Below are 55,646 nucleotides of genomic sequence, written 5' to 3'. Positions count from 1 at the left end.
GTTTCAACACCTTGCCGATCACCGCAACACCCGTGACGGCCGAAGGTTTCCATTACATTGCCCTCTCCGGCGCTCGTATCTTCAGCATGGGCCTGCAATTGTCGCTGCCCATGCTTGTCGCCTTGCTGATCACCAACATGGCGCTGGGCATCCTCACGCGCGCGGCGCCGGCGCTGAACCTGTTCGGCATCGGTTTTCCTATCACCATGGTCGCCGGTTTCCTGCTGATCGCGATTTGCCTGCCCTACATGCTGACGCCGTTGCAGCACTTCCTCAACGACACCATCGAAACCGTGCGCATGCTCGGCGGCATGGCGACCATCCCGCCGATACCCAAACGCTAGCCCATGCATCCAGGCCGCCGTTTTACGACGCGATCAGGCACCCACATGCGCAGAGGCGGACATCCCGCATCAACGGTAAATGAGAACAAACGGAGTGACTGCTGCGAGGAAAATCAGGACGTCGGGCGAACCTCAGCTCGCCCGACCGGGAAGGATTACTTCAGGTAGTTCAGCAGCGTCAGGCTGCTGGTGGTGACGAAGGATTTTTGCGCGGCCTGCAGGTAAGTCTGCTGCAGCGACAGCGCACTGATATTTGCCGAGAGATCAGATGGATTGCGGCCCAGCAAGTCGTTGACGCTTTGCTCGTATTGCACCTTGAGCACATCGCCTGCTGCGTTCAGATTGTCGATCTCGGACTGGCGCGCGCCCACCGAGGCCGTAGCCGCGCCGACGCTGTTCATCTGCAGGTCGATCGCGCCGCCGAGCTTGTTCAGGCCACGGGTCAATGCCGCCTGGCTGCCGGGGATCGGGGTGCGCGCGGCCTCTGCCTTGTCCGACAACAGCTTTGCATTGGCCGCCTGTGTCAGCAATGTGCTGTAATTCGGATCGGTTGGAGCAGCGGCATCCAAAGCTGCCTGCGCCGTCTTGTAGGCTTGAATGGGATATTGTGCCGGCAACGAGCCAACAGGATATTGAAACGTGTTGGCCGCCTGGGTATCGGCATTGTTGGCCGCCTCGGTCACCGGCACCTGCAATAGCGTGATCAGGTCCTGCATGTTCTTGAAGGTATCCTGGCCCGCTCCCTGGAACACCGCCTGGCCGGAAACGCTAATCTCCATGTTGCGGGTCGAATCCACTTGCAACGTTTGCTGGCCTTGATCGCCGTTGTAGACGATATTGCCCATGCTGTCGTAATCGAACGGCTGGGTGGTGGCCTTGAACCCCGAGAACAGGTAGTTGCCCAGCGCATCGGTGGCGTTGGCGAAGCCCAGCATTTCTTTCAGGTTGCCCTTGAGCTCAGTCGCCATGTTGGCGCGTTCGTTATTGGAATACGCTGCATTGCCGGCCTGGGTGATGTTCGACTTGATCTTGGTCAGCATGGCCGTGACGCTGGTCAGGGCCGCATTCACCTGCGACAGCGAGCTGTCGGCATTGTTGCGATTGGTCTTGTACTGGTCATTGAGCGCCTGCGTTTGCGACAGGTCCAGCGCACGGGCGGCCGCTACGGCGTCGTCGGACGGCAGCAACACGGTTTGCTGCTGGGTCACTTGCTGGTTCAGCTTCAGGATCGAACCCTGCATGCTGGTCAATTCATTGTTGCTCAGTTGATAGAGCATGCTTGTGCTGATACGCATTTTGATCTTCCTTAAAACTAGCCGCCGAGCGTGAACAAGACATTCAGCATGTCGCTGGCAGCCTGAATGATTTTTGCCGCAGCCTGATAGGCTGTTTGATTCTTGATCATGTTGGCCAACTCCTCATCCTGGTTGACGCCGGATTCGGATTGCTGCTCTTGCTGAATCGCGGTCAAGCGCGCGTTTTCAGCCTTGTTGGTGACAGTGATCTCATTGGTCTTGTTGCCGATCAGGCTGACCAGTTGCGAATACGATCCCTGGAACGAGGTATTGCCGATCGTGTTCGCGGTTTGCAGCGCGTTCAAGGCCAGCGCGTTGCGATTGTCGGTCACACCGCCGGTGTTTGGCGACACGTAAAACTGGTCGCCGTTGGCAGGCTGGCCGGTAATGCTGAAGCTCATGCCGGTCGACGTGGTGTAGCTGTAACCAGGGCCGAAAGGCAGATTCGGCGGCGTCACCAGGACTGGATTGCCGCCGGCATCCTTGACTGTGACAGTTCCCATTGGCGCCGTCCCAAGCGCAGGCGATGTCGCCAGCGTCCCGGTCGTACTATCAAAGGTGAAACTTAATTTGGAGCCTGCCGGCAACGTCGTCGCGGTAAAACTCGAATTGATGGTGCCCGATGAAATCGTGGCGGTACCCGTATTCGCCGGTGTGGGCGAAAACACGAACTTATCATTATTGGCAGGCGTTCCGCTCAGTACGAAACTGACGCCGTCGGCGGTGATGGTGGCACCTGCAGAATAAGGGATTGCTGTGCCCGGAGTGTAAGGAGTCGTTACCCCGGCTGTCGTAGTGACCATGACGTTTCCAACTGGGGGCGGCGTCAACGCAAGCGTATTCGTACCGCTGCTATACGTGTAGGTCTGTGTCGAGTTCGGTGCAAATGCAGCTTTGTTCACCGTCGCCGAAGTCACCACGCCGGTGCCGGTGTTGCCGCTCGTGACCAGCCCCATGTTCGTGACCGCGTTACTTGACGTCACGATCGGCGTTCCTGCGGCGATCTTCTGCGTATTGGTGATCGCCACGCTGATGCCGTTGGCGCCGTTGATGGTCGGCTTGATCAGGAAACTGTCTTTGGCCACCATACCGGCGGAACCGAAATCCACACCGTCGATCGTGACCGGCATTGTCGCTGAAGTGGTCTTGGTGTTGTCCGACAAACGCGTGACCGAATAATTGAAGCCGTCGTAATCAAGACGGTAATCGCTGGTCGTCAATGCTGAGGGGTTGCTGATTGTTGCCGTCGCAGTTGCCACCGGTAGTGCAACGTGATTCTTGATGTTGGCCACAACTGACGGCACCGGCACATTGAAGAAGTTGGTGCCCAACGCGCCGTTCTGATCCTGCCCCAGCTTATGCTGTGCATTGAATGCGCTGGCCAGCACAATCGCCACACGACCCAGAGTGTTCTGTGCAGTGTCCAGTGTCTCCGTGCGATATTGCAGGATCCCGCCCAGGCTGCCGCCGGTGAAGGCGCCGTCGGGCAACAGGATGGTGGCGTTGCTGCTGGTCTTGATCGACACTTGAAGGCGCGTCGGATCGTCGTCCGCCGGCGTCGCCACCAGTTGCGCTACCTGATCACCCAGCACCAGCGGCTGGCCGTTGCCGATGAACACACTCATCGAACCATTGTTTTGCGGCAAGGTAGTGACCTTGACGATCTTGTTCAGATCTGCAATCGCCTGATCGCGTTGGTCGAGCAAATCGTTCGGTGTTGCACCGCCGCCGCTGCCCTGCGCCTTGATGATCGCCTGGTTCAGTTCCTGGATCTGCGTTGCCAACGAATTGATGGAGCCGATGCTCGACGTGATCTGGGCGTTGACGCTGGTGCGACTCTGCGCCATTTGGTCGTTCAGACTCTGGAAACGGGCAGCGAGCGTCGAACCGCCGGACAGCACGGCCTGACGGGCGGCGTCGTTATTTGGCGTCGACGCCAGGTTTTGCATGGACTTGAAAAAGTCCTGCAACGCAGGCGAGAGGCCTGCCGACGTATCGGCGACAAGATTGTTCAGTTGGCTGATCTGCGACAGGTAGGAGTCCAACGAGCTCGCCGTCGTCTGTGACGCCATCACCTGCTTGTTGAGGAAATCGTTGTAGACGCGCTTGATTTCGGCAACCTGCGTACCCTGTCCGACAAAACCGTAACCGTAGTTGATGCCGCCGGCCGTGCTTTGTACGACCACCTGGCGGTTGTAGCCCGGGGTTGTCGCATTGGAAATATTATGGCTGGTCGTCGCCTGGGCCGCCTGAGCTGCGGCCAGTGCACTTTGCCCGATACTGAAGATATTGGTTGCCATGCTATCTGTCTGTTCTTTAACGGAATAACCTAGTGAACGGCATCCTGCAGGGAAACTTTAGGACGCGTTACCAATGATTTTTTGAGAGTGCGGGAAGCGCTTGGCGTTCCCGCAGCGTATGGAAAAGCCCCCGTCCGGGCTGATGCCCGCCCACATATCAGGCCGACAGCGACTGGCGGATGATGCGTGATAGCTTTTCCGCATAATGCGGGTCGGTTGCATAGCCGGCGCGTTGCAAACCGTAGGCAAAACCGTGGGCGTCTTGCGCATTGGCCAATACTTTTTCGTAGCGCGGGTTGCTGCGCAGCAGCTTGGCGTAGTCCTGGAAGGCTTCGGAATAAGAATCGTAAGCGCGGAATTTCTCCACCTTGCGCTGCGCCACGCCGTTGACGTATTCGATCGTGGTGGCGTCGACTGTCTTGCCGGTCCAATTGCCCGTCGCCTTGATGCCGAACAGGTTGTGCGCGGAGCTGCCGTCGCGGGCGCGGATTTCTTTCTTGCCCCAGCCGGTTTCGAGCGCAGCTTGCGCCAGCATGAACTTGGCGGGGATGCCGGTGACGCGGCTGGCCGCCTCGGCGTCGGCTTGCAAACGGTTCTGGAAGGCTTCGACGTGTGCCGGACGCTGCTGGCCGCCCTTGCGCTTGCCACCCCCTTGGGAAGACGTGCTGTCATAAGTGGCCGCATTGGCGAGGCCTTGCACCAGACGCGACTTGTCGAGATCGCTCAGCGTGTTGGCCAGCGGAATGTCGAGCGGCAAGGCGGATGCGCCGTCTTCGTCGGTTGGCAATGGTTTATTCAGGCTGCTGGACAATTGACGCACCAGCATGTCGGCCAGGCCGACGCCGCGCTGCGCCATGTTCTGGCTGAGCTGCTGATCGAGCATGCTGGTAAACATCTTGGTCTGCGGACTGTCGAACATGCCGTCCTGCGGCGTGGCGTCGCGCATGCTCTTCAACATCATGTTCAGGAACAGGGCTTCAAACTGCTTGGCCGCGCCCTTGAGCGATTCCGGCGATTGCGTGGCCGCGGCGGAACGCAGGCTGTTGAGGCTATTGGCATCGGCCGCCAGGCTTTCGGTCGGATTACCCGGTTTGATGTTGTTGATCATGTACTGCCCCGGTTAAATGATTTCCAACTCGGCGCGCAAGGAGCCGGCAGCCTTCATGGCTTGCAGAATCGCCAGCAGATCCTGCGGCGTCGCGCCGATGGCATTGAGCGCCTTGACCACTTCGGCCAGCGAGGCCCCGCCCTTCAGATACATGACCTTGCCGGGCGCGGAACTGATCGAAATCTGGGCGTTCTGGTTGGCGGCAGTCTGGCCGCCGGACAAGGCGCCGGGCTGGCTGATGCTGTTCTCCGCGTTGATCACCACCGACAGATTGCCGTGCGATACCGCGCAGGTATCCAGCGTCACCGCCTGATTCATCACCACCGAACCGGTGCGCGCATTCAGGATCACCTTGGCTTGCACGCGCGACGGGATGACGTCGATGTTTTCCAGCGCACCAAGGAAAGCCACGCGATCGCCGCTGCCGATCGGCGCCCGGATCCGGATGACGCGGCCGTCCTGGGCCATTGCCGTATCGAAGCCGAAACGTTTGTTGACCGCTTCCACCACGCGGCTGGCGGTGGAGAAATCGTTGTCGTTGAGTTCCAGGTTGACCGTGTCGCCCTGCCCCAGCGCCGATGGCACCGCGCGTTCGACCGTGGCGCCGGCGGAGATGCGGCCGACGCTCAGGTGATTGATGGTGGCGCTGCTGCCGGCAGCAGAAGCACCCGCGCCGCCGACCACGATGTTGCCCTGGGCGATCGCATAGATCTGACCGTCGGCGCCTTTCAGCGGCGCCATCAGCAGCGTGCCGCCGCGAATGCTCTTGGCGTTACCGATCGAGGAGACGGTGACGTCCAGCGTTTGTCCCGGCTGCGCGAATGCCGGCAAGGAAGTCGTGACCATCACGGCGGCGACATTCTTGAGCTGCATGTTGCTGGTCGAGGTGCTGGGCAGATTGACGCCCAGTTGCTGCAACATGCTGATCACGCTCTGCACGGTAAATGGAGTCTGTGTAGTCTGGTCGCCGCTGCCGTCGAGACCGACAGCAAGGCCGTAACCCACCAGTTGATTCTGCCGCACGCCCTGAATGCTGGCCAGGTCCTTGAGGCGTTCCGCATGGCTGACGCCGGCGCTGAGCAGGCATGCCGCAGCCACCAGCATGGTCGCCAGACGGTTGAAGCGGAACAGAGACAGGGAACGCGAACGGAAAATCATGGATACCACCTTGGGACTAGAACGGCGACACGCTAAAGAAGAAGCGTGACAAAGAAGACATGAATTCCGCCATATCCACACGTGTATTGGTTCGGTACTCGACCTTGGCGTCGGCCACCAGCGTCGACGACACGGTATTGCCGGTTGCGATGTTGTCCGGGCTGACGGTGCCGGAGAAGCGCACGTATTCAACGCCCTTGTCCAGCGCCACCTGCTTCTCGCCGCTGACGACCATATTGCCGTTCGGCATCACCTCGATGACGGTCACGCCGATGGTGCCGGTGAAGTTGTTGCTGGAGCTGATCGCGCCCTTGTCTTCAAACTTGTTGGTGCTGCCGCCGCTGCCGGACAGTTCCTTGATGGAGGTGCCGAACAGCGTCGGCGCGATGGCGCTGGCGCTGCCGGTCTTGCTGCCGGAGCTGCCCGCCGATTTGGCGGCGCTGGTTTTTTCATTGATGACAATGGTCAGGGTGTCGCCCACCAGGCGTGCACGACGGTCTTCCAGCAACGGACGATACGCTGCCGACTGGAAGATCGCGCCGTTGGTCGCCGGAGCATAAGCAGCCGGCTGCGGCTTCGCCGTCAACGGCATCTTGACGATCGAATCCGGCACCGTTTCGCATCCGGCAAGAGCAATCATCCCTACGATGGCGGCAAGTTTCATCAGGCTTTTCATGTTTGCCTCATCCCATTTCATCAAAGCATTACAAAAACAGATTACAACTGCGACAGCTTGGCCAGCATCTGGTCGGATGTCGTGATTGCCTTGCTGTTCATTTCGTACGCGCGCTGGGTCTGGATCATGTTGACCATTTCCTCGACCACGTTCACGTTCGAGGTCTCGACATAACCTTGCCACAATGCGCCGGCGCCATTGGTGCCCGGGGTATTCGGTGCAGGCGTGCCGGAGGCGGCTGTTTCCGCATAGAGATTTTCACCCTTGCTTTCAAGACCGGCCGGGTTGATGAACGTGGCGATCTGCAGCGTGCCGATCTGGGTGGTCGCAGTCGAGCCGGCTTGCGTGATCGAGACGGTGCCGTCGCGACCGATGGTCAGCTTGGTCATGTTGGCAGGCATCGTGATCGGCGGCTGGACCACATAGCCGCTCGACGTCACCAGCTGGCCCTGGGCATCCGACTGGAACGAACCGTCGCGGGTATATTGCGTCGTGCCGTCCGGCATCAGCACCTGGAAGAAACCCGCGCCTTGAATCGCGACATCCTTGTCGTTGCTGGTCTGGTTGGTGTTGCCTTGCGTATGGATACGCTCGGTCGCGACCGGACGCACACCGGTACCGATCTGCAGGCCCGACGGCAATTGCGTCTGCTGCGACGACTGTGCACCCGGCTGACGAAGAGTCTGATACATCAGATCCTCGAACACGGCGCGCGAACGCTTGAAACCGTTGGTGCTGGTGTTGGCGAGGTTATTCGAAATGACGTCGAGTTGCGTTTGTTGCGCATCGAGACCGGTTTTGGCAATCCACAGGGAACGAATCATATTTTCTCCAGTACCTGAATAGTTGGTTTAGCTTCAGGACAACGACAGAATTTGGTTGGCTTTGTCTGCATCACTCTGGGCAGTTGTCACCACCTTCATGTTCAGGTCGAATTGGCGCGCGAGGTTGATCATGTTGACCATGGAATCGACCACGTTGACGTTGCTGCCTTCAAGCGCGCCGCCGACGAGGCGGACGTTCGCATCAGGCGGAGCCTGGGTGCCCGCAGTCAGGCGGAACAGGCCGTCGTCGCCGCGCTTGAGCGACTTCTCATCCGGATTGACCATCTTGATGCGGCCCAGTATGTTCACCGCATTGGGCGTACCCATGGTCGGGATCGAGGATACCGTGCCGTCCGGTGCAATCGCAATCGTCACATCAGGAGGAATACTGATCGGACCGCCGTCGCCCATGACGCTCAGGCCGGTCTGCGTTTGCAGGATGCCGTTTTCACTCATCTTGAAGCTGCCGTTGCGGGTATAGGCTTCGCCGCCGTCTGCGGTCTGCACCGCAATCCAGCCATCTCCCGCCACAGCGACGTCCAGCGCACGGCCGGTGTCTTGTATCGGGCCCAACGTGAAGTTGGTGCCTGCGGTCGAATCGACCACGAACGTGCGCGTTGCCAGCCCTTCGCCGCCCACCACCGGTACGGCGCGGAAGGTGTCGAGCTGAGAACGGAAACCGGTCGTTGTCGCGTTCGCCAGGTTGTTGCTGGCGGTGGCCTGCTGCTCCATTGTGTGCTTGGCGCCGGACATGGCGGTGTAAATCACACGATCCATAATTACCCCTTTGTGCGCGCGCGGCATCGCTGCCGCGCGCTTCCCCACTTAGTTCAAATTGCTTAGCGCAGGCTGACCAGCGTTTGCAGAACGGTATCCTGCACCTTGATGGTCTGCGAGTTGGCCTGATAGACGCGTTGCGCCACGATCATGTTGACCAGTTCAGTGGTCAGGTCGACGTTGGAGTCCTCCACGGCGCGCGCTTGCAGGACGCCGAACTGGCCCGTGGTCGGCTTGCCGACCAGCGGCTGGCCGGCGTCGGCGGTGGCGGTGTACAGGTTATTGCCCAGCGGCGACAGGCCGTTCGGATTGGCGAAATTCACCAGCAGCACCTGGCCCAGGACCTTGGTGTCGTTGTTCGAATAATTGCCAATGATGGAACCGTCCTTGCCGATCGAGAAGCTCGACAACACGCCTGGCGCTTTACCGTTCTGGTCTTGCGCGACTGGCGTGAAAGCCTGGCCGGTTTGGGTGGTGCCGGTGTAATCGACGGCAATGGCGGCAGGGAATGTCGCGCCCGGTTTGACGAAAGGACCATTCAATGTCGCTGCAGCAAATGTGCCGGCAGTCGCACCGCCGACCAATACGCCGGAAGTATTGAAGGACAGCGTCGTTAGCGGTGTTGCCACTGCTGCTGCCGGTGTGGGATACAGCTTGCCGTCAATGGTCGCATACACATCCCAGTCTGTATTGGGAGGAGTTACAGCTGTTGTCTTTTTCACGTAGTACGTTTGAACGTTATAGCTATTGCCCAAACTGTCATACATGGTGACGCCGGTCGTGCTGCTGTAGCTAGCCGCATTGGTCGGGCTGAAAGGCACGACGGTTGAGTCAATAGCCGTCAGGCGCGAATCAAGATTCAGTTTGGTAGAAATCTTGGTCGTCGCAGTAGCAGGAATATTCGATGTATCGATTTTCAGCGGGACCGGATCGCCCCCAACCACCGTTCCGAGCCAGCCGGTCAGGTACGCGCCCTTTTCGCTCGGGTTGATGATGTAGCCGTCCTTGTCCAGCTGGAACTGGCCATTGCGGGCATACATCGGCGACTGGTCGGTCAGGCTGCCCTGCATGCGGAAGAAGCCGTCGCCGTTGATGGCGATGTCGAGCGGATTATTGGTGGTGGTGACGTTACCCTGGGTGAACGCCTGTTGCACGTTGGCGACCGCGACACCGATGCCGACCGGCGAGTTGCCGGAACGGTTCATCGAGTTGGCGTACATGTCGGCGAACTGTGCCTGTGCCGATTTGAAACCCACTGTGCTGGCGTTGGCAACGTTGTTGCCGATCACGTCGAGACTCTTCGACGCCCCTGCCAAGCCACTCAGGCCTTGTTGAAAACTCATTTGATTCTCCTTGTGCTGGAAGCCGTCAGTGGATTAGAGGATTTGGATAACGTCGGTCGGCTTGATGGTGCCGATATTCGATACATTCAGTTTCACGCCGTCGGCGCCTGTGCTGACGCTGGCGACCGTGCCGAAGGACAGCGCGGCGGCGTCCACGGCGGTGCCGGCGCTGGTCGCGGCGACGGTGAAGGTGTACTGACCGTCGGCGGCCTTGGTGCCGGCGTCGTTGGTGCCGTCCCAGATGACCGGCACGGTGCCTGCAGCCTGGCTGCCCAGATCCATCTGGCGCACGACGGCGCCGGTGGTCGCATCACGGATGGTGACCTTGATGCTGTCGGCATTGGCGCCGAGCTGCACGCCGAACACGGCCTTCTGCGTGGTGGTCTCGGTACCGTCGGCAGCCTTGGTGGTGTCGGAAGTCAGGGTCAGGTTGTTGCCCGGAGCCAGCACGCTGTGACCGATCATGTTGGCTGCCTGCAGCGACTGCGCCGAACCAAGGTTGGACATGAGAGAAGCCAGCGTGGTGTTCAATTGGCTGATGCCCGACACGGTCGACAGCTGCGCCAGCTGAGTGGTCAGTTGCGAGTTGTCCATCGGATTGGTCGGATCCTGATTCTGCATCTGCACGGTCAGCAGCTTCAGGAAGCGATTCTGGATCGCTTCCGGGCTGTTGTCGTTCAGGCTCGAAGTATTGGAGGTCGATGTCGACGTGCCATTCATTGACGACAGCAAATCGTTGGAAACAGTAGTCATGATTAAGATCTTCCTTATTGACCGATGGTGAGGGTTTTCATCAACATATTCTTGGCGGTATTCATCGTCTCGACGTTGGTCTGATACGAACGCGATGCGGAGATCATGTTGACCATCTCCTCGACCGGATTGACATTCGGCATGGCGACGTAGCCGTTGTTGTCGGCCATCGGGTGCTTGGGGTCGTACATCAGCTTGGGCGGCGCCTGGTCTTCGACGATCTGGCTGACCTGCACGCCGCTGTTTTCGATGTTGCCGAACGGGACCGCCTTGAACACCACTTGCTTGGCCTTGTACGGCTTGCCGTCCGGGCCGGTTGCACTGTCGGCGTTGGCGATGTTGCTGGCAACCGTATTGAGGCGCTGCGATTGCGCGCTCATGGCAGAACCGGCGACGTTGAAAATATTGGAAAGAGACATGATGATCAGCCTGGTTGGATGGCGGCGAGCAGACCTTTGATCTGCGCATTGACGGCGGTGATGCCTGCTTCGTAACGCACCGCGTTGTCGGTGAACTGATTGCGTTCGACATCCATGTCGACGGTGTTGCCGTCCACACTGCTCTGGGTCTCCTTGCGATACAGCAGCGGCGAGCCGCCGATACCGCCGTCGCCCGTCGCCTTGCCGGAAATATGGGCCGACGACGTGCGCGCCAGCTCGACCGGCGGCACTGTGCTCGATTTGCCCGCCATGGCCCCTTGCAGGGTCTTGGCGAAGTCGATGTCGCGCGCCTTGTAATTCGGTGTATCCGCGTTGGCGATGTTGGACGCCAGCAATTGCTGACGCTGGGCGCGCAAATTCAGCGCCGTTTCATTGAATCGCAGATAATCATCCAGTTTTGCAGCCATCTAACCCTCCTGACGTACCCTTCACAAAGTACGCATCATGCCGATAATGGGATTTACACACCATTGGATCATAAGGCTCCCCCTCAAACTCTAATGCCCGAGAAAGAGAGAAAACTATGCCTTGTTCGACCTTTTGACAGAGTCGGCCGCCGGTACTATTGCTGACAGGATGGCCCTGCCTCCGATCACCCGGGTTGAAAAGTTGTTGTTATGAAATTATTGTCAAAAGTGCTGTTGTCCTTGCTGCTGTTGCTGCCCGCATTCGGGCTGTCTGCGCTGGCGCAAACCACCGAACAGAACACGCCGCCACGCCAGGATCTTGGCGCGCTGCAAAAAATTGCAGAACAGTTCATGAAGGTGCAGACAACCGGCTTGTCCGGCACCGTCAATATCGCCGTCGAACCGGCCGACAGCCGCTTGAACCTCGCCGCCTGCACGTCGCCGCAAGCCTTCATGCCCAATGGCGGTCGCCTGTGGGGCCGCACTACCATTGGCGTCAAGTGCATCGCGCCGTCGCCGTGGACAATCTACCTGCGCGCCACCGTGCAGGTCATTGCAGAATACATTGTCACCGCGGCGCCGCTGGCGCAAGGCCAGATCATCGGCCCGAACGACATCACCAAGGTCAAGGGCGACCTCTCGAATTTGCCCAACGGCATCATTACCGATTCGTCCCAGGCCATCGGGCGCACAGCCAACATCTCGCTGGCGCTGGGCGCCCCGATACGCCAGGATGCATTGCGCAGCAACCGCGTGGTGCAGCAAGGCCAGGCGGTACGCGTGGTGTCCACCGGTCCGGGCTTCCAGATCACCACCGAAGCGCGTGCCTTGACCAACGGCAGCGAGGGGCAAATGGTGCAAGCAAAAACGTCTGCCGGCCAGGTCGTGAGCGGGATTGCGAAGGCCGGCGGCATCCTTGAAATCAATTACTGACAAGAAACCTTTTGACGGGCGACAAAAGTATTAAAGTTTGCGGAAAAATGGCCGATAATCTAGGCAACAGGCGGGTCACAGAACCCTAACCCATTAAGGATACTGCCGTGAACGTTAATGACGCCCTCAAAACAGGCAAAGGCTTACCGGAAATCGCGCAACCCCAGGCGCGCTCCGCGAACAGCAATGCCGGTGCCGCACCAGCAAAGACAGACAGCGACGCATCTACCGCAGCCAATGTCCAGTTGTCTTCGCAATATCAATCGCTGGGCGTGAAAGCCGCTGCTACCGGCAGCACTTTCGACGCTAAAAAAGTTGCTGAGATCAAGGCTGCCATCGCTAACGGCACCTTCCAGGTCGATCCCGAGAAAGTCGCCAACGGCTTGTTCGACACCGTCAAAGATCTGATCGGCTCCCGCAAGACTTAACGTAACGACAACGCAATGACAAGTAATTCGCTCCTGCCATCTCATACACTCGCTGACGAAAAGCACGTCGCGTCGCGCCTGGTGGCGGCATTGCAGCAAGAGCAGGATTTGCTCAGCGGCAATGGCGATGCTGACAAGATTCCGGAAATCATCAATGACAAGGCCAATATTGTCGCCAACATGGCAACATTGGCTGATCAGCGCCACAAGGCGCTGGCTGCGTTGGGATTCACGGCCGGCGAGAACGGCATGCAATCATGGATCGAACAACACGGTTCGGCCGAAGACAAGCAAGTGTGGGAAGAACTGTTTGCGCTGGCGCAATCCGCGCGCGAACTGAATCGTCTCAATGGCCTGTTGATCGGCAAGCAAATGGCGATCAACCAGAACGCCATGAACATCCTGCAAGGCAAAAGCAACGGCTCCTTCTACGGTCCTGACGGCCAATCGAGCCTGCGCAGCTCGGGCCGACCGCTCGGCATCGGCTGATTTTTCCTCGCACCAGAATTTGAAAAGCCCGTTCGCGAGAACGGGCTTTTTGCTTTATGGCGCCGGCTTGGGATGCACTGGCTGAATGGGCTGAGCGACCTTGCCGCCCTCTTCTGCAAACGGCACCTCGGTGGCCTGTTCCGCCAATCGCGACAGGATCATCACGTCGACGCGACGATTGCGCAACCGTCCTTCAGGCGTATCGTTGGAAGCCACTGCCTGGTTCGATCCATGCCCCACCGCCGTCAGGCGCAGGTCGGCGATGCCCTGGTTGTTGAACAGCCGTGCCACCGTGCTGGCGCGCACCGCCGACAACTCCCAGTTGGAAGGAAACACGCTGGTGTTGATCTGCGTATTGTCGGTGTGGCCCTCGATCTGGATCGCGTGATCGTCGTTCTTCAGCACGCGGGCGATGGCGATCAGGGTTTCTTCCGACTCCCTGCTGACCTTGGCGTCGCCGGGTGCGAACAGGACATTGGCGTTGATCTCGACATTGACGCCGACACTTGTTTGCGTGACCCGCACCTTGCCCTCCTGCACCAGCGGCGCCAGCACTTGCAGGATGTCGCGCGCCATGTCGGTCATGCGCTCTTTTTCACGGCGCAGCGCTTCGTTGCTGCGCGGCTTCTGCAGGGTAATCTTAGGTGCGACGGATTGCTGGGTGCCTTGGCCGCCGGCCTGGACGACAATCGGAGCCGTCGACACCGGCTCCTTGCCGAAGGCGTTGATCAGCGAGTCGGCGAGGATTTTGTACTTGCCTTCATTGACCTGCGAAATGGCATACATGACGACGAAAAAGGCAAACAGCAGCGTGATGAAGTCGGCATAGGAAACCAGCCAGCGCTCGTGGTTCTCATGCTCTTCTTCCCGTTTTTTTCGCGCCATGATGAGTGGATGCCTCAGTAGATCATGTAGTGACGAAATACGACTCTGCGCGCTCCTGGATGACGCGCGGATTGTCGCCGCTGGCGATGCCGAACAAGCTGTCGGCCACCATGTCGCGCCGGTTCACTTCCACTGCAAGCAGTTCCTTGAGCTTGTTGGCCACCGGCAGGAAGAACAGATTGGCCAGGCCGACGCCGTAGATGGTCGCCACGAAAGCCACCGCAATGCCGCCGCCCAGCTTGGCGGGGTCGGATAAATTTTCCATCACGTGGATCAGGCCGAGCACCGCGCCGAGGATGCCGATCGTCGGCGAATAGCCGCCAGCCGCTTCCCATATCTTGAGGGCCTGGCGTTGGCGGGTCTCGTAAGCGGTGGTGTCGACCTCGAGAATGTCGAGCAGCTTGGCCGGTGTGATGCCATCGATCAGCAGGCGCAAACCTTTCTTGACGAAAGGATCGCTGCTGTCGTTCATGTGTTCTTCGAGATGCAGCAAACCTTCGCGCCGCGAGATACCGCTCCAGACCGTGATGTTGTCGATCAGTTTGCGGTGATTGTGAACCGGTGGAGAAAATACCCAGGACAGCAATTTGACGCCATGGACGAAATTGTCGAGCCTGGTTTGCAGCAGCACGGCGCCGATGGTGCCGGCAAAGACAATCAGGAAAGCGGTCGGCTGCAGGATCGAACCGAGATGGCCTCCTTCGAGCAGCAAGCCCAGCAAGATGCCGCCCAACGCCAGCAGTAATCCTCCTACGCTACTCCAGTCCACGCCTGCTCCCTCAAGGTCGAGCGCATGCGGGCGATGGCCTGGCTGTGCAGCTGGCAAACCCGCGATTCCGAGACGCCCATGACGGCGCCGATTTCCTTCAAGTTCATTTCCTGTTCATAGTACAGGCCCATGAGGATTTTTTCACGCTCGGGCAAGGCTTTGATCGAATCGATGACGGCATCGCGGAAACCACCGTTGATCAGGTTCTGCAACGGGTCGTCGGTATCGCGGGTCTGGTAGCGATCGAGGAAATGCTCATGGCCGCCGTCGGCGTCATGGAAGTCTTCGTAGTAGATCAGCTGATGGCCGCCGCATTCGGTCAGCATGTCCTGATATTCCGGCAAGCTCAGTTTGAGCTGCGTGGCGACTTCGGCCTCCTGCGGCGGACGACCGAGTTGCTGCAACAGGACGTGGATGGCTTCTTCGATCTTGCGGGTATTCTGACGGATGCTGCGCGGCAGCCAGTCGCTGCTGCGCAGTTCATCCAGCATGGCGCCGCGAATACGCTGCACGGCATAGGTTTCGAACTGCGCGCCGTGCGTTTCCTCATAGCGATTGACGGCATCAAGCAGACCGATCATGCCTGCCTGAATCAAGTCGTCCACTTCCACGCTGGGCGGAAGCTTTGCCTTCATCTGATGCGCCAGCTTTTTCACAAGCGCCGCATGCAGCTGGAGCAAGTCGTTCTTGGCCGTCTTTCCTTTGACGTTATACATAGAACTCATCTCGTCAATAATGGTGAGTGCGAACGATCATGCAATGCAAGGCGCGTCATACTCCGAGACTTGCACCATCGGTCGCCATACCGTACGTGCCCTTGGTGAGGTTGGATAACGAAAACTGATCGGCCAGGCGCTTGAACGCAAGCGTCGCGCCAGCCAGCGGAAATGCTTCCAGCACGGTGCGGCCCTGCCCCGATGCACGACGGATGTGTTCGTCTGCCGGGATGGAACCCATGAAATGCAATTGCGCCGCCAGGTAACGATTGGCGGCCTGCGCCATGTTGGCGTACACCATCTGCGCTTCCGCGTCCGAGCCGCCGCTCACGAGCAGGTTGAAAGGACGGCGGCCGAGCTTGTCGCTGAGGCCCTTGAGCAAAACGTACGCCGCCTTGATCGAGGTCGGGCTGGTCGACATGTGCACCACGATCTCGCCCATTTCCATGGCCGGCACCGGCAGCAGCTCGTCGTCGTTCAGTTCGCCGTTGATGAGCGTGATGTCGGATTCTTCCGTCAGGCCGTCGAAAATTTGCGCCAGCCGCGAGGCTTGCGGATGGGTCGAAGCCGATACATTCTTGCGCGACAGGCGCGCCAGCGCAAAACCTTCCGGCACCATGCGCACCGCTTCATCCAGATGCCGCTCCTGACGCGCGACGTCGAGCAGTGTCGCCACGGCGATACCGCCGAAACGCGACAAGATCACCGAGGGCGTCATGCAAGCGTCGACCAACAATGCGTTGTGGTCAGCGGCGGCAAGAGAGGCTGCCAGATTGATCAGCATCGCGCCTTTTTCGTCGTCGGGAAGAACCGAGAAGAAAGTGAACACGCGCGGCGTCGGACGCTCCAGCATCCGTCGCAGTCCTTCCGCTTGATCAACGTCATAGCTAGCCAAGGATCACCTCCCGCAGGCTTTTGTCATTCATGGCCGTGGCCGTCGGTCCGACTACCACCGGCAACTCGGCATCCTGGAACTCGAACGGCGCAGTTTCACGCTTCAGTTTAAAGGCGCGGTCAGCCAGATACAACCTGTTGGCAACATGCAAATCTTCCGGCACGCGCTGACCGTTCGCGACGTAATACAGATTCAGTTTTTGACGGATGACAACATCGAGCACGTTGCCGATGGTTGCCGCTTCGTCGAGCTTGGTAATGATGCAACCTGCCAGGCCATCGCCGGAATAGGCGCTTACCACTTCATTGAGCGTGCCGCCGGTCGCCGTTGCATTGAGGCACAACAGGCGTTTGATGTCGGTGCCTGCGCCCGACAGCATGGCGGCCTGTTCGGCTACCATCTGGTCGCGCTGGCCCATGCCGGCGGTATCGATCAGGACAGTATGTTTGCCGCGCAGTTCGTCGAGTGCGATACGCAAATCGGATTCATCTTTGACCGAATGCACCATCACGCCGAGAATCTTGCCGTAAATGCGCAGTTGCTCGTAGCCGCCGATACGATAGCCGTCGGTGGTGATCAGCGCCAGCTTGCCGGGGCCGTGACGCATCACGCAACGCGCCGCCAGTTTCGCGGTCGTGGTCGTTTTGCCAACGCCGGTAGGACCGACCAATGCATAGACGCCGCCTTCCTCCAGCAACTCGTTTTCGTTGGCCATGGTCATCAGATTCTTGGCCAGCACCGACTTGACCCAGAACATGGCGTCTTGCGATTTCGGGCTTTGCGGCAGGTTCTCGGTGATCAGGCGCGACAGGCTGGCGCTGAAACCGGCGGCCAGCATTTCACGCATGATCGCGGCCTTGGCCGGCTCGCGCTTTTGCGTGCCGCCCCAGGAGATTTCCGCCAGTTGAGTTTCCAGTACGCCGCGCATGGAGCGAATTTCGCTCATGACGTCGGACAGGATTTCGTCGTAATCCTTGCCGTCGAATTCAGCCATGACGCCGGCCTGCTGCGGACGCGCTGCAGCTGCAGAGGCGGCAGCTGCCTTCGGGCCGGCAGCGACTTGCGCCGGCGTCAGCGCTTGTGCCTGCTGTTCCTTGGCGCTGGCGCGTGCGGCATTGCGGGTGCGCCAGACGCGGGCGTCGGCTTGCGCCGTATTGTGTTCGACCGGCATTGATGCGCCGGGGCTCTGCGCTTGCTGTTCGACGCGTGTGCGCGGCACGGCAGCCTGCAGCGACTGTTGCGGCGCAGGCGGTCGGCGCACGGCCGGACGCGGCACGGCGTCCTTGGACATGGCCGGCACCACCAGCGACGACATGTCTTCGTTGGCCATGGCCAGGATCTCGACACCGTCGTCGATATTCCGGTTGGAGAGAATGACGGCGTCAGGTCCCAGCGCTTCGCGCACCTGGCGCCATGCGTCTCGCGACGAACCTGCAATAAATTTTTTGACGTTCATGCTTGCCCTCCAACTAGGCTGGTAACTTTAATCGTTTTCGAATCAGGAACTTCAGCGTGTGAAAGCACCCGGAGTTGAGGCATTGCGCGTCGCAAGAAGCGCGCCAGCAATGCCCGCAAAGGACCCGGGACCAACAATACCGGGGTTAAACCCAACTGCTCTTGATGACGTGCTGCGTTTTCTGTTTGGGTAATCAGTGTATCGGCCAGACCAGGCTCGATGCCGCCGCCCTCCGGTCCGCTTGCCTGCATCGCCTGCATCAGCAGACGTTCCAGCTTGTTGTCCAGCGTCATGACCGACAGCTCGCTCTCGGTCGGGAAAATCTGCTGCACGATCGCGCGGCCCAGGGCAATGCGCACGATGGCGGTCAGTTCGTTCGGCTCCTGCACGCGCGGCGCATGCTCGGCCAGGGTTTCGATAATAGTCCGCATATCGCGGATATGCACGCCTTCGATGAGCAGGTTTTGCAACACTTTCTGAACCGTGCCCAGCGGCAATGCCTTCGGCACCAGATCCTCGACCAGCTTCGGCGCGTCCTTGCCGATGTGATCGAGCAATTGCTGCACTTCCTGACGACCCAGCAATTCGGCCGCGTGGACGGTGATCAAATGATTGAGGTGAGTAGCGATGACGGTGCCGGTATCGACCACGGTGTAACCCATGGTCTGCGCCATTTCGCGCATGTTGCTTTCGATCCAGACCGCCGGCAGGCCGAACGCAGGGTCGGTGGTCATCAGGCCCGGCAGCGGGCCGGTGACCATGCCCGGATTGATCGCCAGGAACTGGCCGAAAGTGGCCTCTCCCTTGCCGATTTCCACGCCCTTCAAGGCGATGCGATAGGCCGACGGTTTGAGTTCGAGGTTGTCGCGAATATGGACCGGCGGCGACAGGAAACCGACTTCCTGCGCGAATTTCTTGCGAATGCCCTTGATCCGGCGCAGCAGTTCACCGCCCTGCCCTTTATCCACCAGCGGGATCAGACGATAGCCGACTTCCAGGCCAAGGGTGTCAACCGGCAGGATATCCTGCCAGGTGGCTTCTTCGATTTCCTGCGGCGTCGTGACCGGCGCCGGCAATTCGGCGATCGCACCGGCCTGTTCCTTGCGCTTGTTCACGGAGTAACCCGCAGCAGCCAACAGAGCGGCGATGATGATGAAGGCGATGTGCGGCATGCCCGGGATCATGCCCATGCCGCCGATGATGATCGCGGTCAGGTACAGGACTTCCGCCTTGGCGAACAACTGGTTGATCAGCTGGCCGCCGACGTCCTGGTCATTGGCCACGCGCGAGACCACCACACCGGCGGCGGTCGAGATGATCAACGAAGGAATCTGTGCGACCAGGCCGTCACCGATGGCCAGCAGCGTGTAGTTCTTCAACGCCATGTCGAAGGCGAGGTCATGCTGGACCATACCGACCACGAGACCGCCGACGATGTTGACCACGGTCACGATGATGCCGGCCACGGCGTCGCCGCGCACATACTTGCTGGCGCCGTCCATGGCGCCATAGAATTCGGCTTCTTGCGCCACTTCCTTGCGGCGTGCGCGGGCTTCCGGCTCGCCGATCATGCCGGCGTTGAGATCGGCGTCGATCGCCATCTGCTTGCCGGGCATCGCATCCAGGGTGAAGCGCGCGCCCACTTCGGCGATACGGCCGGCACCCTTGGTGACGACGGTGAAGTTGATGATCGTCAGGATGATGAAGACGACGATACCGACGGTGTAGTTGCCGCCGATCAGGAAGTGGCCGAAGGCCTCAATCACTTTACCTGCCGCGTCGGGACCGGTATGGCCTTCGGTCAGCACCACGCGCGTGGAAGCGACGTTGAGCGACAGGCGCAGCATGGTGCTCACCAGCAGCACCGCCGGGAACGCCACGAAGTCGAGCGGCTTGACGGTGTACAGCGCGGTCAGCAGCACGATCACCGACAGCGAAATATTGAAGCTGAACAGAATGTCGAGCGCAAACGCCGGCAGCGGCAGCACCATCATCGCCAGCATCATGACGATCAGGATCGGCGCCGTGAGCGCCTTCGCATGCTTGATCGGCACCCAGGCCGGCAGTTTCATGCTGTTGATGTTCATTGTGCGGCCCTAGCTTGTGCGGCAGCCATGGCGGCCTTGCGTTTGTACAGTGGATCGTCCAGTTCCTTCGGCACCTCAAGGTCGCTCGGCTGCTCTGGACGGACGCCGCCATTGCTGTTGTAGGTGCGCAGTTGGAAGATATAGGCGAGGACTTCGGCGACCGCGGTGTAAAGCGATTCCGGAATCTCGTCGCCGATTTCAGTGTGGTAGTGCAACGCACGCGCCAACGGCGGCGCTTCGAGGATCGGTACGTTGTTTTCTGCGGCGATCTTGCGGATGTTGGCTGCCACCGCTTCGGTGCCCTTGGCCACCACCTGCGGCGCCGACATACCGCCCTCGCTGTATTTCAGCGCCACGGCAAAGTGAGTCGGGTTGGTCACCACCACGTCCGCGGTCGGCACTGCCGACATCATGCGGCGACGCGCAGCGGCACGTTGCAGGGCGCGGATCTTGCCCTTGATCAGCGGATCGCCGTCGGATTCCTTGTGCTCCTGCTTGACTTCCTGGCGCGACATCTTGAGCTTGCGAGTGTAGTTCCACAACTGGTACGGCACGTCGATCACGGCAATTCCAATCAAGGCGCAGACCATCATGATGAAACAGGTCCACAGCAGATTCGGCATGTGGCTGCTGGCCACCTTGAGCGGTTCGACGCTCAGGTTGAGCACGGCGTCGAGATGGCTGCGCATCGCATACCACGCGATGACGCCGACCAGTACGCTCTTCAGGATGCCCTTGCCCAACTCGACCAGCGAATTGAGCGAGAACAGATTCATGATGCCTTTGATGGGATTGAGGCGATCGAACTTGGGCTCCAGCGAGCTACCGTTGAACAGCCAGCCGCCCAGGATCAGCGGCGAAGCCACAGCCGCCAGCGTCATCAGAAAGGCGATGGGAATGCAGGCGATCGCCACTTCCATGAAGTGGCCACTCATGCGTTCGAACAGCAAGGCAGGATCGAAGGCCATTTCGCGCTCGAAGGTCATGGTCGACACCATGAGGCGATTGAGGCTGGTCACGAGCGGACCGGTGAACATCCACAGGGTGCTGCCGCCGATCAGCAACATGACGCACGTCGCCATCTCGCGCGAGCGCGGCACGTCGCCTTGCTCACGCGCTTTTTCAATGCGTTTGCTCGTGGGCTGTTCGGTCCGTTCTTGATCGCTATCTTCGGCCACTGCCGTTCCCCTGTATTGCTTCTTTCCGCTTTGAAGGCGGAATTTTGAGACTCTCAGGCAGAATTATTGGCGAGGGAAGCCTCGAATCATCACGGGAATAAGGGGCGAAACGCCCCGTATTTCGGGGCAGGGGAAGCGCGCCATATCTGCCTTCAGAGGGTGAAGGCAGACAGGACGGCGGTTTGCGGTGCTGTCAGGCGGTCGCAAAAACCACACGCAGCAATACTACGAGCAGGCAAATTGCCGTTAAAACAACTTAAAAGCCCAGACTTTCCAGTAAATCGTCAACCTGGCTCTGGTTGGCGATCACGTTGTGACCGGTCGGATTGATCTGCGGACCGTTCAACAGGCCGCTATCTTCACGCTTGGCTTCCGGCGGCGAATAATCAACCAGCAACTGCACCAGTTGGCTTTCGATGTCGTGGGCCACCTCGGTAACGCGCTTGATCACCTGCCCGGTCAAGTCCTGGAAGTCCTGCGCCATCATGATGTCGAGCAGTTGCTGCTTGGTCAGGCTGACGTTTTCACGTGTTGCACCGAGGTAAGCCTGCGTCTTTTCCGCCAGAGCGCGGTAATCGCTCTCGGAAAACGGCGCATCGGTGACGGCCTTCCACTCGGCAGCCAACGTGCCCGCACCGTCGCCGATGGCATCCTGCATCGGACCAGCGGTTTCGGTCGCGGTCAGCACGCGCTGAGCGGCCTTCTCGGTCATCATCGCCACGTATTCGAGGCGGTCCCGCGCGTCCGGCATGTCGCTGGCAGCTTTTTCCAGCAAACGGTCAAAACCGAGCCCGCGCAGGTTGTCATGCAAGCTGCGCGTCATGTGGCCGATACGCGCGAGGAACTGGTCCTGCTGCTCGGCTACCGGCGCGTCCGGCGGCACTGCTTCCTGGGATGCGGTATCCACGTTAGCCTCCGGCCTCCAGCTTTTCGAAGATCTTGCCGAGCTTTTCATCCAGCGTTGCGGCCGTGAACGGCTTGACCACGTAACCATTGGCGCCGGCTTGCGCGGCGGCAACGATGTTTTCCTTCTTGGCTTCGGCGGTCACCATCAGAACCGGCAACTTTGCCAGCGCCGGATCCTTGCGGATTTCCTGGAGCATGGTCAGACCGTCCATATTCGGCATGTTCCAGTCCGACACCACGAAATCGAACGTGTCGCTGCGCAGTTTCTGCAAACCCTGCACGCCGTCTTCGGCTTCGTCCACATTGGTGTAACCGAGCTCTTTGAGCAGGTTACGGACAATGCGGCGCATCGTGGAGAAATCGTCTACAACGAGAAACTTGGTATTTGGGCCTGCCATGATTTTTACTCCATTGATTCGAAACTATTGTTGACGATAACGACACTAATTCGACAAAACTTAAGGCCCCACAGCGAGCAATCGATCCAAAATTTCCGGATGGCTGAATGGTACTCGAACTACACCCGCAATGCACGACTGCCGTGTTCGGCCAGGTAACTCAACACCCGGCCCGGCATGGCTTGCAGCGCCAGCACTTCATGCGCCCCACCCACGGCAATCGCTTCGCGCGGCATGCCGAAGACCACGCACGACGCCTCGTCCTGCGCAAAATTGTAAGCGCCGGCATTGCGCATTTCGAGCATGCCCAGCGCGCCGTCCTTACCCATCCCGGTCAGGATCACGCCCACCGCGTTCTTGCCGGCGCAGGCCGCCGCCGAATTGAACAGCACGTCGACCGATGGCCGATGGCGATTGACCGGCGGCCCCTGGTCGAGCTGCGTCATGTAATTGGCGCCGCTGCGCACCAGCTTGAGATGCGAATGGCCCGGTGCGATATAGGCGTGGCCCGGCAGGACGCGCTCGTTGCCGGCGGCTTCCTTGACCGAAATCTTGCACAGGTTGTCGAGGCGCTGGGCGAACGAGCGCGTGAAGCCTTCCGGCATGTGCTGGGTAATCAGGATGCCGGGACAATCGGACGGCATGCGGATGAGGAATTCCTTGATCGCTTCGGTGCCGCCGGTGGAGGCGCCGATGATGATCAGTTTTTCGCTCGACAACAGAGGATTGCGCATCTGCGGCAACGGTCCGTCGCCGCTCGCCTTGGGCGCATCCGGATGGGGAATCGTGCGTGGACGGATACTGGCCTTGGATGCCGCGCGAATCTTGTCGGCGATCATCTCGGTGTATTCCTGCATGCCGCTCTGGATCGAGATCTTCGGCTTGGTGACGAAGTCGACCGCGCCCAGTTCCAGCGCGCGCAGCGTGATTTCCGAGCCGCGTTCGGTCAGCGACGACACCATCACCACCGGCATCGGTCGCAGGCGCATCAGTTTCTCGAGGAAATCGAGGCCGTCCATGCGCGGCATTTCCACGTCCAGCGTGAGGACGTCGGGATTGGTCTGCTTGATCAGATCGCGCGCGATGATGGGATCGGGGGCAACGCCCACGACTTCCATGTCAGGTTGGCTGCCGATGATCTCTTTCATGACGCTGCGGATCAATGCCGAGTCGTCGACGATCAATACTTTAATTTTCATACGATGCGTACTTTCCTGAAACTGGCCCTTGCGGTCTTCGCACGGGGCCGACAAAACCTTCTCTGCCGACTCAACCGACCTTAAAACAGATCGACTGCGCCACCCACCGGCTTGGCGACCAGCTTGCTGGCGTAATCCTGTTCGCGATTCACCAGTGTGTTGTTATGCAATTGTTTGAGCTTCTTGACCAGCACCTTGCCGGTGCGGGGGAAGAAATATACCTTACGCGGCCAGATATCGTTCAGATCTTCCGCCGTCACGCGGATATTTTCCGCCTTCAGGTAGTCGCGTACGAATTGCGCGTTGCGTTCGCCGACGTTGATGGCGATGAAGCCGCGCAGCACGTTGCCGCCGCCGAACACCTTGGCCTCCAGGTTCTCGCGCCGGGCGCCGGCCTTGAGCACGTCATTGATCAGAATTTCCATGGCGTAAGTGCCGTAGCGCATCGATGCCGAAATCGGGCTGTCGCCGTCGCCGCTGTCGGGCAGCATGAAGTGATTCATGCCGCCGATGCCGGTGACGCGGTCGCGGATGCAGGCCGACACGCACGAGCCCAGCACCGTGACGATCATCATGTCCTTGTGCGTGAAATAGTATTCGCCCGGCAATATCTTGGCTGCGTCGCAATCGAAGGTGCGGTCGTAGTAGACGTTGGAAGCGAATTGGTCCTGACCTTGGCTCATGGCTTATTTCCCCGCCTTGCGTTGCGTTGCTGCACCGAGCTCGTAGACCGTTTTTCCCTTGAGCTTCAAGGCATCGGAAACATACAGGAAGTTTTCGGAATGGCCGGCGAACAACAGCGCATGCGGCTTCATCAGCGGCACGAAGCGCGACAGGATCTTGCTCTGGGTCGGCTTGTCGAAATAAATCATCACGTTACGGCAAAAGATGACGTCGAACTGCCCGGTCACAGGCCAACTGTCGCCCAGCAAATTCAGTTGTTTGAAGGTCACCAGCTTGCGTAATTCAGGACGCACCCGGACGTAACCCTCCTGGTTACCCTTGCCGCGCAGGAAGAATTTCTTGATGCGCTCGGGCGACAGCTTGTCGATGCGCTCAATCGGATAGACGCCATTGGCGCCGGTGGCCAGCACGTTGGTGTCAATGTCGGTGGCGATGATCTGCGCCGGCGGCGTCAGCGTGCCGTAGGCTTCACACAGCGTCATGGCGATGGTGTAGGGCTCTTCGCCGGTGGAGGCGGCCGAGCACCAGACCGTGGCAGGCTCTTTAAGCGTCTTGACGAAATCGGCGAGGATCGGGAAGTGATGCGACTCGCGGAAGAACGACGTCAGATTGGTGGTCAGCGCATTGGTGAATGCCTCCCACTCGTCGGTGTCGCCGCCGCGTTCCAGCAGGTCCAGGTATTGCACGAAGGAAGCGATGCCGGTCGCGCGCAGGCGCCGCGCCAGGCGGCTATAGACCATTTCCTGCTTGCTTTCGGCCAACGCAATGCCGGCGCGCTTATAGATAAGATCCCGCACCCTGTCAAAATCGCGATTGGTAAAATCGAATTCTTTGACAGAATCGAGCTTATTCTGCGGAGCAGGTTTCAAGTTGATGTTCCTTTTCTAATCCGGACCTATCGCATTCTCAGCATTCTCGATAGGTTACCCCCGTTGTCGAATAGTCTATCAACCTGCCCTGCCCGGTCAAGCTGTTCAAGCCGAGATCTGGCGCACCAATCCCTTGCTGTTCTCGGTCTTGACCGTTTGCTTAAGCTGCTTTGCTGACGCCGGCGACGTTGCGGCGACCGCCTGAACCGGCGCCGCCTCCTGAGCCTGGCTGGAACGATAGCCGACGCGGAAGCCTCCCCAATGTTTGCCGTTCACATAAATCGGCACCGAAAGATCGTGCATGACTTCGCCGGTATCGCGTTTATAAGTCTGCAGCAGGAACGGCTTTGTATTCGCCCCGCAACGCTTTCCGGTGCGATCGCTGAAGATGCGCTTGGTACGGTTGTTGACCAGGTCGGTATCGTAATCGCCGGTCAGCGGCTTGGAAAATTTTTTGTTGTGCGTGGGGAAATAGCCGTTGTTGTCCACCGCGCCGGCATACGCCAGCTGCGGCATGGACTCGAGAATGGCTTCCTGCACGTCCGGCAGGACACGGTCGGTGAAAGCGTCGAATTGCGTCGTGTGCTTGGGTGGATTGGTGTTGGGCAGCGGTTTATAGGTGCGGTCGAACAGGGCCGCCTCGCTGATCCGGCCGGCGCCGATGGCTTCCTCGAACAGCTTGCCGATGCGCTTGGCCGCAGCGGTCGCGACTTTCTGGATGTCGTCGTGCTGGGTCTTGGCGTTGCTCGCGGCGATGGCGTCATAGACCAGTTCGGCGCGTTCCGACAAGGCCATGGCCGACGCCGCCACGCGCGGCAACTCGATGTCGGTCGCCAGCATGCCGTCACGAATTTTGAGGATGGCTTCGGCGATGCGATGAGTGGTCTCGACATGCTCGCGGGAAGCGCGTGCGATCTGTTGGATCTCCTCTTCCGAAATCCCGGCGGAACGTTCGATGTTGCCGAGGAAACCATGCACACGTTCAACGTTCTGCGACGCTTCCAGCACCTTGGCGCTGAGAGACTGCATGCCGCCGGAAGCGCGCTCGGCCTCTTCGGTGATCGAGCGCACCATGGCGCCGATGTCGTCTGTCGCTTCCTTGGTGCGCTGGGCCAGTTGCCGCACTTCTCCCGCCACCACCGCAAATCCGCGACCGTGTTCGCCGGCGCGCGCTGCTTCGATGGCAGCGTTGAGCGCCAGCAGGTTGGTGCGCGCGGCGATCTCGCTGATGACCTCAGTAATGCCGTGGATGCGCTTGGACTTGTCCTGCAGCGCCGACATCATTGCCGACGCGTTCTGAGCATCGCTACGCGCCTTGCCGATCTGCTCCAGCCCGAGGTCCACTTCGGCGCGGCCGGCCACGCTTTCGGCGCGCGCGTCGGCGGCCACTTTGGAAGCGCGCTCGGCATTGGCGGCGATCTGTTCGGTGGTGCTGGCGTTCTGCTCCGAACCGGTGACGATGCCGTTGGCGGCCTGCACATCCTGCGCGATCTTGTTCTTGATGGAGTCGACGAAATAGGAGGTCTCGGCGGCGCCGATCATGATGTGGTCGATCTCGCTGCCGATCTTGTCGACGAAGCCGCTGCCTTGTTCTGATTCGCCGCGTCGCGTCAGGCGCGACAGGATCACCGCCGCCGCCGTCGCAATCACTGCCAGCCACAAGGGCGACAACGATACCGGCAGCGCCAACGCGCCGAGACCGGCGAAGATGCCGGCGCCGACGGCAATGGGAACAACGACTTGAATCAGCACGTCCAGCGAGCGCGACAGCGCCCTGCTTTTCCTCTCGAACATACAGCAGTCTCCTCACGAGTTGCCGTCATGCCTGGTCTTGGTCTGATTGGCATGTACGGATGTCATCCGAACAACTTTTATCAGGAAGAAAAACTGACTACGCTGCGCCGTCCGCTATCCATTGTTCTGATTCGAGCAAAATCGGCGCGCAGCCTTCCCCTATTTTTGGCCAGCTTACAAGGGATAACTTACGCGTAACTTATACGGAACCGTTTGATGGGATTCTCGCGGGACAGCGCTCAGAGAATGTATACCGCTGCGGCCATACCCGCAGGTAGGCACGAAAAATATCGTTCGAGGGAATAAGAAAAGGTCGTCGCCGCCCGCCGGTCATGCCGGGGGCGGGATAATGCAGATGATTACTTGGGGCGAACGCTGATGTGCTCATCCAGCTCGCGCTGGGCAAGTTCAAGCGATTTGAGCGCCGCCTGCCAGGGTTCATAGTCGGCCATCGTCAACCACTCGGCGCCCGGATTTTTCTTCCACTCTTCCAGCTTCGCATTCAACAGTTCGTACTCGCAAAGCTGCGCTTCCAGCAAGGCCTCAATCTGCAGCCGCAGTTCATCGGCGCGCAATTTCCATGCATCAGGTGTATCCATGTCGATCTCCATAAAGTCGCAGAATCCTAGCATGAAAGCTTCTCGCTCCGATGCTGTCGGCGCGATACGGCGTTGCGACGCAACGTTGCTCGCTCTGCCGGCGCGCCATTCGGGTCGCCTGCTTTTCTGACCGCCCACAGCAAAACAGCACTGAGCCGGCGACGCCGATTCAGTGCTGTTTTTCCTTCCGGATTGCTCCGCAAGGTTTGATTCCATTGGTCGGGACGGAGTGATTCGAACACTCGACCCCTTGCACCCCATGCAAGTACGCTACCAGGCTGCGCTACGCCCCGACGAGCCGACAATTATAGCAGAGTGGGATTTGTTTTGTCTCTGCCAACATTCATCGCGGCGATTTCCCTTGCCTCTGCTTACAGCGACACCGCCGTGGCTTGATCCTTGTCATCCTTGTTTTTCTTGTCTTGCGGGCCCGGCTCCGTGATCGCCAGATTCTGTGCACGCAGCTTGTCGCGGATCAGGCGGAACGCGTCGACGTCGAGCATCGGCGAGGCACTGGGCTGGCGCTTCCTGGCTTTCCTGCCGTCCGGGCTAACCGGCACAGGGATTTGACTGGAGTTCGCAGAGATTTGGGCGAGCTGGTTGTTTTCTTCGATCAGCCTCAATGCGGCAGCGGAGAGCGTGATCTTGTCGAGCTGCGCAGATGGTGCAGCTGATCCAGCGGTGGCGCCCGGGACAACCGCGGTGCTTCCAGTTTTGGTTTCTGCCGCGTTGTCCGCATACGCCGATTGCGGCAAATTGCCGTTTACGCCGATCAACATGAACTTGCTCCCGCTGATTATTATGATCCTCAGGTAACGACCTCCGTCGCGACATCTTTAATGCCTGCCCGAGCAACTAGGCGACGTCGCGCACCTCAAGCGCATCGACGCGATCCGGGTAGAAAGCGACATGGCCCTTGATCGCCGCCACCGCATCATACGGCTCCTCGTAACTCCAGACCGCGTTGACCGAGCGATCAGCGCCCAGCGGGATGCTGTAGTAGGAGCATTCGCCCTTGTAAGGACAGTAGGTCTGGTGATCGGTCCGTTCAAGGAGACTGAAGTCGACGTCTGCACGCGGGATGTAATACACCGCCGGATAACTCGCCTCCTTCAGCGCCAGCGCGGCGCGCGTGTCGGCAATGGTGCGGCCGGCCAGCGAGACGACGACGCGCGCCGCGGTCGGCGTGATGGTAATGGGATGATCAGGTCCGGGAACCTTGACGGGTCGCATGCTCATGGAATGACTCCTTACTGGAACGACAATACGGTCAATATGACCGCACATCATGATGATGTGAAAGGCGCTGCGGCGACTAGTTCCGCGTTCGGCGTGACGACTTCACCAATGAAAAAAGCCCGTGCGTTTCAGCGCATGGGCTTTCGTTGCTACTTGCTTAATATTTCATCAAGCTTCTTGTTGCCCATGCCGAAGCTGGCAATCGCAATCAGGCCCAGCAGGCCCAGTGCGCTGCCCAGCCACAGGGTGGATGGAATGCCCACGGCATCCACCACCACACCGCCGACGAAGGAACCGACGGCGATGGCGACCTGCACGATGCTGACGAACAACGCCGAACCGGCTTCAGGCAAATCCGGCGACGACAGTTGCAGCCAGATGCTCAGGCACAGCGGGATCGCGCCGAAAGCCACGCCCCAGGCGATCACCATCGCGGTCACGCCGAGTTGCGACGCATGCACCAGCGGCATGGCGAACAGAGCCAGCATCAGCAACACCACCACGGAGAACAACGATGCCTGCAAGTGGCGCGTGACAAAGGCCGAAATCACCAGGTTCGACACGAAGCCGACGAAGCCGAACGCCAGCAGCACCGAAGTGATCAGCGTCAGGCTGAAACCGTTCTGGCCGAGGAAAGGCGCGATATAGGTGTACGACGAAAAATGCGCGCCGAACACCAATGCCACCATCAGCAAGCTCTTGCGTGGATTGCGACGGCTCACCAGCGTGGTCAGATCGCGGAAGCGGATTGCCGCCTTGGATGGCAGCGACGGCAACAGCAAGGTTTGCGCCGCCAGTGCCAGCGCGGCCAGGATGCCGGTCGCGATGAACGAAGCGCGCCACGACGACAAGCCGCTGATGAAGGTACCCAGCGGCACGCCGATCACGGTCGCGAACGTCACGCCGCTGAGGATCATCGCCGTCGCCTTGGCTGCATGCTCCTGGCGCACCAGACGGCCGGCAGTCGCCAGCGCCAATGTCCAGAAACCGCCCAGCGCTGCGCCCAGCAGTGCACGGCCGAGCAGCATCACGCCGAACGACGGTGCAAACGCCGATACCAGGTTCGATGCCAGCAACAGCACCGACAGCATCAGCAAGATGAAACGGCGGTTGATGCGCCCTGCTCCGAGCATCAGGCCCGGCGCCGAAATGGCGGCGACCACGCCGGGCGTCGTCACCATCAGGCCGGCGGTGCCCGGCGATACGCCGAGATCATGCGCGATCTGCGGCAACAGGCCGACCGGCAAAAACTCGGTCGTCACAAACGCAAAGGCGCCGGTCGCCACTGCGACCACCGACAACCACGAACGCAAAGGCGAGGCCGCGTTTTCCGCCGCGCTGAGCGGGTCGTGTGCGACACCGGGCGCGTTATTTACCGCGATATTCTTTTCCATTGAAAACTCCTGAATCTGTTTGGCCCTGCGCTACCCCGCGCGTTGGACCGATTGTGTGTGATGTCTTGCGTGTTTCGTCGCCCGTCTTGCAGATGCCCGCCGTTCAAACTGTCTTATTTTTAATGACAGTTTTGAAATAAAAATGAGGACCGTTGACCGATCCTCCTTTTTCGAACATCCCTGTATGTGGCTCTTCGCCTTATCTATGTGCAAGGCCTGATTGTCAACCAATCGGCCTTGTCGTGAATTTCATTGCTGATCCGGCCGGCTTGCTAGTCGCAGATCGTGCTGACCAGCTCGGACAGTTTCCTGCCTTTCAATACTTTCAACATCGCGCCTTCGACTTCGGAAATCACCGGATCCAGCGCCATGTCCATGCCGCAACTGACGCGGCAACAAGGATCCTTGGGCCGGGTATTGTGCTTGAGCACCGGCTCTTCTTCCACCGCCTGGTAGATTTCCGCCAGGTTGATTTGCGAGGCCGGCCGCGCCAACTGCGCGCCGCCGCCCTTGCCTTCCTTGGTCACGACTAGATGCGCCTTCGACAACTTGCGCAGCAATTCGCGTACAAACACCGGATTGGTGTTGACGCTGGTCGCGATGGCGGCAGAGGACAAGAACGCTTCTCCTCCCCGGGTCGCGTGCTCCACGCTGACCAATATGTGTGCCGCCACGGCAAATCGACTCGACTTCATACTGTATTTATATTCGATACAGATAGCGAAGTCAAGCAACTTGTCCGAATATGCTTATGCGCTCATGAAAAAACGCCGGTCCGTCAGGCTTCCGTTGCCGTCGAGGTCGGCACAACCGCAATCTCGGTCAGCACCGAATTGGCCAGGAAGCATTGCTCATGCGCCGCATGATGCAGGGCCTCGTCCTCATCCGGCGTCGGCACGCGGCCGCGGTACGCGATGACCGGCTGCAAGGTCGCCTTGCTGACCATCAGTTTGCCCTTGGCGTTCTTTTCCATCACGGCGCTTGCGCGATCGACATAGCTGTCGACCACGAAACCCTGCTTGGCCGCAATCGCCAGGAAAGTCAGCATATGGCAACTCGACAGCGACGCCAGATAGGCCTCCTCCGGATCGACGTTGTCGGCCGAGGAATACGGCAAGGGAACGATATGCGGCGATGACGACGCCGGCACTTCCACGCCCCCATCGAAACGCCAGCGATGCACCCGGCTGTAGCGATTGTCGATGAACGCCTCGTCGCTGCCGCGCACCCACAAGATGGTTGCTTCGATTTCTATCATGCGCAATCTCCGGTCGAAGTGCGCCAGCATACCTGCAAATTTTCGGGGCTGCAGGCGAGCGTTTGGCGCCGGCCAACGAAAAAGCCCCGCACGGATGCGAGGCTTTCGAATTTTTTGGCTCCCCGAACCGTACTCACTACGAACCTTGAAGATTTTTACGCTAAGCGTCCAACTCCCGCCTCACCTCACCGCCTCCGAGCACACTCTCCTGTCAAAGACGCCCAAAAATCTAAATTCTCTCCTTAAGCAAGCCTCCAACTGATCGATGATCTGCGAACCTATGCCGACCATACCTCCCAATAAAACAATCCCGAATCCATTTTGTCGCTATTAAATCCTGGAAAATCGCCTTGTTTGCGATGCATGGCGTTCAAAGCGCCCGCTAAATTGTCTGCTAATAAGTCCATTTGCTCGGTATCGCTTTCACCAAAATAGCCCCATGCAATTCGCCCTGTTGCCCTGCTAAAACTCGTTAACGCTTGAAACATTAAATCCATTTCTTGTCCGGGCGGGCCAGGAAATTTGTCTCCGAGAAAATTTAAATTAATCATAGAGACCTGATTAATATTTTTCGCAGCCTCATACATACAACTCTGCATTCTGATCACGAAATGAGCAATAAAAAGTCCCATTAACGCTCTATTTTCAGACAGCGAAATAGTGACCTTCTCTCCCTTGGTGACATTCATAAGCGGCCCAATTTCAACACGAATTTTCCCCGCTAAAGTCTCAACTCTGTTGTAGTGTTGTTGTAAACCAAGCTCGCGGATGAAATGCTCCGCCGAATCTCTGATCTCCCCCTCTTTCGCCGAAATCGCAAATACCGAAACAGCTGGGCTTACATTTAGCTCTTCAAAAAAAACAGACAGAAAGCAGTCTCGATATTTTTTTGAGGCATTCGTCCATTTCATCAAAATGCCGGTTTTATGGCGAAGTCTACGAGCGAGCCTAACAGCAAGCATTTCGTGCTGCATGTGAGAAGACATTATTAATACTGTCGTATGCCACGTTTCGCCAGTTAACTGCTCACTCGGAGAGTGATCCATGGAAAGGCTATATAGACCATGTACATTCTGGCGCCGCATATGCTGCTCCAGCGCCTCCAATAGGTGTTCTCTCGACATTAAGCATTCATTCAGAAAATTTAGGGAAGTTAAGAAATCTGAACTCAATCTTTTTTAAATTTCGGGAGAAACTTTTCCTGAATATCTTTTTTAAAAAGACTTACAAAAGTTCGAGACAAGCCCACGATCTCGGCCCCTTCGGGAAGATCGCTTTCCACAGTCATGTTCTTGATTATTTTGGCGCTCGGAGGTGAGCGTTTGGTCTTTTTGCCGCCAGCTTCGCTTTTCATGGCCTACCCCGATCGAAAGAAGAACCACGAAAATAACGCAAATCGCCTTTTAACTCAAAGACTTAGAGAAATACTCAAATTTTGGACAAAAAAAATGAGCTTCGCCGAAATGGCGTAACTCATTGTTTTCTAAAACTAAAGTAATTATGGCTCCCCGACCTGGACTCGAACCAGGGACCTGCGGATTAACAGTCCGTCGCTCTACCAACTGAGCTATCAGGGAACAGCTGAGGGCGCGATTATGAACTAAATTTTCCTTCGCGGCTATATTTCCACGACAGAAAATTGCTAAATAATTCGCTACGCGCCGCCCTCTTTTTCATCGCGCATTGCGGACAACGCGCGACAAGAAAAACAATTCCAAAAATGAACCACAGTACTCGCCGCGAACCATATCGGCGACATGCAGAAACGCTCTTCCGGAATTGAAAAAGCCCCGCACGGATGCGAGGCTTCTTCGAATTTTTTGGCTCCCCGACCTGGACTCGAACCAGGGACCTGCGGATTAACAGTCCGTCGCTCTACCAACTGAGCTATCAGGGAACAGCAGAGAAAAAGATTATGACCGGAATTTTAATTACTGTCAAAACCTTTTTGCATCCCGGCCATTTTCAGGCCGGAATGCACTCCCCGATTCAGAGCACCTTGGCGATGGCGTCAACGACGGCATCGATGTTCTTGGTGTTCAGTGCGGCCACGCAGATGCGGCCGGTGTCGACGGCGTAGATCGAGAACTCATTGCGCAGACGCTCGACTTGCGCCTTGGTCAGGCCCGAGTACGAGAACATGCCGCGTTGCTTGATGACGAAGTCGAAATCGTGCGCAGGCGCTTTTTCTTTCAGCTTCGCAACCAGCAGCTGGCGCATTTCACGGATGCGCACGCGCATCTCGGCAAGTTCGCTTTCCCACAGGGCGCGCAGTTCTGGCGAGGCCAGCGCAGTCGCGACAACCTGACCACCATGGATCGGCGGGTTGGAATAGTTGGTGCGCACCACGCGCTTGAGTTGCGACAGCACGCGGGCTGCTTCTTCATTGGTCGAGGCGACGATGCTCAGCGCGCCGACGCGCTCGCCGTACAGCGAGAACGACTTCGAGAACGAGTTCGACACGAACAGCGGACCGCCGGCTTCGGCGAAGCGACGCACGACCTTGCCGTCTTCTTCGATGCCGTCGCCGAAGCCTTGATAGGCCATGTCGAGGAACGGAATCAGGCCGCGCGAGGTCACTACTTCAATGACTTGCGTCCATTGATCGGCGGTCAGGTCGGCGCCGGTCGGGTTGTGGCAGCAAGCGTGCAGCAGCACGACCGAGCCGGCCGCCATGGTCTTGAGCGCATCCAGCATGCCGGTGAAGTTTACGCCGCGGGTGGCCGGGTCGTAGTACGGATAGTTGTTGACGGTGAAACCGGCCATCTCGAACAGCGCGCGATGATTTTCCCAGCTTGGGTCGCTGATCCAGATCTGGGTCGATGCCGGCGAGAAATGTTTGATGAAATCGGCGCCAAGCTTCAGTGCGCCGGTGCCGCCCAAGGCTTGCACGGTGATCGCACGCTTCTCTTGAACAACCGCGCTGTCGGCACCAAATACCAGTTCCTGGACTGCCTTGTCGTACGTTGCCAGACCATCGATCGGCAAGTAGGTACGCGGCGCCAGTTTGGCGGCCAGTTCAGCTTCCGCTTTTTTCACGCATTCCAGCAGCGGCACCTTGCCGTTATCGTCGTAATAGACGCCGACGCCGAGGTTGGTTTTGCCTGGATTCTTGTCGGCATTGTATGCATCGGTAATGCCGAGGATAGGGTCGCGGGGCGCCATTTCGATGGCGGTGAAAAGGGAGGAGGAGGCTGAGAGAGGTGCGTTCATCGTGATAACATAAAAAGTTAGCTGCAAACGTAGATTGCAGTCGGGATGGATGCAGGGCAAAGCCGCGAGCCGAGCACCGTTTTGCAACACGTAATTTTACCAAAGGTCGAATGACAATGGCTGATTTATCCCCCGTTTCCGCAGCATCTTCTACGCTCGACGAGAGCAAGTTCCTGACGTTTCCGGATTCACCTTACCGTCTGTACCAGCCCTTCCCGCCTGCCGGCGACCAGCCGGCCGCCATCGACAAGCTGGTCGAAGGGGTACATGACGGTTTGTTCTTCCAGACCTTGCTGGGCGTTACCGGCTCGGGCAAGACATATACGATGGCCAACACCATCGCCCGCCTCGGACGGCCGGCGATCATCTTCGCGCCGAATAAAACGCTGGCGGCGCAGCTTTACAGCGAATTTCGCGAGTTCTTTCCGCAAAATGCGGTGGAATATTTCGTCAGCTACTACGATTACTACCAACCGGAAGCCTACGTCCCGCAGCGCGATCTGTTCATCGAAAAGGATTCCTCGATCAATGAGCACATCGAACAGATGCGCCTGTCGTGCACCAAGTCGCTGATGGAACGACGCGACGTTGTCATTGTGGCAACCGTGTCGGCGATTTACGGTATCGGTAACCCCAACGAATACCACCAGATGATCCTGACCTTGCGCGCCAAGGACAAGGTCAGCCAGCGCGACGTCATCGCGCGCCTGATCCAGATGCAATATTCGCGCAACGAAGTCGATTTCGGCCGCGGTACCTTCCGCGTGCGCGGCGACACCATCGACGTGTTCCCGGCCGAGCATGCCGAGCTGGCGGTGCGCATCGAAATGTTCGACGACGAGATCGACAGCCTGCAATTGTTCGATCCGCTGACCGGCCGCGTGCGCCAGAAGATCCCGCGCTTCACCGTCTACCCGGGTTCGCACTACGTGACGCCGCGCGCGACCGTGCTGCGCGCCATCGAAACCATCAAGGACGAACTGCGCGAACGACTGGAATTTTTCCGCAAGGAAAACAAACTGATCGAAGAGCAACGTCTCGAACAGCGCACCCGCTTCGATATTGAAATGATGACCGAGATCGGCTTCACCAAAGGCATCGAAAACTATTCGCGCCACCTGTCCGGCGCCAAGGCCGGCGATCCGCCGCCGACACTGGTGGACTACCTGCCGCCGGATGCGATCATGTTCCTCGACGAGTCGCACGTGCTGATCGGCCAGTTGAACGGCATGTACAACGGCGACCGCGCGCGCAAGACCAACCTGGTCGACTATGGTTTCCGCTTGCCGTCGGCGCTGGACAACCGGCCGCTCAAGTTCGACGAGTTCCAGGGCAAGATGCGCCAGACCATTTTCGTCTCGGCCACGCCGGCGGAATATGAAAACACCCACTCCGATCAGGTGGTCGAGCAAGTGGTGCGCCCGACCGGCCTGGTCGACCCGCTGATTACCGTGCGTCCCGCGACCACGCAGGTCGACGACCTGATGCAGGAAATCACCATTCGCGTGAAGAAGAACGAGCGCGTGCTGGTGACGACGCTGACCAAGCGCATGTCGGAGCAATTGACTGAATTCCTCAGCGACAACGGCATCAAGGTGCGCTATCTGCACAGCGACATCGACACCGTCGAACGCGTTGAAATCATCCGCGACCTGCGCCTCGGCACCTTCGATGTACTGGTCGGCATCAACCTGCTGCGCGAAGGCCTGGATATTCCCGAAGTCTCCCTGGTGGCGATTCTCGATGCCGACAAGGAAGGCTTCCTGCGTTCCGAGCGCAGCCTGATCCAGACCATCGGCCGCGCGGCGCGCAACCTGAACGGCATGGCGATCCTGTACGGCGACAAGGTCACCGATTCGATGCAAAAGGCCATCGGCGAAACCGAACGCCGCCGCGCCAAGCAGGTTGCCTTCAACGAAGCCAACGGCATCACGCCGATGGGCATCAAGAAGGAAATCCGCGAACTGATCGATGGCGTCTACAGCCCGCAGGAAGCGCGCGTGGAACTGATGGTGGCGCAGGAACAGGCCAACTACGAGGCCATGAGCGAGAAGCAGGTCAGCAAGGAAATCAAGCGCCTCGAAAAGCTCATGCAGGACCACGCCAAGAACCTGGAATTCGAAAAAGCCGCCAAGGTGCGCGACCAGCTGCATCAGCTCAAGCAGCAATTGTTCGGCGCTGCGGGCGACGATACGGTGGCCGTGGCGTAATTCGCTTCCGTCCTGCAGCATCCCGGCTGCCCGCATCGATTTATGCTGCGGGCAGCTTTTCTTTCCCGATCAACCTTCAGCAATCCTTCACTCATGCCGGCTACCGTTCCTTCCGCCCTGCTCGATCTCTGCGCCACTGCCGATCCATCCTGGCACGCCATCCTGAAAACCGGCCTGCAAGCCATCGCCGACCTCGATTCCGACTATTTGCCGGCGCTGGTGCAAGACGCCACCTACCTGCCGACCGAAGGCCGCATCTTCGCCGCCTTCAAACAGCCGATCGACAAGGTGCGCTACGTACTGGTCGGCGAAGGCCCCTACCCACGCGCCGCCAGCGCCACCGGCGTCTGTTTCATGGATGGCGCGGTCGGCTCGCTATGGTCGGACAAGGGCTTGTCCAAACAGGTCAACCGTGCAACGTCGCTGCGCAACTTCATGAAGATGCTGCTGGTCGCCGACGGTCGCGTGCCGGCCGACAAGACCAGCGGCGACGCGCTGCTCGACATCGCAGCCAAGGCGCAAGCCGACACCGCCGGCACCATCCAGACGCTGGCCGATCTGCAGGACAACCTGACTGCACAGGGCTTCCTGCTACTCAACGCCAGCCTGGTGTTCCGCACGCACGTGAAGCCGGTCAAGGATGCCAAAGCCTGGAAGCCGTTCTTTGAAACCGTATTGAAGGGATTGGCGCAGTACGCCGAGGAAAACAAGAAAACACTGCCGACGCTGGTCCTGTGGGGCAAGATCGCCGAGGAGCTGCATGGCTTGAAGATAGTGGAACGCTTCCCGCGCGCGGTGGCGGAGCATCCTTACAATCTGAGCTTCATCGCCCACAGCGGCATGCAGGAGCTGTTCGGCCCCATGCATTTGCTGAAGAAGCGCGCCTGAGTATTTCCTCGGCACGTAAAAGAGCCGGCTCCGGGAATGTCTCCCGGGCCGGCTTTTTTCATTTCAACTACTTCGCGAAGATCTGGTTCATCGAGGGCAAACGCATAGCTTATCGCATTCGTCAAAATCAGGGACGATGCCCCGCCTGCCGATCACGGCATGGGGAAACATGGGGCGGATTCACGCCGCCTGCAGCAGGTCCTGCGCAGGCGATGATTGCGGTGTCGAGTCAGAGGGCAGCGATCAGTCTGCTGCGGGTCGTCATATCCCGTGCATGCGGAACGACATCTTGATTGCCGCGAGCCGGGAAGCAGTTCGTTCCGGCTCGGTCTCCAGGGTGGCGCATTTCAGGTTTCAAGGTTGAAACCGGCGCCCATCATTTACATCTCTGGCTTCACTTCAATATTGCAGCTGAATTTCAGCTTGTTTCAGCCGTGACGGCAGCAACGGTAAATCAGAGCTGGGATTGCAGTTCCGACAGAGCGCGCAAATGGCCGCGATCGAGTTCGCGCAAACGGCGTTCCATCTCGGCGTGGTTCGTGACGCCTTCCAGATAAGGAGCATCGTTGAGGTCGAACAGCGCGCCGTCAACAGTCTTGGCCGACGTACTGAAAGCGCGCTCGACAAAGAACTGGAAAGCTTCCAGCAAACTCTGTAAATTATTAGAAAAACCGGCGGATTGATAGGTAGACATTTTCTTCTCTCACATGAATAACGTTGCATTGATAGTGAGAATAGGGGCTACCCTTCACTTTAAAAAGCAATATTTTCCGACACCTGCATTAGAAAAACTTACACCATGTCCCTTTCCCTGCCGCCCTTGAAGGCGCTTAAAGTATTCGAAGCGGCCGTCCGCACGCGCAGCCTGACGATTGCCGCGCACGAGTTGCACATCACGCACAGCGCAGTCAGCCAGCAAATAAAATTGCTGGAAGAACATTTCGGCCAGCCCTTGTTTATCCGCTTGCCGCGTGGCGTGGAAGCAACGGAAGCGGCGCAGGCCTTTTACACGGAGGTGCGCGCCGCGCTTGACCGCATCGCCATGGCGGCGGAGCAACTGACGCTGACCGGCAAGAATCGCATCGTGCGCGTGATTACCGCGCCATCGGTGGCGATGCGCTGGCTGATTCCACGGTTGTCGCAGTTCCAGATCGACAACCCGCGCATCGAGGTGCGCGTGACGACCACCGTCTCCGAGCATTTCGAAGACCTCAAGGCGCCCTTCGACGTGGTGTTGTGGCGCAGCCCGCTGGAGCGCAGCGGCTTTGAATGCGTGCGCTTCCTCGACGACGTGTCGGCGCCGCTGGCTTCGCCGCACTACCTGGAGCTGCATTCGATCACCAAACCGGCGGATCTGCTGCAAGCCTCGCTGATCCACCTGAGCGTGCGCGCGGAAGCCTGGCAGCAATGGCTGATCAAGGCCGGCGTGCCGGTGAAGAAGAAATTGCCGGGGACCAGTTACGAGCACTTTTTCCTGAGCTTGCAGGCGGCGTCGACTGATCTGGGGATTGCGATGGGATCGCTGGCGCTGGTGGACGACGACTTGTCGCACGGTCGCCTGCGTCAGCTGTTTCCGGAAGTGGTGTTGCACGGCCAGGGCTTCCACATGTTGCACCGTACCGGCGAAACCAATGGCAATGCCCTCAAGACCTTCATTGCGTGGCTGATGCAGATGGGCGTTGCATCAGCCTACGATCCCGACAAGCGTTACTCGGCCGATTCAACGATGTGAACCGCGCGATTGGCGATCAGGTCTTTTGACTTGTCGCGGTAGTCGAGCATGTGCGGTTGGGTGAAGTGGACCTTGAGCGCCTCGGCGCTTTCCCATTTTTCGATGAAGGCGAAGGTGTCCGGGCCGAGTTCGGCCTGGGCGCCGCCGAAGCCGGGCACGTCGATGACCGGACCGTAATCGATACAGCCCTGTTCGGCGCGGACGGCGGCCAGATTGGCGCGCACCAGTTTCAGCAGTTCTTCGCGTTTGCCGGGCTTGGCGGTAATGATTGCGACTACGTGGACCATCTTGTCATCTCCTGTTGTTGTGAGGGAAAACGACAAGCATACGCGAAGTTGCGCAGACGTGACGGCGCTCTCCTTCAGGCGTCGTCACGGGGTCAACCGCGGATCAGTTCAGCTTCATCTGCGCCAGCAACTGTTCGATGTTGTAGCGCATCAGTTTCAGATAGGTCGGCGCAGGACCATCGGCCTGCGACAGCGCATCCGCATACAGCTTGCCGCCCAGCGTGACGCCGGCTTCCTTGCCGATCTGTTGCAGCAGCTTGGGACTGCTCATGTTCTCGATGAAAACGGCGCGGATTTTTTCCTTGCGGATCTGGCGGATCAGGTTGGCGACTTCCTTCGCGCTCGGCTCGCTGTCGGTCGACACGCCCTGCGGCGCCAGGAAGCGCACCTCGTAATGCGCGCCGAAATATTCGAAGGCGTCATGCGAAGTAATCACCTTGCGCTTGGCCGGCGGGAACTGCGCGAACTGCCGCATGGCCCAGCGGTCCAGCTCGGTCAGCGCAGCGATGTAAGCATCGCCGTTCTTGCGATACAGCGCGGCGCCGGACGGATCGAGCTTGCTCAGCGCGGCGACGATGTTTTGCGTGTAGATCACGACATTGGCGGGATTCTGCCAGGCGTGCGGATCGTTCTTGCCGTGATGGTGCTCATGTCCGTCATGATCGTCATGATCGTCATGGTCATGCTCCTCCTCGACACGGTCGCGCACTGCGATGCCCTTCGACGCTACCACGATGTCGCCGCGATAGTTGGCCGACTGGGTCACGCGGTCCATCCAGCCTTCAAAGCCGAGGCCGTTGACGACCACCAGCCTGGCGCGCGCCACCGATTTGATGTGGTCGGGAGCCGGCTGGAACACGTGTGCATCCTGGTCGGGACCGACCAGCGTGGTGACGGTGATGCGATCGCCGCCGATGTTGGCGACGATGTCGCCAAGGATGCTGAAGCTGGCCACTACCGGCAAGCGAGCGTCCCCGGCGGATGCGCCCTGAACGGCCAACATGGCTGCGATCGAAAAAAAGACCTGGCGAAACAGTTTCACGGTGACTCCCAAAATGATTAAGCGCGCAGATGCGGCCGGCGCAGGATGCGCGGCAACCAGCCGCGCGGGGCAAAGATCAAAGACAGGAAATAGAAGCCGCCGGCGCACACGATGATCACCGGCCCGGACGGCACCGAGGCGTAATACGACAACATCAGCCCGGCGTAGCCGGCCAGCGCGGCCTGCACGGCGCTGTTGACCAGCTGCGCCGGCAAGGTGTCGTGCCACAGCCGCGCCGATACCGCCGGCAACATCATCAGGCCGACCGCCATGAGCGTGCCCAATGTCTGGAACGAAGCCACCAGGTTCAGTACCACCAGCATCAGGAACAATTGCTGGTACACCGTATTGCGCCCGCCGCTGGCGGCCAGGTAGGACGGATCGAAACTTTCCAGCAAGAGACCGCGATACAAACCCGCCATCAGCAGCACGCTCAGGCTGGACACGCCGGCCACCAGCAGCAGGCCTTCGGTGTCGACGCCGAGCACGTTGCCGAACAGGATGTGCAGCAGATCAAGCTGGGTGCCGTGCCCGGAGATCATGATCACGCCGAGCGCCAGCGCTACCACGTAGACCGCGGCCAGACTGGCGTCTTCCTTGAGTTCGGTGTGACGGCTGATCCAGCCTGCCAGCGCCACCACGATCACCCCCGCCAGGAAGCCGCCGATGCTCAGCGCCGGCAGCGACAGGCCGAAGAAAATGAAACCGGCGGCCACGCCCGGCAACACCGCGTGGCTCAGCGCTTCGCCGAACAGGCTCATGCGGCGCAGCGTCAGCATCACGCCCAGCGGCGCACTCGACAACGCCAGCGCCAGCGTCGCCACCAGCGCACGGCGCATGAAGGCGAATTCCTGGAACGGCGCGATCGCGAATTGATAAAAATCGTGGAGCAGCGTCATCGCGGCGCACTCCTTTCATCGCCAACATCGACTGCACACAGCGGCGCATGCTCGTCGACCGCTTCGGCCATGGAGCGTGCGCGGTGCAGGTTTTCATGGCACAGCACGCCTTCGGTCTCGCCCCAGGCGACCACATTGCGCGCCAGCAGCAGCGATTGCGGGAACGCCTTGCGCACCTGGTCGTAGTCGTGCAGCACGGCGATCACCGTGCGCTGCTCGGCGTGCCAGGACTGGATGATGCGCAGCAAATCGCTGGTGGTCCGGGTGTCGATGGCGTTGAACGGCTCGTCCAGCAGAATCAGCTCGGCGTCCTGCAACAGGATGCGTGCAAACAGCACGCGCTGGAACTGCCCCACCGACAGGCTGGCGATGGCGCGCTGCGCGAAGCCGTCGAGTCCGACCGCGGCCAATGCCTCTTCCGCGCGTTGCAGCATGTCGCGACTCATGCGACGGAACAGCCCGGCGCGCGACCAGTAGCCCAGCAACACGCAATCGAGCACCGAGATCGGGAAACTGCGATCGATCTCGGCCTGCTGCGGCAGATAGGCGATGCGCCCGGCCGCCAGGTGCGTGACGACGCGGCCGCTGTTGCAGCGGACCTGGCCCATGATGGTTTTCAGCAGCGTACTCTTGCCGGCGCCGTTGGGGCCGACAATGGCGGTCAGCGAACCGCGCTTGAACTCCCCGCTGACGTGATGCAAGGCGGGATGGCGGCGGTAGGTGACGGTGAGGTTTTCCAGCGAGATGGCGACCGGCATGTTCAATCCCCTCCCAAAGCCCACAGCACGCCCAGCCACAGCAGCAGGCACACGGGCGCGACCAGCAGCACACGCTGCCACCACGGCAGCGCAAGCACGCTGGTTTGTTGAATGAGACGGGAGAACATGGGCACGGGTTTTTCTTGTTGGTGATTGCTGGGTCCGGTCAATTTCTTGCCGGTCAATCAAGGCAAAAATTAAGCTGCAACCGAGTTGCAATTCGGTGAAAAATTGGAATTATAATGCAACATTGTTGCAAGATGTGACAAAGCCCCAAGAAATCCTTCAACCCGGTCAAAATGCAGCCTGGGACTGCTTTCCGCTTTGCGGATCGTCCCGCGCAGCTCACCTGTAGAAAGATCACGCCCATGTATCCTCGCTTCCGCCACACAATCGCCCTCGTTGCCCTGCTGTCCTCCGCCTCGCTGCTCCACGCCCATGAAGCGCATGTCCACGGCGTCGGCAAGCTCGACGTCGTGCTCGACGGCCAGGCGTTGTCGCTGCACCTCGATTCGCCGCTGGTCAACCTGGTCGGCTTCGAGCATGCCGCCAACAGCGCCAAGGACAAGGCCGCCGTCCAGGCCATGACCAAAAATCTGCGCAACGCCGGCGCCGTGTTCGTCGCCAGTCCGTCAGCGGAATGCAAGCTCAGTGGAGTCAAATTGGAGTCCGCCGCGCTTGATCCGGCGTTGTTGGGTGAACCTGCCGCGGCCAAACCGGCGGCGCAAGCCGGCCATGACGGTCACGCCGATCTCGACGCCGACTTCACGTTCCGCTGCGCCCATCCGGAACGGCTGCAGAAAATCGAGGTCCGCCTGTTCGATACGTTCAAGGGCTTCAACAGCATCGACGTGCAACTGGTCACGGGCAAGCGCCAGGGTGCCGCCAAACTGACGCCGGCCGCCAACAGCATCGCCGTCCCCTAATTTTTCAGCCAGCAAACATCACGATATGAGCGACGCCGCCATCGCCTTGCGCGACATCACCTTCACCTGGCCCGGCCAGAAAACGCCGACGCTGGCGCTGGACCGGTTCGAGGTGCAGGCGCGCGAGCAAGTCTTCGTCAGCGGCCCCAGCGGCAGCGGCAAGAGCACCTTGCTGGCGCTGATCGGCGGCATCAGCAGCGCCCAGGCCGGCAGCGTCGCCATCCTCGGCCGGCCGCTGGAGGCGTTGCCGGCATCGCGGCGCGATCGTTTCCGCGTCGACCATATCGGTTTCATCTTCCAGCAATTCAATCTGATTCCTTATCTCTCGATCCTCGACAACGTGCTGCTGCCCTGCCGCTTCTCGTCCTTGCGCCGCGAACGCGCGCTGGCGCAGGGCAGCGATTTGCGCGCGGCTGCCGAATCGCTGCTGCGCAGCCTCGACATGGCGCCGGACCTGTGGACGCGGGCGGCAACGCAACTGTCGATCGGCCAGCAACAGCGCGTGGCCGCGGCGCGCGCGCTGATCGGCCGGCCGGAAATCGTGGTCGCCGACGAGCCGACCTCGGCGCTCGACAGCGACCGCCAGCAGGCTTTCCTGAACCTGATCCGGCACGAGTGCGAACAGGCCGGCGCCAGCCTGGTGTTTGTCAGTCACGACCAGCGCCTGGCAGAACGCTTCGATCGCTGCATCGCGCTCAACGACATCAACCGCTGCGCTGGTGCGGAGGAATCGGCATGAGCTTCCTGTTCCGCCTGGCCGCGCGCAGCGCCTGGAATCGCCGCTATACGCTGGGCCTGATGCTGCTGGCAATCGCGCTGTCGAGCGCCATGCTGCTCGGCATCGAGCGCGTGCGCCATGAAGTGCGCGACAGTTTTTCGCAATCGGTGTCGGGCACGGACCTGGTGGTCGGCGCCCGCACCAGCCCGGTCCAGCTGATGCTGTACGCGATCTTCCGCATCGGCGGCGCCACCAACAACATGGGCTGGGACAGCGCGCAAAAGCTGGCGAAGAATCCCGCCGTGGCCTGGACCATTCCGCTGTCGCTGGGGGATTCGCATCGCGGCTTCCCGGTGCTGGCGACCAATGGCGACTATTTCAAACATTTTCATTACGGCGACGGTCAGCCGCTGCAACTCGGCGAAGGGCGCGTCTTCGGCAGCGTCTTTGAAACCGTACTCGGCGCGGAGGTGGCGCAGCGCCTGCATTACAAGCTGGGCGACCGCATCGTGCTGAGCCACGGCATGGGCAGCCTGCACCTGACCGACCACGCGGACAAACCGTTCACCGTCACCGGCATCCTGGCGCGCACCGGCACGCCGGTCGACCGCACCGTGCATATCGGACTCGACGCGATGGAAGCGATCCACCTCGACTGGGAAGGGGGCGCGCCGATGCCGGGCCTGTCGATTGCGCCGGCGCTGGTGAAAAAATTCGACCTCACGCCGAAAACCGTCACCGCCGTACTGGTCGGCCTGAAAAGCCGCGCCACAGTCTTCGGCGTCCAGCGCGACATCGCCGACGACAACAGCGAGCCGCTGATGGCGGTGCTGCCGGGCGTGGCGCTGGACGAATTGTGGCAAGTGGTCGGCATTGGCGAAAATGCCTTGCTGGTGGTATCGGGCATGGTTGTCATCGTCGGCCTGGCCGGGCTGGTGTCGGCGATTCTGGCGAGCCTGGGCGAACGGCGGCGCGAGTTGGCGGTGCTCCGTTCGGTAGGCGCGCGGCCGGGCGACGTGTTCCTGCTGCTGGCGCTGGAAGGACTGGCGGTGATGCTGGCCGGCGTGGTGCTGGGCGCGGTCCTGCTGACGCTGGCGCTGTTCGCGCTGGGCCCCTTCCTGAGCGCACAATTTGGCGTAACATTGCATCCTGCCTTGCCGGCTGCGGGCGAGTTGCAGTTGCTGGGCTGGACCGTCCTCGCCGGCTTTGTCGCCAGCCTGCTGCCTGGCCTGCGCGCCTACCGGCTGAGCCTGGCCGACGGCCTGACGCCCCGGATTTGAATTTGATTTCGCGGTCCCGATACCGCAACTTTGACGAAGCAACATCATGAAAAGCATTGCCTGGATAGGCGGCATCGTGGCCGCCGGATTACTGGTCGGTTACTCGGTGCACCTGGCGGCGACGCCGAACGCGCCCAAGGCCGCACCCGTTGCCGAAGCGCCCGCGCCCGCTGCAGCAGCAGCTCCGTACTCCGACAACGCCCAATACAAGGTCGGCGACCACCTTCAACAGGCGCCCGACCTGCAAAAGACGCCTTACAAGCCATCCGGCAAGAGCGATGGCGGCTTCCGCGAAATCGCCTGGGAGTCGCTCATGCCGAAGGACTGGGACGCCATGGCGCCGTTCAAGGGCCTGAAGCTGGACAAGATGGAAGACGGCGACCCGCGCGCCATGGAAGCGCTGTGGAAAGCCAAGAAATACTGGAAGAACGCGCCCGTCGATCCGTCCATGAACGGCGCGGCGATCCGCATCCCCGGCTTCGTCGTTTCACTGGAGCGGGAAGGCGAGGCCTTGAAGGAATTCCTGCTGGTGCCGTATTTCGGCGCCTGCATCCACGTGCCGCCGCCGCCGGCCAACCAGATCATCCACGTGCACAGCAACAAGCCGGTCAAGAATACCCGCACCATGGATGCAGTCTGGATCAGCGGCGTGCTGAAGATCGAGCGTTCCGACACGATGATGGGCAGCGCCGGCTACAGCATGAGCTCGGTCAAGGTGGAGCCGTATACGGATGGCGCGCCGCAGGGCGGCTGAAGCAAGCTGGAACAGGATGGATAATGCGAATTTGCTGTGGATTTGTCGGGAAGTTATCCCCACATTTTGGTAGCAAGCCTGTGGATAAGCACTGGAGAACTTACTTAAGTCGTTGATAACAAGGGAAATTCCATTCCTGGTTATTCTTGAGCAAGTTGGAGGCAAGGACGCACCCCGCGCCGCCGGGCTGGATCACCAGCAGGGAGATTGGCGGCTTCCATGACGTGTGCGTGCAGCCGGGTTACGACGCCACTATCCGGCATTGGCTACTAAATCGACTGCTAACCGACACTGCCGCAGCATATTCACCATGTGCAGCAGTACAAAATTCTGAGCAAAAAAAACCTGCGATACGTCTGTATCGCAGGTGAATCTAAAGCAAGTTTAGAGGAGACGAACGAGATTCTATCGACAACGTATGACGGCTTTGTGACACTCAAAAAAGGTTTTGCAGATTCCTGAATCTCGCCGCAACCATAATTGGGATGGTTGCCACTGTCATCAACAAGTCACAAAGCCAGCTTATCCTGTCTACTCTTTCGCGATACATGCAACCGATATGCATGATTGCACGGTGTGCCGGACCAATCGTCCGGTGCACCACTCCCGCCCTTCTCCTCTGCTCCTGCTTCCCCTCAAGACGACTACTACAGTTCACTTCCCCAAGTGCTGTACGTACTTCTGCTGCTACTCTTGCTGCTACTTCCCCTCTCCCCCAAATTCATATGCCTGACTGCTGCCGTCACCAGGCGCCGGTGACCTGCAAGCGGCTCAGCGTCATCCTGGTGCCGTCACCTTCGGCGTTCTGCATGACCAGACCGCTGCCCAGCTCCTTCGGCGGCTTCTGATACCAGTCCATGCACACCTGCGAAAGATTGCTCAGCGCCGGCTTGTTCATGAACTGCTGCAACAACTCCCGCGTCAGCGCCAGGTTCGGCTCCAGCCGGAAGTCGCCCAGTGCGCTCAATGCCGTCGGCGACGCCGACATGCGCGCCAGGTCCTTCTGGAACATCTGTCGCGGCACCGCCATCGGATGGCCCGCGTCTTCCAGCAATTCTTCAAATACCGGCGCCATGAAGTCCAGCGCATAACCGTCGCATTGCACCCAGCAGTGGAACGCGTCGCTGTTGCTGTCGACCTTGTCGCCGTCCAGCGTGCCGAACGACAAGGCGCCGCTGCCATCTTTACTGATCAGGAAGAACGCCGCACCGGCGACCGGGAAGGCATTCTTCTTGTAAAACTTTTTCAATATCTGCGCCGCGGTGACGCTGAAGAAAAAACTCGCGGCAGGGATATTGGCGTCGACACTATCGAGTACCGAGTGAATGACGCGAAAAATACGTTGGTAATCCGCAAGCGGGATGAGGGGGCGAATGTTTGATGATTTCATCCGCGTATTTTCTCATACCGCATGCGCGCCGAGCCGGGTCAGCTCCGTTCAGGCCGCATTCTTGCCGGTCGCATCCGCATCGTTGCCGCGCAGGAAGCATGCGCAGTTGACGTCATGATGCACCGAGCAGACGGTCAGTTCGCGCAGGCGATCCGATTTTTCGTGATCGGCCGAGAGCATGCGCAGGCGCTCACGGGACATCTTCATTTCACGCTTGTTCCATTCGCAATCGGCACGGATGAACAAGTACATCAGCAACATGCAGAAACCCAGGTAAGTGACGAACATCAGGGCGATGTCGTTGGGCACTGTTTCGACGATGAATTGCATATGACCTCCGTTGGCTTGATTACGTAGAAGGTCTGTTGTCGCTGGGCTGTCGCCGCGTTGCAAACCGTCTGTCCATGGAGTGCATCATAGACACGCAGACGGCCGCAATCTATCGGGGAATTCCCTAGATCTGCACGGCATTGTGGCCGGTGCGATACAAGAACAAAAACGAGGAGGAAACGGAGGGCAGAAACGAGATCGGGAACTGATGTTCCCGTAGAGGAGATACGGCTGCTGCGCCCCGCGATCGAGGCGTCAGCACATCAACCCATCAGCGCGACTGGGCGTCGATATCGGCCAGCGATTCGCGGCCGCGCTGGGTGATTTCGAACTGCTTGCCGCCTTCCCTGGCGACGATGTGTCCCTTGCGAACGAGGAAGATCGCGACGTCGGCGTCGACTACCGCTTCGGCATCCGCTTCCAGGCCGCGCAAGGCTTCGATGCAGCGATAGATGAACAGCGTCTGCAAGCCCTTTTCCGTCAGCGCCAGATGGCCTTCGCGTGTGTATTCGAGCATCTTGATGCCGGTCAGGCGCTTGGTATTGCGCGCCACGCAGGCACTCGGGCGGCCGCGATGTTCCTTGCGGCTGATCTGACCGAGGGCGTCAAATTCATCTTTGGTCAAATCATTGCTCATTGCTGCGTTCTCCAGGTAGGGCTTGCCATATGCGGGCATCCGAACGGACGCCCCGGCCGCCATGGTACGCGCGAAACGCCATTCTGCCCAGACTTGACCGCCGGGTTACCCACAACGCCTGTGAACAGCCCTGTGGACAAGCTGTGGGGCATGGTCGCAATCCCTTGCGGCAACTGCCCCGGCGACGGATTGATTATTTATTGGGCGGCAACCGGATAGATTGGTGAAAAAAAACCCGCCGGGCGCGGGCCGGGCGGGTTCAATCTCAAAAACTTCTTCCAGGAGGTTATTGAGGAGACATCAGCACTTTAAAGCGAAAACATGCGCATGGAAACGATCAATATCGCATTCGCTTATTCCATGGCGGCATAACAATCCTGCCCCTGCCTCCTGCCGCCTGCCTCCCGCTTACCTTACATCGGCGGCTTGACGCCGTCCTTCTCAATCACGAAACGTCCGGCCTTCCACTCTTCGCCGCTGCGCGACGCCACCACAAATACCGTCAGGCCAGGTTTCAAGTCCTGCACCGTGGCCGGCACGAAGGTCACGACCGGCACATCCTTCGGCACCTGGATCTTGATGTTCTTGCCCTGGTAGGTCAGTTCGAGATCACGACCTGCATTGCCCGACACCACCGCCGAGACGGTGGCGTTGGTCATGCTGCTGCCCGGCAGCAGATCCCAGTCATAGTGCCCTTCACCGGAGCCGCGCGCTTCTTCGGGAAACACCACCACTTCCAGCGCCTCGATGCCGCCGTTGGCGGTAGGCTTGCCGGCCGTGCCGATAAAGCTGCCCTGCTTGATCGACGCCAGTTCGAGCGCCTTGACCGAGGAATAACGCGTGGCATCGTTCAATTCCAGCGTCAGTTTCTTCCCTTCGCGCGTCAGTACGTCAACGCTATTGCTGCCGACTGCGGCGACGGTGCCGCGGATCCTGCCGGGCGCGGCGTTCTGCGCCTGGACCAACACGGGCAACGCCAATGCGGCAACGGCGAACAAAGACAACAACCTGGAGCGACTCGACATGATGATTCCTTCGGTGAGAGAAAAAATGAGTCTAGCACCGAGGCGGAAACGCTGCCGACGCGCCCATATGTGCGCATTTCGTCTCATGCCGGCCACGCCGGAAGCTCCCCACGCCTCTCGGCCGCGCGCCGTGCCGCCCGGCTCCCGTGATTCGTTTTTGAGCCGGACCTGCCCACCCGGCATTCAGCCATCGACAAACTGACAGGCAAAATATTTACAAAACAAAAAATTAAGTTATTTGCGAAGACGACCGGACAAATATTGAATTTTGAGAAAATAACTATCTAGAAAATCTCGAATTTATTCGATATGAATCGCCGTGCGGATTTGCAAGAATGCAGTCAAGTCACTCGCATCCCTATCGGTTCCGGCGCATGAAGCCTCTCCTCTTCAGGCGCCATCGCAAAGTCGGAGACCATGTCTCCGGCAGTCAGGTTTTTCGGGGGAGTGACGAGCTTTCCCGGTGCTGGTTCCCCTGGCACCGGGTTTTTTTATGTCCGCGACAAAAACCATCCCGCCATGAAAAAAGCAGCATCCGACGCGATGTCGAATACTGCTTTCGGTACTGCACTCCGTCTCCGCCGCAGCCTGTCATCAGGCACGGCAATACCGACGCGCTTTACCCCAGACGCCAGTTGGAGCGATGCCGGGAGCGCGATTTGATGATATGCAATTCATCATTGGCCGCCGGCGACGTACGGCGGAATACATTGCGGCCCGCGTTGGTCAGGTTGAAGGCGCCGCCCAGATTGGGAATACCCAGGCCCTTGCTGATCACGCTTTGCACCACGCGGCGCGGAATGATGCGGAAGTCGCCCTTGAACACGCTATACATCCAGCGCAGCTCTTCGCCGGTCAGTTCGACGTTGGGATCGACCGGTTCGGCGACGGCGCGCACGGATTTCTTCGGGATGCTGCGCTCGCTGATTTTCTCAGCCCGATCTTCCAGTGTGTATTCGGTGTCCAGCTCAATAGTTTTCATGATTTCCTCACGGCAATGAAACCGATACTAGCACAAACTCCGGACCGATGTGAAAGCCTGAATTCCGCGTCCAGCAAGGGATGCCAAGGCATCAACATGTCTTTTGCACATGTTTTTACGGACGTAAAAAAAGCCGGCTCAGCCGGCTTGGCAATGCCATATGGAAATCATGCGGCCGTTTCTTCCCTCATTGCCTTGCGGGACGAGCGCCTGATGGCGACATGCGCTGCGGCGCGCTCTTCAGCCGTGATGTCCAGCATGTCCTGATACACCAGCTGGTGCGCCTGGACGGCGTCCAGATGCGGGAACAGCGCACTTTTTTCTTCGACCAGACGGGCAGCCTTGCGGTGATCGCCGTCGCAGACGTCGACGATGAAATCGCGGCGACCCTGTTCGGGCGTGGCGGCAACGCGGTCGGCGGTGGCAAAGCGGTTGAACACGCAGGCCAGCCCGCAGAAGGCAACGAATATCCAGAGAAGGCTGCTCATGACAAACTTTCGGCAAGTGGTTGGATGCCTTGCATTCTGATTTTTTGCCGCGCCCGGCGATATAGGAAAACTCTTAAATGCAATTTTGCCATCGCCATCGGCTACACTGAGGCCTGCGCGCCACGAGAAAAACAGCCGCCGGGCGGGCGCCAGGCTGCCGTCGAGCGCTCACTCCACGCTACGAAAACCAGTCATCCTCTGGTAAGATGTCGCATAACCTCCCATCGTGCGATGCGTCCAGATCCACATTTCACGCCACTTTCACGAACTGACCTATAAAAAATGGAAGTTACCGAGACCCCCAGCCCGCTGATGCGTCCTCGCAAAAAGACCCAAAGCCTGTCGCAGGAAGTGGTCGGTGCGATTTCTGAAATGATTTCCAACGGCGCGATCAAGCCGGGCGAGAAGCTGCCCACCGAGTCCGAGATCATGCTGACCCAAGGCGTCAGCCGCACCGTGGTGCGCGAAGCGATTTCGCGCCTGCAGGCGGCCGGACTGGTGGAAACCCGGCACGGTATCGGCACCTTCGTGCTGGAAGCGCAAAAAGCCGGCAACATCAATATCGACCCGGCCACCATCACCACGATGAAGGACCTGCTGGCGCTGCTGGAACTGCGCATCAGCCTCGAGACCGAAACCGCCGGCCTGGCCGCCGCACGCCGCAGCGATGCTCAATTGCTGGAAATCCGCCAGGCGCTTGACGCCTTCCATGAGAACCTGAAAAAAGGCGTCGATACCGTCGGCCCTGACTTCCGCTTCCACTTCCAGATCGCCAACGCCACCGGCAACCGCTATTTCATCGAGATCCTGAGCCATCTCGGCGCCGGCGTGATCCCGCGCAAGCGCCTCAACACTGCCGAACTGGCGCGCGATCCGCAAGCAAGCTACCTCGACCGCGTGCAGCGCGAACACGAAGACATTTACGAAGCCATCGCCCGCCGCGATACCGAAGCCGCACGCGCCGCCATGCGCAATCACCTGACCAACAGCCGCGAACGCCTGCGCCGCGCCCAGGAAGCCGCCGAGTCGGCAGCCGGCGCGCAGCAAGCGGAAAAAGCGTCAGACAATTAGTCCATTGAACAAAGCGCCCATTCGGCAGCAGCACAGGTGCCACAGCAAGACGGTAGCAACGCAACAGCAAGAGCAACCTGACCCGGCCAGCAGCAAAAACTGCTGGCTTTCTTTTAGCCTATGTTGTACGATGACTGATATCTTAACTTGATCCGAATTCAAAAGACCTGAAGCGCGACGATCCTTTTCTCTCATCACTGGCATCTACGACACCGACATGTACACACCACAAGACCTGAAACAAATCCTCTCCGCCGGCCTGCTCTCTTTCCCGCTGACCGACTTCGACGAGCAAGGCGACTTCCGTCCGAAGACCTATATCGAGCGCCTGGAATGGCTGGCTCCCTACGGCGCCAGCGCGCTGTTCGCGGCAGGCGGCACGGGTGAGTTCTTTTCGCTGGTGCCGGGTGAATATTCGGACATCATCCGCACCGCCGTGGATACCTGCAAAGGCAAGGTGCCGATCATCGCCGGCGCCGGCGGCGCCACCCGCGCAGCCATCGGCTACGCCCAGGAAGCCGAACGCCTCGGCGCCCACGGCATCCTGCTGATGCCGCATTACCTGACTGAAGCCAGCCAGGAAGGCATTGCCGAACACGTCGAAGCCGTCTGCAAATCGGTCAAGTTCGGCGTCATCATCTATAACCGCGGCGTCTGCCGACTCAACGCCGACATGCTGGAACGCCTGGCCGACCGCTGCCCGAACCTGATCGGCTTCAAGGACGGTGTCGGTGAAATCGAATCCATGGTCACCATCCGCCGCCGCCTCGGCGACCGCTTCACCTACCTCGGCGGCTTGCCGACCGCGGAAGTCTATGCGGCCGCTTACAAGGCGCTGGGCGTGCCGGTCTACTCCTCAGCCGTGTTCAACTTCATCCCCAAGACCGCGATGGACTTCTACCACGCGATCGCCAGGGAAGACCACGCCACCGTCGGCAAGCTGATCGACGATTTCTTCCTGCCTTACCTGGCCATCCGGAACCGCAAGGCCGGTTACGCAGTCAGTATCGTCAAGGCCGGCGCGCGTGTCGTCGGACACGATGCAGGTCCGGTGCGCACCCCGCTGACCGCCTGCACGGAAGCGGAACACGAAGAACTGGCCGCACTGATCAAGCGCCTCGGCCCCCAGTAAATGCATAGAAGTCTTTTCACCCATAAGAAGTAACCAAGCCAGAACTGACCGCCGGAATTTTCCCGCGGTCAGTTTTGGCTTCCATGCTTCCACTTTCAGGAGAACACCATGTCCCAGTTTGCGAATTACATCAACGGCGAATGGCTGCAAGGCGCCAGCGTCAACAAGAACATCAACCCGTCCGACCTGTCCGACATCGTCGGCGAATACGCGCAAGCCGACGCCGCGCAAGCCGACATCGCCATTGCGGCCGCCCACGCCGCTTTCCCTGCCTGGAGCACCGGCAACATCCAGGCGCGTTCGGATGCGCTCGACAAGATCGGTTCGGAAATCCTGGCGCGCAAGGAAGAACTCGGCCGCCTGCTTTCGCGCGAAGAAGGCAAGACGCTGGCCGAAGGCATCGGCGAAGCCGGCCGCGCCGGCAACATCTTCAAGTTCTTCGCCGCCGAAGTGCTGCGCATCCAGGGCCAGAAACTGGCATCGGTGCGTCCCGGCCTGGACATCGAAATCACGCGCGAACCGGTCGGTGTAGTGGGCATCATCGCGCCGTGGAATTTCCCGATGGCGATCCCTGCGTGGAAGATCGCACCGGCGCTGGCCTACGGCAACACCGTCGTCTTCAAACCGGCTGAACTGGTGCCGGGCAGCGCCTGGGCGATTGCCGACATCATCAGCCGCTCCGGCATCCCGGCCGGCGTGTTCAACCTGGTCATGGGCCGCGGTTCAGTCGTCGGCCAGCGCTTCATCGACGACCGCCGCGTCACTGCCCTCACCTTCACCGGTTCGGTCTCGACCGGCAACCGCGTGGCGCAAGGCTGTATCGCGCGCATGGCGAAGTTCCAGCTCGAAATGGGCGGCAAGAATCCGCTGGTGGTGCTCAACGACGCCGACCTCAGCGTCGCCGTCGCGGCGGCCGTGCAAGGCGCGTTCTTCTCGACCGGCCAGCGCTGCACCGCGTCGAGCCGCATCATCGTCGAAAAGGATATCTACCCGCGCTTCATCGAAGCGGCGCGCGCCCAGTTGGCCGGCCTCAAGATCGGTCACGCGCTGACCGCAGACACCAACATCGGTCCGGTGGTCGATCAGTCGCAACTGGATCAGAACCTGTCGTACATTGAAATCGGCAAGAAGGAAGGCGCCAACCTGGTGTTCGGCGGCGAGCGCGTCAAGCGCGACACCGACGGCTTCTACATGACGCCGGCGTTGTTCGCCGACTGCAACAACGACATGCGCATTTCGCGCGAAGAAATTTTCGGCCCGGTGGCCTCGGTGATCCCTGCCGACAACTACGAGCACGCGCTGCAACTGGCCAACGACACCGAGTTCGGCCTGTCGTCGGGCATCTGCACCACCTCGCTGAAGCACGCCACCCACTTCAAGCGCCACGCACAAGCCGGCATGGTGATGGTCAACACGGCCACCGCCGGCGTCGACTATCACGTGCCGTTCGGCGGCCGCAAGGCATCGAGCTACGGTCCGCGTGAACAAGGCGCGTACGCCGCCGAGTTCTACACCGCCGTGAAGACTTCGTACACTGCTGCGTAAAGCCGGCAGACGACGAACCGATCCTTACCTCAACAGGTATCCACAACTGCCGGCAACGGCAGTTTCAGCGCCGGAGCATCCGCTCCGGCGTTTTTTTTTGCGCGCGCGGAAACGCGCACGACAACCTACTGACCATAAGGTATCTGAGTGGCTACTCAGACTGTCAATGGACAGAAAAACATCAGAAATATCCCTATAGAGTCGCCCTGGTTTCCTCCCTATATTTCTTCCATTCATTGCCCGCAGCCACTTTTACAAGGTGCTGGACTTTGGATCCCCATGCATGACCAAGCCCGCTTGTCCGCACGCCCATAACCCAGCGCAAGCACGTAATGATTGAAACCCGCCATAGAGGAGCAGTAAATGAAAATCTCCAATCTCAACATAGGAGTCCGTCTCAGTTTGGCGTTCGCGCTGGTCGTTGCGTTGCTGATCGGTACGGCGCTCGTCGGCATCCGGCATCTTGACGCCAACAATGAAAAAATGGACCGCATCGTCGGCGAGCGCTATTCGCTGATTTCCATCAGCAACCAGATCAAGAACAACGGCAACAAAGGCAACGCCATCCTCAGCAACCTGCTGCTGACAAGCTCGCCCGAGCGCGCCAAGAAATACATGGACGACTACGCCGCCCTGCGCAAAACCAATGCCGAGGCTTACGCCAAATTTGAAAAAATGCTGCAAAACGAACAGAGCAAGCAGTTGTTCAAGCAACAGTTCGAATCGCGCGCGGCCTAC

General features: G+C 59.5%; 60 protein-coding genes and 3 tRNA genes (2 of these 63 running past the window's edge). 15 read left to right on the top strand and 48 right to left on the bottom strand.

The genetic code is table 11. The annotated features are described in order from the left end of the window. Positions 1 to 344: the final stretch of a flagellar biosynthetic protein FliR gene (gene fliR / locus DXT88_RS09225; protein WP_016833958.1), read on the top strand. The gene continues 460 nt to the left of window position 1, outside the view; the window shows 344 of its 804 coding nt (coding positions 461-804); the start codon falls outside the window, past its left edge; it ends in the stop codon at positions 342 to 344. A gap of 155 nt (positions 345 to 499) precedes the next feature. Here fliR and flgL read toward each other — a convergent pair whose 3' ends face one another. From flgL to flgB, 11 genes are all read right to left on the bottom strand, one after another. Continuing rightward, positions 500 to 1,639: a flagellar hook-associated protein FlgL gene (gene flgL, locus DXT88_RS09220; protein WP_265212886.1), complete on the bottom strand. Its 1,140-nt coding sequence runs from the start codon at positions 1,637 to 1,639 to the stop codon at positions 500 to 502. A gap of 17 nt (positions 1,640 to 1,656) precedes the next feature. Next, positions 1,657 to 3,939, bottom strand: coding sequence for a flagellar hook-associated protein FlgK (gene flgK / locus DXT88_RS09215; RefSeq protein ID WP_265212884.1), 2,283 nt, complete (start codon positions 3,937 to 3,939; stop codon positions 1,657 to 1,659). A 157-nt stretch (positions 3,940 to 4,096) separates the two neighbouring features. Continuing rightward, on the bottom strand, positions 4,097 to 5,047 hold the full coding sequence (gene flgJ, locus DXT88_RS09210; protein WP_265212882.1) for a flagellar assembly peptidoglycan hydrolase FlgJ: 951 nt from the start codon (positions 5,045 to 5,047) through the stop codon (positions 4,097 to 4,099). 12 nt (positions 5,048 to 5,059) lie between these two features. Beyond that, positions 5,060 to 6,205, bottom strand: a complete 1,146-nt coding sequence (locus DXT88_RS09205; RefSeq protein ID WP_407649297.1) for a flagellar basal body P-ring protein FlgI — start codon at positions 6,203 to 6,205, stop codon at positions 5,060 to 5,062. A gap of 16 nt (positions 6,206 to 6,221) precedes the next feature. Further along, positions 6,222 to 6,881, bottom strand: coding sequence for a flagellar basal body L-ring protein FlgH (locus DXT88_RS09200; protein WP_029363375.1), 660 nt, complete (start codon positions 6,879 to 6,881; stop codon positions 6,222 to 6,224). A 41-nt stretch (positions 6,882 to 6,922) separates the two neighbouring features. Further along, on the bottom strand, positions 6,923 to 7,705 hold the full coding sequence (flgG, locus tag DXT88_RS09195) for a flagellar basal-body rod protein FlgG (protein WP_016833964.1): 783 nt from the start codon (positions 7,703 to 7,705) through the stop codon (positions 6,923 to 6,925). Between the two features lie 33 nt (positions 7,706 to 7,738). Beyond that, the gene (gene flgF / locus DXT88_RS09190; RefSeq protein WP_265212877.1) at positions 7,739 to 8,482 is read right to left on the bottom strand and encodes a flagellar basal-body rod protein FlgF; all 744 of its coding nucleotides are present in this window, start codon (positions 8,480 to 8,482) and stop codon (positions 7,739 to 7,741) included. 62 nt (positions 8,483 to 8,544) lie between these two features. Then, the gene (gene flgE, locus DXT88_RS09185; RefSeq protein WP_265212875.1) at positions 8,545 to 9,825 is read right to left on the bottom strand and encodes a flagellar hook protein FlgE; all 1,281 of its coding nucleotides are present in this window, start codon (positions 9,823 to 9,825) and stop codon (positions 8,545 to 8,547) included. Between the two features lie 33 nt (positions 9,826 to 9,858). After that, positions 9,859 to 10,578, bottom strand: a complete 720-nt coding sequence (locus DXT88_RS09180) for a flagellar hook assembly protein FlgD (protein ID WP_029363376.1) — start codon at positions 10,576 to 10,578, stop codon at positions 9,859 to 9,861. Positions 10,579 to 10,592: 14 nt separating this feature from the next. Next, the gene (flgC, locus tag DXT88_RS09175) at positions 10,593 to 10,997 is read right to left on the bottom strand and encodes a flagellar basal body rod protein FlgC (RefSeq protein WP_016833968.1); all 405 of its coding nucleotides are present in this window, start codon (positions 10,995 to 10,997) and stop codon (positions 10,593 to 10,595) included. Between the two features lie 5 nt (positions 10,998 to 11,002). Then, positions 11,003 to 11,425, bottom strand: coding sequence for a flagellar basal body rod protein FlgB (gene flgB, locus DXT88_RS09170; protein WP_016833969.1), 423 nt, complete (start codon positions 11,423 to 11,425; stop codon positions 11,003 to 11,005). 210 nt (positions 11,426 to 11,635) lie between these two features. Here flgB and flgA point away from each other — a divergent pair, with 210 nt between their 5' ends. The 3 genes from flgA to DXT88_RS09155 all read left to right on the top strand — a co-directional run bounded on the left by flgA (position 11,636) and on the right by DXT88_RS09155 (position 13,275). Then, entirely contained in the window at positions 11,636 to 12,358 is a 723-nt protein-coding gene (gene flgA / locus DXT88_RS09165) for a flagellar basal body P-ring formation chaperone FlgA (protein ID WP_265212872.1), read from the top strand. Positions 12,359 to 12,465: 107 nt separating this feature from the next. Further along, positions 12,466 to 12,786 (top strand): flagellar biosynthesis anti-sigma factor FlgM, encoded by a 321-nt coding sequence (gene flgM, locus DXT88_RS09160; RefSeq protein WP_016833971.1) that lies wholly within the window; start codon positions 12,466 to 12,468, stop codon positions 12,784 to 12,786. Between the two features lie 15 nt (positions 12,787 to 12,801). Further along, a complete protein-coding gene (locus DXT88_RS09155; RefSeq protein WP_265212868.1) occupies positions 12,802 to 13,275 on the top strand; it encodes a flagella synthesis protein FlgN in 474 nt (157 codons plus the stop codon). Positions 13,276 to 13,329: 54 nt separating this feature from the next. Here the strand turns inward: DXT88_RS09155 and motD are convergent, their stop codons facing one another. From motD to DXT88_RS09030, 25 genes are all read right to left on the bottom strand, one after another. Continuing rightward, the gene (gene motD / locus DXT88_RS09150; RefSeq protein WP_016833973.1) at positions 13,330 to 14,160 is read right to left on the bottom strand and encodes a flagellar motor protein MotD; all 831 of its coding nucleotides are present in this window, start codon (positions 14,158 to 14,160) and stop codon (positions 13,330 to 13,332) included. Between the two features lie 22 nt (positions 14,161 to 14,182). After that, positions 14,183 to 14,929 (bottom strand): flagellar motor protein, encoded by a 747-nt coding sequence (locus DXT88_RS09145; protein WP_029363378.1) that lies wholly within the window; start codon positions 14,927 to 14,929, stop codon positions 14,183 to 14,185. Next, positions 14,911 to 15,645 (bottom strand): RNA polymerase sigma factor FliA, encoded by a 735-nt coding sequence (locus DXT88_RS09140; protein ID WP_016833975.1) that lies wholly within the window; start codon positions 15,643 to 15,645, stop codon positions 14,911 to 14,913. The genes DXT88_RS09145 and DXT88_RS09140 overlap by 19 nt, the downstream gene beginning before the upstream one ends. 55 nt (positions 15,646 to 15,700) lie before the next feature. Next, positions 15,701 to 16,498 carry a MinD/ParA family ATP-binding protein gene (locus tag DXT88_RS09135; protein ID WP_016833976.1) on the bottom strand — a complete coding sequence of 266 codons (798 nt, stop codon included), beginning with the start codon at positions 16,496 to 16,498 and terminating at the stop codon, positions 15,701 to 15,703. Positions 16,499 to 16,532: 34 nt separating this feature from the next. Beyond that, positions 16,533 to 17,996 (bottom strand): flagellar biosynthesis protein FlhF, encoded by a 1,464-nt coding sequence (gene flhF, locus DXT88_RS09130; RefSeq protein ID WP_265212862.1) that lies wholly within the window; start codon positions 17,994 to 17,996, stop codon positions 16,533 to 16,535. Then, positions 17,993 to 20,083, bottom strand: a complete 2,091-nt coding sequence (gene flhA / locus DXT88_RS09125) for a flagellar biosynthesis protein FlhA (protein WP_016833978.1) — start codon at positions 20,081 to 20,083, stop codon at positions 17,993 to 17,995. Before flhA ends, flhF begins: the two co-directional genes overlap by 4 nt. Continuing rightward, positions 20,080 to 21,261, bottom strand: a complete 1,182-nt coding sequence (gene flhB, locus DXT88_RS09120; protein WP_016833979.1) for a flagellar biosynthesis protein FlhB — start codon at positions 21,259 to 21,261, stop codon at positions 20,080 to 20,082. The genes flhA and flhB overlap by 4 nt, the downstream gene beginning before the upstream one ends. Before the next feature lie 256 nt (positions 21,262 to 21,517). Further along, a complete protein-coding gene (gene cheZ, locus DXT88_RS09115) occupies positions 21,518 to 22,216 on the bottom strand; it encodes a protein phosphatase CheZ (RefSeq protein WP_407649295.1) in 699 nt (232 codons plus the stop codon). Continuing rightward, on the bottom strand, positions 22,170 to 22,565 hold the full coding sequence (gene cheY / locus DXT88_RS09110) for a chemotaxis response regulator CheY (protein WP_016833981.1): 396 nt from the start codon (positions 22,563 to 22,565) through the stop codon (positions 22,170 to 22,172). Before cheY ends, cheZ begins: the two co-directional genes overlap by 47 nt. Positions 22,566 to 22,684: 119 nt before the next feature. Continuing rightward, entirely contained in the window at positions 22,685 to 23,764 is a 1,080-nt protein-coding gene (locus tag DXT88_RS09105) for a protein-glutamate methylesterase/protein-glutamine glutaminase (protein ID WP_265212855.1), read from the bottom strand. Between the two features lie 80 nt (positions 23,765 to 23,844). Continuing rightward, positions 23,845 to 24,447: a chemoreceptor glutamine deamidase CheD gene (cheD, locus tag DXT88_RS09100; protein WP_016833985.1), complete on the bottom strand. Its 603-nt coding sequence runs from the start codon at positions 24,445 to 24,447 to the stop codon at positions 23,845 to 23,847. Positions 24,448 to 24,450: 3 nt separating this feature from the next. Further along, the gene (locus DXT88_RS09095) at positions 24,451 to 25,317 is read right to left on the bottom strand and encodes a CheR family methyltransferase (RefSeq protein WP_016833986.1); all 867 of its coding nucleotides are present in this window, start codon (positions 25,315 to 25,317) and stop codon (positions 24,451 to 24,453) included. 105 nt (positions 25,318 to 25,422) lie between these two features. Beyond that, positions 25,423 to 27,111, bottom strand: coding sequence for a methyl-accepting chemotaxis protein (locus tag DXT88_RS09090; RefSeq protein WP_265212850.1), 1,689 nt, complete (start codon positions 27,109 to 27,111; stop codon positions 25,423 to 25,425). Between the two features lie 359 nt (positions 27,112 to 27,470). After that, the gene (locus tag DXT88_RS09085; RefSeq protein ID WP_040503839.1) at positions 27,471 to 27,710 is read right to left on the bottom strand and encodes a hypothetical protein; all 240 of its coding nucleotides are present in this window, start codon (positions 27,708 to 27,710) and stop codon (positions 27,471 to 27,473) included. Between the two features lie 216 nt (positions 27,711 to 27,926). After that, positions 27,927 to 28,003, bottom strand: a tRNA-Pro gene (locus DXT88_RS09080). A 78-nt stretch (positions 28,004 to 28,081) separates the two neighbouring features. Next, positions 28,082 to 28,489, bottom strand: coding sequence for a hypothetical protein (locus DXT88_RS09075; protein ID WP_016836274.1), 408 nt, complete (start codon positions 28,487 to 28,489; stop codon positions 28,082 to 28,084). Positions 28,490 to 28,565: 76 nt separating this feature from the next. Continuing rightward, positions 28,566 to 28,949, bottom strand: a complete 384-nt coding sequence (locus tag DXT88_RS09070) for a DUF427 domain-containing protein (RefSeq protein ID WP_265212847.1) — start codon at positions 28,947 to 28,949, stop codon at positions 28,566 to 28,568. Positions 28,950 to 29,098: 149 nt separating this feature from the next. Beyond that, a complete protein-coding gene (locus DXT88_RS09065; RefSeq protein WP_016836276.1) occupies positions 29,099 to 30,343 on the bottom strand; it encodes an MFS transporter in 1,245 nt (414 codons plus the stop codon). Between the two features lie 272 nt (positions 30,344 to 30,615). Further along, positions 30,616 to 31,038 (bottom strand): Rrf2 family transcriptional regulator, encoded by a 423-nt coding sequence (locus DXT88_RS09060; protein ID WP_040503841.1) that lies wholly within the window; start codon positions 31,036 to 31,038, stop codon positions 30,616 to 30,618. 83 nt (positions 31,039 to 31,121) lie between these two features. Next, positions 31,122 to 31,601 carry an OsmC family protein gene (locus DXT88_RS09055; RefSeq protein WP_265212843.1) on the bottom strand — a complete coding sequence of 160 codons (480 nt, stop codon included), beginning with the start codon at positions 31,599 to 31,601 and terminating at the stop codon, positions 31,122 to 31,124. Positions 31,602 to 31,879: 278 nt separating this feature from the next. After that, the gene (locus DXT88_RS09050) at positions 31,880 to 32,725 is read right to left on the bottom strand and encodes a hypothetical protein (protein ID WP_265212841.1); all 846 of its coding nucleotides are present in this window, start codon (positions 32,723 to 32,725) and stop codon (positions 31,880 to 31,882) included. A gap of 44 nt (positions 32,726 to 32,769) precedes the next feature. Beyond that, positions 32,770 to 32,955 carry a hypothetical protein gene (locus DXT88_RS09045; protein WP_265212839.1) on the bottom strand — a complete coding sequence of 62 codons (186 nt, stop codon included), beginning with the start codon at positions 32,953 to 32,955 and terminating at the stop codon, positions 32,770 to 32,772. A gap of 147 nt (positions 32,956 to 33,102) precedes the next feature. Then, positions 33,103 to 33,178, bottom strand: a tRNA-Asn gene (locus DXT88_RS09040). Between the two features lie 244 nt (positions 33,179 to 33,422). Beyond that, positions 33,423 to 33,498 (bottom strand) — tRNA-Asn (locus tag DXT88_RS09035). A gap of 92 nt (positions 33,499 to 33,590) precedes the next feature. Further along, the gene (locus DXT88_RS09030) at positions 33,591 to 34,814 is read right to left on the bottom strand and encodes an amino acid aminotransferase (RefSeq protein WP_265212837.1); all 1,224 of its coding nucleotides are present in this window, start codon (positions 34,812 to 34,814) and stop codon (positions 33,591 to 33,593) included. Positions 34,815 to 34,930: 116 nt separating this feature from the next. On the opposite strand from DXT88_RS09030, the gene uvrB reads away from it, so the two are divergent. Beyond that, a complete protein-coding gene (gene uvrB / locus DXT88_RS09025) occupies positions 34,931 to 37,024 on the top strand; it encodes an excinuclease ABC subunit UvrB (RefSeq protein WP_265212835.1) in 2,094 nt (697 codons plus the stop codon). Positions 37,025 to 37,117: 93 nt separating this feature from the next. After that, positions 37,118 to 37,912 carry a uracil-DNA glycosylase family protein gene (locus tag DXT88_RS09020; RefSeq protein WP_265212833.1) on the top strand — a complete coding sequence of 265 codons (795 nt, stop codon included), beginning with the start codon at positions 37,118 to 37,120 and terminating at the stop codon, positions 37,910 to 37,912. A 454-nt stretch (positions 37,913 to 38,366) separates the two neighbouring features. On the opposite strand, the gene DXT88_RS09015 is transcribed toward DXT88_RS09020, so the two are convergent. Next, entirely contained in the window at positions 38,367 to 38,606 is a 240-nt protein-coding gene (locus tag DXT88_RS09015; RefSeq protein ID WP_029363947.1) for a hypothetical protein, read from the bottom strand. Between the two features lie 105 nt (positions 38,607 to 38,711). Here DXT88_RS09015 and DXT88_RS09010 point away from each other — a divergent pair, with 105 nt between their 5' ends. Beyond that, positions 38,712 to 39,644 carry a LysR substrate-binding domain-containing protein gene (locus DXT88_RS09010; RefSeq protein WP_029363948.1) on the top strand — a complete coding sequence of 311 codons (933 nt, stop codon included), beginning with the start codon at positions 38,712 to 38,714 and terminating at the stop codon, positions 39,642 to 39,644. On the opposite strand, the gene DXT88_RS09005 is transcribed toward DXT88_RS09010, so the two are convergent. From DXT88_RS09005 to DXT88_RS08985, 5 genes are all read right to left on the bottom strand, one after another. Continuing rightward, positions 39,620 to 39,931 (bottom strand): putative quinol monooxygenase, encoded by a 312-nt coding sequence (locus tag DXT88_RS09005; RefSeq protein ID WP_265212831.1) that lies wholly within the window; start codon positions 39,929 to 39,931, stop codon positions 39,620 to 39,622. The two genes, DXT88_RS09010 and DXT88_RS09005, sit on opposite strands and share 25 nt — an antisense overlap. 103 nt (positions 39,932 to 40,034) lie before the next feature. Beyond that, positions 40,035 to 40,973 (bottom strand): metal ABC transporter substrate-binding protein, encoded by a 939-nt coding sequence (locus DXT88_RS09000; RefSeq protein ID WP_265212829.1) that lies wholly within the window; start codon positions 40,971 to 40,973, stop codon positions 40,035 to 40,037. Positions 40,974 to 40,990: 17 nt separating this feature from the next. Beyond that, entirely contained in the window at positions 40,991 to 41,872 is an 882-nt protein-coding gene (locus tag DXT88_RS08995) for a metal ABC transporter permease (protein ID WP_265212827.1), read from the bottom strand. Continuing rightward, positions 41,869 to 42,630 carry a zinc ABC transporter ATP-binding protein AztA gene (gene aztA, locus DXT88_RS08990; RefSeq protein WP_265212825.1) on the bottom strand — a complete coding sequence of 254 codons (762 nt, stop codon included), beginning with the start codon at positions 42,628 to 42,630 and terminating at the stop codon, positions 41,869 to 41,871. Before aztA ends, DXT88_RS08995 begins: the two co-directional genes overlap by 4 nt. A gap of 2 nt (positions 42,631 to 42,632) precedes the next feature. Continuing rightward, on the bottom strand, positions 42,633 to 42,758 hold the full coding sequence (locus DXT88_RS08985) for a hypothetical protein (protein WP_265212823.1): 126 nt from the start codon (positions 42,756 to 42,758) through the stop codon (positions 42,633 to 42,635). 240 nt (positions 42,759 to 42,998) lie between these two features. Between DXT88_RS08985 and DXT88_RS08980 the strand changes: the two genes are divergently transcribed. From DXT88_RS08980 to DXT88_RS08965, 4 genes are read left to right on the top strand one after another with little or no spacing between them, the layout of a single operon-like run. Next, positions 42,999 to 43,556, top strand: coding sequence for a DUF2796 domain-containing protein (locus tag DXT88_RS08980; RefSeq protein WP_265212821.1), 558 nt, complete (start codon positions 42,999 to 43,001; stop codon positions 43,554 to 43,556). 25 nt (positions 43,557 to 43,581) lie between these two features. Further along, positions 43,582 to 44,295, top strand: coding sequence for an ABC transporter ATP-binding protein (locus DXT88_RS08975; RefSeq protein WP_265212820.1), 714 nt, complete (start codon positions 43,582 to 43,584; stop codon positions 44,293 to 44,295). Beyond that, positions 44,292 to 45,554 carry an ABC transporter permease gene (locus DXT88_RS08970; protein ID WP_265212817.1) on the top strand — a complete coding sequence of 421 codons (1,263 nt, stop codon included), beginning with the start codon at positions 44,292 to 44,294 and terminating at the stop codon, positions 45,552 to 45,554. The genes DXT88_RS08975 and DXT88_RS08970 overlap by 4 nt, the downstream gene beginning before the upstream one ends. 46 nt (positions 45,555 to 45,600) lie before the next feature. Beyond that, positions 45,601 to 46,308, top strand: a complete 708-nt coding sequence (locus tag DXT88_RS08965) for a DUF3299 domain-containing protein (protein ID WP_016836292.1) — start codon at positions 45,601 to 45,603, stop codon at positions 46,306 to 46,308. 742 nt (positions 46,309 to 47,050) lie between these two features. Here the strand turns inward: DXT88_RS08965 and DXT88_RS08960 are convergent. The 6 genes from DXT88_RS08960 to DXT88_RS08935 form a co-directional block, all read right to left on the bottom strand. Beyond that, a complete protein-coding gene (locus DXT88_RS08960; RefSeq protein ID WP_265212815.1) occupies positions 47,051 to 47,698 on the bottom strand; it encodes a DUF2026 domain-containing protein in 648 nt (215 codons plus the stop codon). A gap of 48 nt (positions 47,699 to 47,746) precedes the next feature. Beyond that, positions 47,747 to 48,028: a hypothetical protein gene (locus DXT88_RS08955; protein WP_016836294.1), complete on the bottom strand. Its 282-nt coding sequence runs from the start codon at positions 48,026 to 48,028 to the stop codon at positions 47,747 to 47,749. A 271-nt stretch (positions 48,029 to 48,299) separates the two neighbouring features. Further along, positions 48,300 to 48,665 carry a hypothetical protein gene (locus tag DXT88_RS08950; protein ID WP_016836295.1) on the bottom strand — a complete coding sequence of 122 codons (366 nt, stop codon included), beginning with the start codon at positions 48,663 to 48,665 and terminating at the stop codon, positions 48,300 to 48,302. A gap of 413 nt (positions 48,666 to 49,078) precedes the next feature. Next, a complete protein-coding gene (locus DXT88_RS08945) occupies positions 49,079 to 49,690 on the bottom strand; it encodes a hypothetical protein (protein WP_265212812.1) in 612 nt (203 codons plus the stop codon). Positions 49,691 to 50,309: 619 nt separating this feature from the next. Further along, positions 50,310 to 50,672 carry a hypothetical protein gene (locus DXT88_RS08940; protein WP_016836297.1) on the bottom strand — a complete coding sequence of 121 codons (363 nt, stop codon included), beginning with the start codon at positions 50,670 to 50,672 and terminating at the stop codon, positions 50,310 to 50,312. A gap of 167 nt (positions 50,673 to 50,839) precedes the next feature. Further along, entirely contained in the window at positions 50,840 to 51,160 is a 321-nt protein-coding gene (locus DXT88_RS08935; RefSeq protein WP_265212810.1) for a hypothetical protein, read from the bottom strand. 282 nt (positions 51,161 to 51,442) lie between these two features. Between DXT88_RS08935 and DXT88_RS08930 the strand changes: the two genes are divergently transcribed. The 4 genes from DXT88_RS08930 to DXT88_RS08915 all read left to right on the top strand — a co-directional run. Continuing rightward, the gene (locus DXT88_RS08930) at positions 51,443 to 52,231 is read left to right on the top strand and encodes a FadR/GntR family transcriptional regulator (protein ID WP_029363953.1); all 789 of its coding nucleotides are present in this window, start codon (positions 51,443 to 51,445) and stop codon (positions 52,229 to 52,231) included. A 217-nt stretch (positions 52,232 to 52,448) separates the two neighbouring features. Then, positions 52,449 to 53,363, top strand: coding sequence for a 5-dehydro-4-deoxyglucarate dehydratase (kdgD, locus tag DXT88_RS08925; protein WP_265212807.1), 915 nt, complete (start codon positions 52,449 to 52,451; stop codon positions 53,361 to 53,363). Between the two features lie 108 nt (positions 53,364 to 53,471). Beyond that, a complete protein-coding gene (locus tag DXT88_RS08920; RefSeq protein ID WP_265212805.1) occupies positions 53,472 to 54,908 on the top strand; it encodes an aldehyde dehydrogenase family protein in 1,437 nt (478 codons plus the stop codon). A 363-nt stretch (positions 54,909 to 55,271) separates the two neighbouring features. After that, on the top strand, positions 55,272 to 55,646 hold the beginning of the coding sequence (locus tag DXT88_RS08915) for a methyl-accepting chemotaxis protein (RefSeq protein ID WP_265212803.1). 1,296 nt of this gene lie beyond the right edge of the window; only the first 375 of its 1,671 coding nucleotides appear in the window; the start codon lies at positions 55,272 to 55,274; its stop codon lies beyond the right edge, outside the window.

The sequence above is a fragment of the Herbaspirillum lusitanum genome (assembly GCF_026127345.1).
GTDB classification, from domain to species: domain Bacteria; phylum Pseudomonadota; class Gammaproteobacteria; order Burkholderiales; family Burkholderiaceae_D; genus Herbaspirillum; species Herbaspirillum lusitanum.
The sequence above is the reverse complement of the archived record's forward strand: the minus strand, read 5'-3'. Positions and strand labels throughout refer to the sequence as shown.

Coding starts and splice junctions, on each gene's coding strand:
- flgL (WP_265212886.1), bottom strand. CDS start 1,639: ATGCGTATCAGCACAAGCATGCTCTATCAACTGAGCAACAATGAATTG.
- flgK (WP_265212884.1), bottom strand. CDS start 3,939: ATGGCAACCAATATCTTCAGTATCGGGCAAAGTGCACTGGCCGCAGCT.
- flgJ (WP_265212882.1), bottom strand. CDS start 5,047: ATGATCAACAACATCAAACCGGGTAATCCGACCGAAAGCCTGGCGGCC.
- DXT88_RS09205 (WP_407649297.1), bottom strand. CDS start 6,205: ATGATTTTCCGTTCGCGTTCCCTGTCTCTGTTCCGCTTCAACCGTCTG.
- DXT88_RS09200 (WP_029363375.1), bottom strand. CDS start 6,881: ATGAAAAGCCTGATGAAACTTGCCGCCATCGTAGGGATGATTGCTCTT.
- flgG (WP_016833964.1), bottom strand. CDS start 7,705: ATGATTCGTTCCCTGTGGATTGCCAAAACCGGTCTCGATGCGCAACAA.
- flgF (WP_265212877.1), bottom strand. CDS start 8,482: ATGGATCGTGTGATTTACACCGCCATGTCCGGCGCCAAGCACACAATG.
- flgE (WP_265212875.1), bottom strand. CDS start 9,825: ATGAGTTTTCAACAAGGCCTGAGTGGCTTGGCAGGGGCGTCGAAGAGT.
- DXT88_RS09180 (WP_029363376.1), bottom strand. CDS start 10,578: ATGACTACTGTTTCCAACGATTTGCTGTCGTCAATGAATGGCACGTCG.
- flgC (WP_016833968.1), bottom strand. CDS start 10,997: ATGTCTCTTTCCAATATTTTCAACGTCGCCGGTTCTGCCATGAGCGCG.
- flgB (WP_016833969.1), bottom strand. CDS start 11,425: ATGGCTGCAAAACTGGATGATTATCTGCGATTCAATGAAACGGCGCTG.
- flgA (WP_265212872.1), top strand. CDS start 11,636: ATGAAATTATTGTCAAAAGTGCTGTTGTCCTTGCTGCTGTTGCTGCCC.
- DXT88_RS09155 (WP_265212868.1), top strand. CDS start 12,802: ATGACAAGTAATTCGCTCCTGCCATCTCATACACTCGCTGACGAAAAG.
- motD (WP_016833973.1), bottom strand. CDS start 14,160: ATGGCGCGAAAAAAACGGGAAGAAGAGCATGAGAACCACGAGCGCTGG.
- DXT88_RS09140 (WP_016833975.1), bottom strand. CDS start 15,645: ATGTATAACGTCAAAGGAAAGACGGCCAAGAACGACTTGCTCCAGCTG.
- DXT88_RS09135 (WP_016833976.1), bottom strand. CDS start 16,498: ATGCTGGAGCGTCCGACGCCGCGCGTGTTCACTTTCTTCTCGGTTCTT.
- flhF (WP_265212862.1), bottom strand. CDS start 17,996: ATGAACGTCAAAAAATTTATTGCAGGTTCGTCGCGAGACGCATGGCGC.
- flhA (WP_016833978.1), bottom strand. CDS start 20,083: ATGAACATCAACAGCATGAAACTGCCGGCCTGGGTGCCGATCAAGCAT.
- cheZ (WP_407649295.1), bottom strand. CDS start 22,216: ATGAAAAGCTCGGCAAGATCTTCGAAAAGCTGGAGGCCGGAGGCTAAC.
- cheY (WP_016833981.1), bottom strand. CDS start 22,565: ATGGCAGGCCCAAATACCAAGTTTCTCGTTGTAGACGATTTCTCCACG.
- DXT88_RS09105 (WP_265212855.1), bottom strand. CDS start 23,764: ATGAAAATTAAAGTATTGATCGTCGACGACTCGGCATTGATCCGCAGC.
- cheD (WP_016833985.1), bottom strand. CDS start 24,447: ATGAGCCAAGGTCAGGACCAATTCGCTTCCAACGTCTACTACGACCGC.
- DXT88_RS09090 (WP_265212850.1), bottom strand. CDS start 27,111: ATGTTCGAGAGGAAAAGCAGGGCGCTGTCGCGCTCGCTGGACGTGCTG.
- DXT88_RS09085 (WP_040503839.1), bottom strand. CDS start 27,710: ATGGATACACCTGATGCATGGAAATTGCGCGCCGATGAACTGCGGCTG.
- DXT88_RS09075 (WP_016836274.1), bottom strand. CDS start 28,489: ATGTTGATCGGCGTAAACGGCAATTTGCCGCAATCGGCGTATGCGGAC.
- DXT88_RS09070 (WP_265212847.1), bottom strand. CDS start 28,949: ATGAGCATGCGACCCGTCAAGGTTCCCGGACCTGATCATCCCATTACC.
- DXT88_RS09065 (WP_016836276.1), bottom strand. CDS start 30,343: ATGGAAAAGAATATCGCGGTAAATAACGCGCCCGGTGTCGCACACGAC.
- DXT88_RS09060 (WP_040503841.1), bottom strand. CDS start 31,038: ATGAAGTCGAGTCGATTTGCCGTGGCGGCACACATATTGGTCAGCGTG.
- DXT88_RS09055 (WP_265212843.1), bottom strand. CDS start 31,601: ATGATAGAAATCGAAGCAACCATCTTGTGGGTGCGCGGCAGCGACGAG.
- DXT88_RS09050 (WP_265212841.1), bottom strand. CDS start 32,725: ATGTCGAGAGAACACCTATTGGAGGCGCTGGAGCAGCATATGCGGCGC.
- DXT88_RS09045 (WP_265212839.1), bottom strand. CDS start 32,955: ATGAAAAGCGAAGCTGGCGGCAAAAAGACCAAACGCTCACCTCCGAGC.
- DXT88_RS09030 (WP_265212837.1), bottom strand. CDS start 34,814: ATGAACGCACCTCTCTCAGCCTCCTCCTCCCTTTTCACCGCCATCGAA.
- uvrB (WP_265212835.1), top strand. CDS start 34,931: ATGGCTGATTTATCCCCCGTTTCCGCAGCATCTTCTACGCTCGACGAG.
- DXT88_RS09020 (WP_265212833.1), top strand. CDS start 37,118: ATGCCGGCTACCGTTCCTTCCGCCCTGCTCGATCTCTGCGCCACTGCC.
- DXT88_RS09015 (WP_029363947.1), bottom strand. CDS start 38,606: ATGTCTACCTATCAATCCGCCGGTTTTTCTAATAATTTACAGAGTTTG.
- DXT88_RS09010 (WP_029363948.1), top strand. CDS start 38,712: ATGTCCCTTTCCCTGCCGCCCTTGAAGGCGCTTAAAGTATTCGAAGCG.
- DXT88_RS09005 (WP_265212831.1), bottom strand. CDS start 39,931: ATGGTCCACGTAGTCGCAATCATTACCGCCAAGCCCGGCAAACGCGAA.
- DXT88_RS08995 (WP_265212827.1), bottom strand. CDS start 41,872: ATGACGCTGCTCCACGATTTTTATCAATTCGCGATCGCGCCGTTCCAG.
- aztA (WP_265212825.1), bottom strand. CDS start 42,630: ATGCCGGTCGCCATCTCGCTGGAAAACCTCACCGTCACCTACCGCCGC.
- DXT88_RS08985 (WP_265212823.1), bottom strand. CDS start 42,758: ATGTTCTCCCGTCTCATTCAACAAACCAGCGTGCTTGCGCTGCCGTGG.
- DXT88_RS08980 (WP_265212821.1), top strand. CDS start 42,999: ATGTATCCTCGCTTCCGCCACACAATCGCCCTCGTTGCCCTGCTGTCC.
- DXT88_RS08975 (WP_265212820.1), top strand. CDS start 43,582: ATGAGCGACGCCGCCATCGCCTTGCGCGACATCACCTTCACCTGGCCC.
- DXT88_RS08970 (WP_265212817.1), top strand. CDS start 44,292: ATGAGCTTCCTGTTCCGCCTGGCCGCGCGCAGCGCCTGGAATCGCCGC.
- DXT88_RS08965 (WP_016836292.1), top strand. CDS start 45,601: ATGAAAAGCATTGCCTGGATAGGCGGCATCGTGGCCGCCGGATTACTG.
- DXT88_RS08960 (WP_265212815.1), bottom strand. CDS start 47,698: ATGAAATCATCAAACATTCGCCCCCTCATCCCGCTTGCGGATTACCAA.
- DXT88_RS08955 (WP_016836294.1), bottom strand. CDS start 48,028: ATGCAATTCATCGTCGAAACAGTGCCCAACGACATCGCCCTGATGTTC.
- DXT88_RS08950 (WP_016836295.1), bottom strand. CDS start 48,665: ATGAGCAATGATTTGACCAAAGATGAATTTGACGCCCTCGGTCAGATC.
- DXT88_RS08945 (WP_265212812.1), bottom strand. CDS start 49,690: ATGTCGAGTCGCTCCAGGTTGTTGTCTTTGTTCGCCGTTGCCGCATTG.
- DXT88_RS08940 (WP_016836297.1), bottom strand. CDS start 50,672: ATGAAAACTATTGAGCTGGACACCGAATACACACTGGAAGATCGGGCT.
- DXT88_RS08935 (WP_265212810.1), bottom strand. CDS start 51,160: ATGAGCAGCCTTCTCTGGATATTCGTTGCCTTCTGCGGGCTGGCCTGC.
- DXT88_RS08930 (WP_029363953.1), top strand. CDS start 51,443: ATGGAAGTTACCGAGACCCCCAGCCCGCTGATGCGTCCTCGCAAAAAG.
- kdgD (WP_265212807.1), top strand. CDS start 52,449: ATGTACACACCACAAGACCTGAAACAAATCCTCTCCGCCGGCCTGCTC.
- DXT88_RS08920 (WP_265212805.1), top strand. CDS start 53,472: ATGTCCCAGTTTGCGAATTACATCAACGGCGAATGGCTGCAAGGCGCC.